This is a genomic window from Roseomonas sp. CAU 1739 (genome assembly GCF_039839775.1).
In the GTDB taxonomy this organism is placed as follows: Bacteria; Pseudomonadota; Alphaproteobacteria; order Acetobacterales; family Acetobacteraceae; genus Neoroseomonas.
Map to the genome: position 1 here is coordinate 55,331 of NZ_JBDOQQ010000005.1, position 55,301 is coordinate 110,631.

51 protein-coding genes are annotated in these 55,301 nt (G+C 69.7%); 20 read left to right on the forward strand and 31 right to left on the reverse strand.

The features are described from left to right. Window positions 1-87 precede the first annotated feature (87 nt). The 5 genes from AAFN86_RS10425 to rfaD form a co-directional block, all read right to left on the reverse strand. The gene (locus tag AAFN86_RS10425) at window positions 88-1,080 is read right to left on the reverse strand and encodes a hypothetical protein (protein ID WP_347543245.1); all 993 of its coding nucleotides are present in this window, start codon (window positions 1,078-1,080) and stop codon (window positions 88-90) included. 451 nt (window positions 1,081-1,531) lie between these two features. After that, entirely contained in the window at window positions 1,532-2,305 is a 774-nt protein-coding gene (gene pgeF, locus AAFN86_RS10430; RefSeq protein WP_347543246.1) for a peptidoglycan editing factor PgeF, read from the reverse strand. Further along, complete coding sequence (locus tag AAFN86_RS10435; RefSeq protein ID WP_347543247.1) at window positions 2,305-3,303, reverse strand: SAM-dependent methyltransferase; 999 nt, start codon at window positions 3,301-3,303, stop codon at window positions 2,305-2,307. Before AAFN86_RS10435 ends, pgeF begins: the two co-directional genes overlap by 1 nt. A 171-nt stretch (window positions 3,304-3,474) precedes the next feature. Beyond that, complete coding sequence (gene lgt, locus AAFN86_RS10440) at window positions 3,475-4,275, reverse strand: prolipoprotein diacylglyceryl transferase (RefSeq protein ID WP_347543248.1); 801 nt, start codon at window positions 4,273-4,275, stop codon at window positions 3,475-3,477. Further along, entirely contained in the window at window positions 4,275-5,258 is a 984-nt protein-coding gene (gene rfaD / locus AAFN86_RS10445) for an ADP-glyceromanno-heptose 6-epimerase (protein ID WP_347543249.1), read from the reverse strand. The genes lgt and rfaD overlap by 1 nt, the downstream gene beginning before the upstream one ends. 102 nt (window positions 5,259-5,360) lie before the next feature. On the opposite strand from rfaD, the gene AAFN86_RS10450 reads away from it, so the two are divergent. Further along, window positions 5,361-5,651 (forward strand): accessory factor UbiK family protein, encoded by a 291-nt coding sequence (locus tag AAFN86_RS10450; RefSeq protein ID WP_347543250.1) that lies wholly within the window; start codon window positions 5,361-5,363, stop codon window positions 5,649-5,651. A gap of 133 nt (window positions 5,652-5,784) precedes the next feature. Beyond that, window positions 5,785-6,288, forward strand: a complete 504-nt coding sequence (locus AAFN86_RS10455) for a YbjN domain-containing protein (protein ID WP_347543251.1) — start codon at window positions 5,785-5,787, stop codon at window positions 6,286-6,288. A 186-nt stretch (window positions 6,289-6,474) separates the two neighbouring features. Here AAFN86_RS10455 and AAFN86_RS10460 read toward each other — a convergent pair whose 3' ends face one another. Beyond that, complete coding sequence (locus AAFN86_RS10460) at window positions 6,475-6,630, reverse strand: hypothetical protein (protein ID WP_347543252.1); 156 nt, start codon at window positions 6,628-6,630, stop codon at window positions 6,475-6,477. On the opposite strand from AAFN86_RS10460, the gene AAFN86_RS10465 reads away from it, so the two are divergent. After that, the gene (locus AAFN86_RS10465) at window positions 6,629-7,162 is read left to right on the forward strand and encodes an OmpA family protein (protein WP_347543253.1); all 534 of its coding nucleotides are present in this window, start codon (window positions 6,629-6,631) and stop codon (window positions 7,160-7,162) included. The two genes, AAFN86_RS10460 and AAFN86_RS10465, sit on opposite strands and share 2 nt — an antisense overlap. A gap of 644 nt (window positions 7,163-7,806) precedes the next feature. On the opposite strand, the gene AAFN86_RS10470 is transcribed toward AAFN86_RS10465, so the two are convergent. Then, window positions 7,807-8,283 carry a hypothetical protein gene (locus AAFN86_RS10470; protein ID WP_347543254.1) on the reverse strand — a complete coding sequence of 159 codons (477 nt, stop codon included), beginning with the start codon at window positions 8,281-8,283 and terminating at the stop codon, window positions 7,807-7,809. A 2-nt stretch (window positions 8,284-8,285) separates the two neighbouring features. Then, window positions 8,286-11,030 carry a preprotein translocase subunit SecA gene (secA, locus tag AAFN86_RS10475; RefSeq protein ID WP_347543256.1) on the reverse strand — a complete coding sequence of 915 codons (2,745 nt, stop codon included), beginning with the start codon at window positions 11,028-11,030 and terminating at the stop codon, window positions 8,286-8,288. 371 nt (window positions 11,031-11,401) lie between these two features. Here secA and AAFN86_RS10480 point away from each other — a divergent pair, with 371 nt between their 5' ends. From AAFN86_RS10480 to AAFN86_RS10500, 5 genes are all read left to right on the forward strand, one after another. Further along, the gene (locus AAFN86_RS10480; RefSeq protein ID WP_347543257.1) at window positions 11,402-12,361 is read left to right on the forward strand and encodes a peptidylprolyl isomerase; all 960 of its coding nucleotides are present in this window, start codon (window positions 11,402-11,404) and stop codon (window positions 12,359-12,361) included. 43 nt (window positions 12,362-12,404) lie between these two features. Next, a complete protein-coding gene (gene argJ / locus AAFN86_RS10485; protein WP_347543258.1) occupies window positions 12,405-13,634 on the forward strand; it encodes a bifunctional glutamate N-acetyltransferase/amino-acid acetyltransferase ArgJ in 1,230 nt (409 codons plus the stop codon). Window positions 13,635-14,067: 433 nt separating this feature from the next. After that, entirely contained in the window at window positions 14,068-15,240 is a 1,173-nt protein-coding gene (locus AAFN86_RS10490; RefSeq protein ID WP_347543259.1) for a glycosyltransferase, read from the forward strand. Next, window positions 15,237-16,157, forward strand: coding sequence for a class I SAM-dependent methyltransferase (locus AAFN86_RS10495; protein WP_347543260.1), 921 nt, complete (start codon window positions 15,237-15,239; stop codon window positions 16,155-16,157). Before AAFN86_RS10490 ends, AAFN86_RS10495 begins: the two co-directional genes overlap by 4 nt. 34 nt (window positions 16,158-16,191) lie before the next feature. Continuing rightward, window positions 16,192-17,199: a bifunctional GNAT family N-acetyltransferase/(deoxy)nucleoside triphosphate pyrophosphohydrolase gene (locus tag AAFN86_RS10500; RefSeq protein WP_347543261.1), complete on the forward strand. Its 1,008-nt coding sequence runs from the start codon at window positions 16,192-16,194 to the stop codon at window positions 17,197-17,199. A 296-nt stretch (window positions 17,200-17,495) separates the two neighbouring features. Here AAFN86_RS10500 and AAFN86_RS10505 read toward each other — a convergent pair whose 3' ends face one another. Next, window positions 17,496-18,473, reverse strand: a complete 978-nt coding sequence (locus AAFN86_RS10505; RefSeq protein ID WP_347543262.1) for an esterase-like activity of phytase family protein — start codon at window positions 18,471-18,473, stop codon at window positions 17,496-17,498. A gap of 191 nt (window positions 18,474-18,664) precedes the next feature. Here AAFN86_RS10505 and AAFN86_RS10510 point away from each other — a divergent pair, with 191 nt between their 5' ends. Together AAFN86_RS10510 and AAFN86_RS10515 are read left to right on the forward strand one after the other, a co-directional pair. Then, window positions 18,665-19,015: a Lin0512 family protein gene (locus AAFN86_RS10510; protein WP_347543263.1), complete on the forward strand. Its 351-nt coding sequence runs from the start codon at window positions 18,665-18,667 to the stop codon at window positions 19,013-19,015. Window position 19,016: 1 nt separating this feature from the next. Beyond that, window positions 19,017-19,358, forward strand: a complete 342-nt coding sequence (locus AAFN86_RS10515; protein ID WP_347543264.1) for a Lin0512 family protein — start codon at window positions 19,017-19,019, stop codon at window positions 19,356-19,358. A 270-nt stretch (window positions 19,359-19,628) separates the two neighbouring features. On the opposite strand, the gene cobT is transcribed toward AAFN86_RS10515, so the two are convergent. The 4 genes from cobT to AAFN86_RS10535 are packed head-to-tail and all read right to left on the reverse strand — an operon-like array spanning window position 19,629 to window position 23,713. After that, window positions 19,629-21,503: a cobaltochelatase subunit CobT gene (cobT, locus tag AAFN86_RS10520; protein WP_347543265.1), complete on the reverse strand. Its 1,875-nt coding sequence runs from the start codon at window positions 21,501-21,503 to the stop codon at window positions 19,629-19,631. After that, the gene (locus AAFN86_RS10525) at window positions 21,500-22,129 is read right to left on the reverse strand and encodes a glutathione S-transferase family protein (protein ID WP_347543266.1); all 630 of its coding nucleotides are present in this window, start codon (window positions 22,127-22,129) and stop codon (window positions 21,500-21,502) included. Before AAFN86_RS10525 ends, cobT begins: the two co-directional genes overlap by 4 nt. A 3-nt stretch (window positions 22,130-22,132) precedes the next feature. Continuing rightward, on the reverse strand, window positions 22,133-23,137 hold the full coding sequence (cobS, locus tag AAFN86_RS10530) for a cobaltochelatase subunit CobS (RefSeq protein ID WP_347543267.1): 1,005 nt from the start codon (window positions 23,135-23,137) through the stop codon (window positions 22,133-22,135). Between the two features lie 57 nt (window positions 23,138-23,194). Then, window positions 23,195-23,713, reverse strand: a complete 519-nt coding sequence (locus AAFN86_RS10535; protein WP_347543268.1) for a J domain-containing protein — start codon at window positions 23,711-23,713, stop codon at window positions 23,195-23,197. 179 nt (window positions 23,714-23,892) lie between these two features. On the opposite strand from AAFN86_RS10535, the gene AAFN86_RS10540 reads away from it, so the two are divergent. Together AAFN86_RS10540 and AAFN86_RS10545 are read left to right on the forward strand one after the other, a co-directional pair. After that, complete coding sequence (locus AAFN86_RS10540) at window positions 23,893-24,174, forward strand: BolA family protein (RefSeq protein WP_347543269.1); 282 nt, start codon at window positions 23,893-23,895, stop codon at window positions 24,172-24,174. Beyond that, on the forward strand, window positions 24,174-25,898 hold the full coding sequence (locus AAFN86_RS10545) for a tetratricopeptide repeat protein (protein ID WP_347543270.1): 1,725 nt from the start codon (window positions 24,174-24,176) through the stop codon (window positions 25,896-25,898). The genes AAFN86_RS10540 and AAFN86_RS10545 overlap by 1 nt, the downstream gene beginning before the upstream one ends. Here AAFN86_RS10545 and AAFN86_RS10550 read toward each other — a convergent pair. From AAFN86_RS10550 to AAFN86_RS10565, 4 genes are all read right to left on the reverse strand, one after another. After that, window positions 25,892-26,302: a hypothetical protein gene (locus AAFN86_RS10550; protein ID WP_347543271.1), complete on the reverse strand. Its 411-nt coding sequence runs from the start codon at window positions 26,300-26,302 to the stop codon at window positions 25,892-25,894. The two genes, AAFN86_RS10545 and AAFN86_RS10550, sit on opposite strands and share 7 nt — an antisense overlap. Then, complete coding sequence (locus tag AAFN86_RS10555) at window positions 26,299-26,835, reverse strand: NUDIX hydrolase (protein WP_347543272.1); 537 nt, start codon at window positions 26,833-26,835, stop codon at window positions 26,299-26,301. Before AAFN86_RS10555 ends, AAFN86_RS10550 begins: the two co-directional genes overlap by 4 nt. Window positions 26,836-26,917: 82 nt before the next feature. After that, complete coding sequence (locus tag AAFN86_RS10560) at window positions 26,918-27,127, reverse strand: hypothetical protein (protein ID WP_347543273.1); 210 nt, start codon at window positions 27,125-27,127, stop codon at window positions 26,918-26,920. A gap of 301 nt (window positions 27,128-27,428) precedes the next feature. Beyond that, a complete protein-coding gene (locus AAFN86_RS10565; protein ID WP_347543274.1) occupies window positions 27,429-28,622 on the reverse strand; it encodes a phosphoglycerate kinase in 1,194 nt (397 codons plus the stop codon). A 32-nt stretch (window positions 28,623-28,654) separates the two neighbouring features. Here AAFN86_RS10565 and AAFN86_RS10570 point away from each other — a divergent pair, with 32 nt between their 5' ends. The 4 genes from AAFN86_RS10570 to AAFN86_RS10585 all read left to right on the forward strand — a co-directional run bounded on the left by AAFN86_RS10570 (window position 28,655) and on the right by AAFN86_RS10585 (window position 31,733). Then, window positions 28,655-29,077, forward strand: coding sequence for a DUF6636 domain-containing protein (locus AAFN86_RS10570; RefSeq protein WP_347543275.1), 423 nt, complete (start codon window positions 28,655-28,657; stop codon window positions 29,075-29,077). A gap of 187 nt (window positions 29,078-29,264) precedes the next feature. Beyond that, a complete protein-coding gene (locus AAFN86_RS10575) occupies window positions 29,265-29,633 on the forward strand; it encodes a hypothetical protein (RefSeq protein WP_347543276.1) in 369 nt (122 codons plus the stop codon). 355 nt (window positions 29,634-29,988) lie between these two features. Beyond that, window positions 29,989-30,918, forward strand: a complete 930-nt coding sequence (locus tag AAFN86_RS10580; protein WP_347543277.1) for a tripartite tricarboxylate transporter substrate-binding protein — start codon at window positions 29,989-29,991, stop codon at window positions 30,916-30,918. A gap of 218 nt (window positions 30,919-31,136) precedes the next feature. Further along, window positions 31,137-31,733 carry a TMEM175 family protein gene (locus AAFN86_RS10585; RefSeq protein WP_347543278.1) on the forward strand — a complete coding sequence of 199 codons (597 nt, stop codon included), beginning with the start codon at window positions 31,137-31,139 and terminating at the stop codon, window positions 31,731-31,733. 32 nt (window positions 31,734-31,765) lie between these two features. Here AAFN86_RS10585 and AAFN86_RS10590 read toward each other — a convergent pair whose 3' ends face one another. The 6 genes from AAFN86_RS10590 to AAFN86_RS10615 all read right to left on the reverse strand — a co-directional run bounded on the left by AAFN86_RS10590 (window position 31,766) and on the right by AAFN86_RS10615 (window position 36,792). Continuing rightward, complete coding sequence (locus AAFN86_RS10590; RefSeq protein ID WP_347543279.1) at window positions 31,766-32,020, reverse strand: hypothetical protein; 255 nt, start codon at window positions 32,018-32,020, stop codon at window positions 31,766-31,768. A 157-nt stretch (window positions 32,021-32,177) separates the two neighbouring features. Next, window positions 32,178-32,708: a flavin reductase family protein gene (locus AAFN86_RS10595; protein ID WP_347543280.1), complete on the reverse strand. Its 531-nt coding sequence runs from the start codon at window positions 32,706-32,708 to the stop codon at window positions 32,178-32,180. Between the two features lie 151 nt (window positions 32,709-32,859). Then, a complete protein-coding gene (locus tag AAFN86_RS10600) occupies window positions 32,860-33,267 on the reverse strand; it encodes a DoxX family protein (protein ID WP_347543281.1) in 408 nt (135 codons plus the stop codon). A gap of 111 nt (window positions 33,268-33,378) precedes the next feature. Then, on the reverse strand, window positions 33,379-34,401 hold the full coding sequence (gene gap, locus AAFN86_RS10605) for a type I glyceraldehyde-3-phosphate dehydrogenase (RefSeq protein WP_188965694.1): 1,023 nt from the start codon (window positions 34,399-34,401) through the stop codon (window positions 33,379-33,381). A gap of 35 nt (window positions 34,402-34,436) precedes the next feature. Next, window positions 34,437-36,470, reverse strand: a complete 2,034-nt coding sequence (gene tkt, locus AAFN86_RS10610; protein ID WP_347543484.1) for a transketolase — start codon at window positions 36,468-36,470, stop codon at window positions 34,437-34,439. 91 nt (window positions 36,471-36,561) lie between these two features. Further along, complete coding sequence (locus AAFN86_RS10615) at window positions 36,562-36,792, reverse strand: helix-turn-helix transcriptional regulator (protein WP_347543282.1); 231 nt, start codon at window positions 36,790-36,792, stop codon at window positions 36,562-36,564. A 115-nt stretch (window positions 36,793-36,907) separates the two neighbouring features. Between AAFN86_RS10615 and ybaL the strand changes: the two genes are divergently transcribed. Then, a complete protein-coding gene (gene ybaL / locus AAFN86_RS10620) occupies window positions 36,908-38,572 on the forward strand; it encodes a YbaL family putative K(+) efflux transporter (RefSeq protein ID WP_347543283.1) in 1,665 nt (554 codons plus the stop codon). 57 nt (window positions 38,573-38,629) lie between these two features. On the opposite strand, the gene AAFN86_RS10625 is transcribed toward ybaL, so the two are convergent. The 3 genes from AAFN86_RS10625 to AAFN86_RS10635 all read right to left on the reverse strand — a co-directional run bounded on the left by AAFN86_RS10625 (window position 38,630) and on the right by AAFN86_RS10635 (window position 42,192). After that, window positions 38,630-39,394 carry a molybdopterin-binding protein gene (locus AAFN86_RS10625; protein WP_347543284.1) on the reverse strand — a complete coding sequence of 255 codons (765 nt, stop codon included), beginning with the start codon at window positions 39,392-39,394 and terminating at the stop codon, window positions 38,630-38,632. Between the two features lie 259 nt (window positions 39,395-39,653). Beyond that, on the reverse strand, window positions 39,654-40,733 hold the full coding sequence (locus AAFN86_RS10630; protein WP_347543285.1) for a hypothetical protein: 1,080 nt from the start codon (window positions 40,731-40,733) through the stop codon (window positions 39,654-39,656). A 319-nt stretch (window positions 40,734-41,052) separates the two neighbouring features. Beyond that, the gene (locus AAFN86_RS10635) at window positions 41,053-42,192 is read right to left on the reverse strand and encodes an esterase (protein ID WP_347543286.1); all 1,140 of its coding nucleotides are present in this window, start codon (window positions 42,190-42,192) and stop codon (window positions 41,053-41,055) included. 139 nt (window positions 42,193-42,331) lie between these two features. Here AAFN86_RS10635 and AAFN86_RS10640 point away from each other — a divergent pair, with 139 nt between their 5' ends. Both AAFN86_RS10640 and AAFN86_RS10645 read left to right on the forward strand, forming a co-directional pair. Beyond that, window positions 42,332-43,033, forward strand: coding sequence for a VIT1/CCC1 transporter family protein (locus tag AAFN86_RS10640; protein ID WP_347543287.1), 702 nt, complete (start codon window positions 42,332-42,334; stop codon window positions 43,031-43,033). A 23-nt stretch (window positions 43,034-43,056) separates the two neighbouring features. Next, window positions 43,057-46,053, forward strand: a complete 2,997-nt coding sequence (locus AAFN86_RS10645; RefSeq protein ID WP_347543288.1) for an HAD-IC family P-type ATPase — start codon at window positions 43,057-43,059, stop codon at window positions 46,051-46,053. 84 nt (window positions 46,054-46,137) lie between these two features. On the opposite strand, the gene AAFN86_RS10650 is transcribed toward AAFN86_RS10645, so the two are convergent. From AAFN86_RS10650 to AAFN86_RS10670, 5 genes are all read right to left on the reverse strand, one after another. Next, the gene (locus tag AAFN86_RS10650; RefSeq protein ID WP_347543289.1) at window positions 46,138-47,892 is read right to left on the reverse strand and encodes a hydantoinase B/oxoprolinase family protein; all 1,755 of its coding nucleotides are present in this window, start codon (window positions 47,890-47,892) and stop codon (window positions 46,138-46,140) included. A 142-nt stretch (window positions 47,893-48,034) separates the two neighbouring features. Next, window positions 48,035-50,053, reverse strand: coding sequence for a hydantoinase/oxoprolinase family protein (locus AAFN86_RS10655; RefSeq protein WP_347543290.1), 2,019 nt, complete (start codon window positions 50,051-50,053; stop codon window positions 48,035-48,037). 5 nt (window positions 50,054-50,058) lie between these two features. Then, window positions 50,059-50,772 carry an ABC transporter ATP-binding protein gene (locus AAFN86_RS10660; RefSeq protein WP_347543291.1) on the reverse strand — a complete coding sequence of 238 codons (714 nt, stop codon included), beginning with the start codon at window positions 50,770-50,772 and terminating at the stop codon, window positions 50,059-50,061. Next, the gene (locus AAFN86_RS10665; protein WP_347543292.1) at window positions 50,765-51,544 is read right to left on the reverse strand and encodes an ABC transporter ATP-binding protein; all 780 of its coding nucleotides are present in this window, start codon (window positions 51,542-51,544) and stop codon (window positions 50,765-50,767) included. The genes AAFN86_RS10660 and AAFN86_RS10665 overlap by 8 nt, the downstream gene beginning before the upstream one ends. After that, window positions 51,541-53,394, reverse strand: a complete 1,854-nt coding sequence (locus AAFN86_RS10670; RefSeq protein WP_347543293.1) for an ABC transporter permease — start codon at window positions 53,392-53,394, stop codon at window positions 51,541-51,543. The genes AAFN86_RS10665 and AAFN86_RS10670 overlap by 4 nt, the downstream gene beginning before the upstream one ends. A 224-nt stretch (window positions 53,395-53,618) precedes the next feature. Between AAFN86_RS10670 and AAFN86_RS10675 the strand changes: the two genes are divergently transcribed. Next, window positions 53,619-55,187 carry a peroxidase family protein gene (locus AAFN86_RS10675; protein WP_347543294.1) on the forward strand — a complete coding sequence of 523 codons (1,569 nt, stop codon included), beginning with the start codon at window positions 53,619-53,621 and terminating at the stop codon, window positions 55,185-55,187. Window positions 55,188-55,301 lie beyond the last annotated feature (114 nt).

Consider the following 55,301-nt stretch of genomic DNA (forward strand, 5'->3'; position numbering starts at 1 on the left):
CCAGGTCGAGGTTTCCAAAGGCCTTAAGCCTTTGGTGGGGTGAGGTCCGGAGAGGGGCAAAGCCCCTCTCTGGTCGCCCCCCCAGCGTCAATTCGCCGCACTGACCTGCGGCGGGGGCAATGCGTTGCCGTCGCGCGGCAGGGTCAGCCCTTGCCCGGCCTGCGGGGCCGCGCCGGGCGCCGCCGCGCCGGGCTGGGCCGGGAAGCCGCCGGCATTCTGCACCACCGTGCGCACGCCGCCGGCTGCCTCGTTCGCTGCGGCGAAGGCCACGTCGCCCCAGAAGCGGTCCAGCACGCCGACCGGCACCTCGTTCAGTTGCAGCACGCGGCCCAGGTCCTCGCCATCCTGGCGAGAGATGGTCCAGAGCAGTTCGACCCGTTGCGAGCGCAGGCCCGGCTGGTTGACCACCGCGACCTGCCCGGTCACCGCGAAGCGTGCGCCTTGCGCGGTTTCCTGCACCAGCAGGCCCTGGGTGGTCAGCGCGTCGCGCAGGCGGGACGTCAGGGCCTGGTTGCCGTCGCCGGGGGCGCCGCGGACCATCGGGACGTAGATGCGCGGCGGGCCGTGGGCGAGCAGCGCGGCGGGGTCGTTGCCCTTGCGCGCGGCCTCGGCGCGCAGCAGCAGGTCGGCGATGCGCGGGGCGGCCTCACGGGCGACGCGCTGCATGACCTCGGGGTTGGCCTCCGACCAGTCGCGGGCAGGGATGCGCGTGCCGAGGGTTGCCCCCTGCTGGCGGCCATCAGGGTCGGTCAGCACGTAGCGCGGGATGACGGCATTGCCCTGCAGGCTCGCCTCGATGGTCAGGCGCCAGTCGAGCGGCAGCGGTTCGGTCGCCGAGGCCGGCACCTCGGCGGTCAGCAGGGCAGCGGACAGGGTCTCGGCGAAGCCCACTGCCTGGGCGCCGGACAGCAGGGCTTCGGATGGCGCCGGCACGGCAAGGCGATAGGCCGGGGGAGCGGCCAGCGCGCCGGCCTGGCCGCCGGGATTGCCGCGGTAGGGCTGCGGCAGGTCGCCGCAGGCGGGCAGGGCGAGGATCAGCGCGAGCGCTGCGCCGCGCAGGGTGCGGAAGGACGGGATCATGGGCCGCGTTTGCTCCATTTCGTCGCGTGCCAGGCCAGGTCCCGATCAGGTGGTTCCACCGGATCGGGTGAAGATGCGCGCTCGATCGAGGGATTGGGTTGGATGCCCTGCGCCGGCGCGAACGGGAATCGCACCAGGGCAGATCCCGATCGGGTCGAAGCACCTGATCGGGTGAAGATGCCCGAACGACAGGGGTGGGAGGCATTGCCGTGCGCCAAGGCGAACGGAACCGGCTTTAGAGCGTGATCACCGCAGGTGGAATCACCGGAGGCGTGAATCACGGGATCAAACGAAGGCATGGAGCAGGAGGCGTGAGCGAGGGCGAGCGGATCCTGCTCTAGACCATCGCCACGCAGGTCGCGAGCATGGTCAGCAGGGTCAGCAGGCCGAGCATGTAGAGGTAGGGCATGGCGCTGTTGCGGCGTTCCCGGGCGAGTGGACGGGATGGTCCTCATCCGCCGATGGCGATGGCGGAGAGTTGATGCCCGATCGGCCCGCCGCCCGCCAGGGTGCGGCGACGATGGCTGAAGAAGACGTCTTCCAGTGCCAGCGTGTCGTGCGGGGTGACCTCGGCGGCCGCGCCGGCGGCGACGAGTCGTGCGGCGCAGTAGCCGGCGAGGTCGAATTGCCAGCGATCCGGCCGGGCGCCATCGGCGAAGAAGCGCGCATCGGCGGCATCGCGGGCCAGCACCGCGTCGCGCAGGTCGGCGGCGACTTCGTAGGATGGCTGGCGGATGCACGGACCGACGGCGGCCACGATGCGGCTGCGCCGGGCGCCGAGGGTGAGCATCGCCTCGATGGTCGCTTCCAGCACGCCGCCCACCGCGCTGCGCCAGCCGGCATGGGCGGCACCGATCACGCCCGATTCGGCATCGGCGAACAGCACCGGCGCGCAGTCGGCGGTGACGACACCCAGCGCGATGCCGGGACGGCGCGTCACCAGGGCATCGGCGCGGGGGCGGTCGGTGTCGGGCCAGGGGGCGTCGAGCACGGCGACATCGATGCCATGCACCTGGGTCAGCCCGGCCAGCGCGCCGCCCGGGACACCCAGCGCATCGGCGGCACGGCGGCGATTCTCGCGCACCGCATCGGGGTCGTCCTTGCTGGAGACCGAGCAGTTCAGCGCCGCAAAGGGGCCGGCGGAGACACCGCCGCGGCGGGTGAAGAAGCCGTGGGCGAGGCCGGCATGGGCGGCGAGGGTCTCGGCGGTGACGAATTCGGCCATCAGGGATCCTCGAAACCGGGCAGGGTCGGCAAGGCGGGATGGCAGAGGCAGATCGCCTTGAACAGCCGGCCCATATGCTCGGGCGCCGTCAGGCGCTGCGCTGCCGATAGATGGCGCCCCGCGCCGCGCGGGTCCAGCCTGGCCAGCATCGCCGAACGCGCATGCAGGCCGAGCCGCGCCAGGAATACCCCCTGCGGCACCGGCCCCTGGACAGCGGCGCCGGCCGCGCGGGCGGCGGCGGCAAGTGCTGCGAAATCGACATGGGCGGTGAGGTCCGCGCCGCCGGCGGCCCCGAGCGGATCGGCCACACCATGCGCGGCCATGGCCTGCAGGCTGTCGCCAAAGCCCGGTTCGGCGGGGCCGTAGTCGAGGAACAGCGCCGCACCGCCCTGTGCGCCGAGCCGCGCGGCCAGCGTTGCGGCGAGCGCGCGGGCAGGTTCGTTCACTTCCTGGATGGCGCCGTCCTCGGCCGCGTCCGGCAGGAGAGGCGCATCGACGGCGGGGTGTTCGACAAAGGCGCCAGCGTGGACGAAGCGTTCCATCCACGCATCGCTCCGGCGGATGAACTGGCGGATCGGCAGGGCGTCGAGGAACTCGTTGCCGATCACGATGGCGGGGCCGGGCGGCAGCGCGGCTATGCCGTCATGCCAGGCTGCCTCGGCGGGGGCGAGGCGGGCGGCCTGGGCTTCGCGCAGGCGGGGCGAGGTCTCGACCAGGTGCACGCGCAGGGCGGCGCGGAAGGCGGGCACCATCTCGGCCACCGCGCGCAGCGCATCGGCCATCAGCGTGCCGCGTCCGGGGCCGAGTTCGACCAGCAGCACCGGATCGGGGCGGGCCATCGCGTCCCACGCCACGGCGGCCCACAGGCCGAGGCATTCGCCGAAGGCCTGGGTGATCTCAGGCGCGGTTGTGAAGTCCCCGGCTGCGCCGAAGGGGTCGCGCGCGGCGTAGTAGGCGGCGACCGCGCGGGCCATGAAGTGGTCGAGGCGTTCGGTCATGCGGGGGATGGAGGGGCTTTGCCCCTCCAGACCACCCCACCAGGGGCCAACGGGCCCCTGGACCGCGGGCCCTTGGTGCCGGGCGCCAGGTGATGGCTTCCAAAGGGCCACTGCCCTTTGGTGGGGTGAGGTCCGGAGAGGGGCAAAGCCCCCTTCCGACTTTGCCGCCCTTCACGCATTCGCCGCCCGTGCCCGCAGCATCAGCCACCCGCCCACCAGGATCATCGGCAGCGACAGCAATTGCCCCATGGTGGCCCCCGCGAACAGGAAGCCCAGATGCGCGTCGGGCTGGCGGAAGAACTCGCCGATGATGCGCGCCACGCCGTAGCCGGCGAGGAAGACGCCGGAGAGGAAGCCGCGCCGCCGGCGCATCGCCTCGCTGCGGACGAGAATCATCAGCAGGGTGAACAGGGCGATGCCTTCGAGACCCGCCTGGTACAATTGCGATGGGTGGCGCGGTTCCGGCCCGCCGGTCGGGAAGACCATGGCCCAGGGGACATCCGGTGCGACGCGGCCCCACAGCTCACCGTTGATGAAGTTGGCGAGCCTGCCGAAGAAAAGCCCGATCGGAACGACGCAGACGATGCGGTCGCCGAAGGCCACCCAGTCGATCGCGTTGCGGCGGCAATACAGGAAGGTGGCGATGATCAGGCCAAGCGCGCCGCCGTGGAAGGACATGCCGCCATGCCAGACGGCCAGCGCCTCCAGCGGTTCGGTGATGTAGTAGCCGGGCCGGTAGAACAGCACGTAGCCGAGCCGCCCGCCGAGGATGATGCCGAGCGTGGTCCAGGTGACGTAATCGTCCACCTGCTCGGGTGTTGCGACCTGCGGCGTGCGCTGCACCAGCGATCGCGCCAGCCGCCAGCCGAGCACGATGCCGGCGATATAGGCGAGCGCGTACCAGCGGATGGCGATCGGGCCGATCTCGACCAGCACCGGGTCGATCATTGGGAAGGGAATGGCGAAGAACATCAGGCGAAGGGGTCCTCGGCGTCGGCCAGCACGTCCTGCACATAGGAGCGGACGCCATCCTCGACGGACGTGGGCGGATGGTCGAAGCCGGCGCCGCGCAGGCGGTCCATTCGCGCCTCGGTGAAATACTGGTACTTGCCGCGCAGGTCGTCGGGCATCGGGATGAAGCGGATATCGGCGTTGCGGCCGAGTGCGGCGTAGATCGCCCGGGTTAGGTCGAGGAAGGACCGTGCCTGGCCCGAACCGATATTGTACAGCCCCGAGGTCTGCGGGTTGCGCGCCAGCCATAGCATCGCGGCCACGCAGTCATTCACATGCACGAAGTCGCGCTTCTGGTCGCCATCGGCGATGCCGTCGCGGTCGGAGGCGAACAGCGTCGCCGGGTCGCCGGCCATGATCTGCTTGTATTTGTGCAGCACGACGGAGGCCATGCGGCCCTTGTGGTGCTCGTTCGGCCCATAGACGTTGAAGAAGCGCAGCCCGGCCCAGTGCGGCGGGCGCTTGTGGCCGCGGGCAAGCATCTGCGCCACCCGGCGGTCGAAGGCCAGCTTCGACCAGCCATACAGGTTCAGCGGCCGCAGCTTCGCCAGCGCCTCGGCGCGCAGATCATCCTCGAAGCCCTGGGAGCCGTCGCCATAGGTCGCGGCCGAGGAGGCGTAGATGAACGGCACGCCGGCCTCGGCGCACCAATCCCACAGCATCTGCGGCAGGGCGATGTTGGTCGCCGCGACCAGATCGCCATCCGTCTCGGTCGTCGCGCTGATCGCGCCCATGTGGAACAGCGCCTTGACCGGCGGCGCCTTGGCCAGGAAATCCGGCAGGTCGTCTGGTGCGACGATGCCCGCGATCGGGTGCTTGGCGAGGTTGCGCCACTTCACGCCCTGGCGCAGGCGATCGACCACCACCACTTCCTCGCCACGGGCGCAGAGGGCGGCGACCAGGTTGGAGCCGATGAATCCGGCCCCGCCGGTGACAATATGCATGTTCCGCTGGTCCCGACGCGGCCCTATGAGGCAGGGGCGCGGGCGATATAGGCCCCGGCGGGACGGCCCGGCAAGCAAGCGGGCATGACAGGAGACCACCCGATGGCTGGCGATGACGGTCGCACGAAATTCATGGACGACCTGGCCGGCATGGCCGGGGGCGCCTTTTCGGTCCTCGCCGGCATCCGGACCGAGGCCGAGCAGATGGCGAAATCCCAGGCCGAGGCCATGGTCCGCCGGCTCGACCTGGTGAAGCGGGACGAGCTGGACGCGGCCATGGAGGTCGCCCGCCGCGCCCGCGAACAGGCGGAAGCCCTGGAGGCGCGGGTCACGGCGCTGGAGGCCCGCCTTGCCACCCTTGAGGCTGGCGGCGGATCCTCACCCGAAAGCTGAAGAACGTTTTGCAATCTCAGCAGGCTTGCGGCGTGATTTCGCGTCTGCGTAGTCTGCCATTAGTTGTTGCACGCCCGATTCGCCCCCCACATCTTGTGGGCCCCGGGCCTGCTCCAAGGCAAGGAGGTGCCGCATGTCCGCCTCTCTCCAGATTGATCGCGATCGCGCGACCAACCCGTTGGACATCCTCGAACAGATCATCGCCTCCAACGAATGGGCCTTCGAGCGCCGTTCGGACGGGGAAATGGCCGCCGAGGCCCCCGGGAAATGGTGCGACTACGGCCTGCATTTCTCCTGGTCGCATGAGATCAGCGCCATGTCCTTCACCTGCGCCTTCGACATGAAGGTGCCGACTGAGGCGCGCGACAAGCTCTATGAGCTGCTAGCCCTGGCCAATGACCGGCTGTGGATCGGCCATTTCGGTATCGAGGCCGAGGACGGGGTGCCGGTGTTCCGCCATTCCGTGCTGCTGCGCGGCGCGCAGGGCGCGTCCGCCGAAAGCCTCGAGGACATGGTGGATATCGCCATCACCGAATGCGAGCGCTTCTTCCCCGCCTTCCAGTTCGTGCTGTGGGGCGGCAAGGCGCCGGCCGAGGCACTGGCGGCATCCATGCTGGACTGCGTCGGGGAAGCCTGAAGCTTCGTGCGATACGTTCGGCGCCGGGATCGCGACACGAGAGCCTGATTGGTTCACGTTCGTTCACCGATCACGCTCCAACCTATTGTTTGGTCGCGTGATTCAGATCTCCGGTGCATTCGCACCTGCGGCCATCACGCTCGACGCGCGGTCCCGGGCCGGTACGGACGATGCTGCGGACCCCCGTCACCGCGGCAGGCCGCCGGTTTGCTGCCAATTCGGGATAGTTTTGCCACGCGACAGGTTTTCGTTGCTGTCGTAGACCGGCTGGGCCGGTGGGCGTCGGGATGCGATATCCAAGGCCAAGCCGGCTCGCACCCCGAACCACAGGACGCCAGCCATGCGCCGCGATTTCCTCAAGATGCTTCCCGTTCTCCTCGCCGCCCCCATCGCAGCCTGCGTGCCGCGCGGCGAATATGAGGAACTGCAGCGCGCCTATCGCGAGTTGCAGTCGCGCTACACCGCCGACCAGGCGACGATCACCATGCTCGAAGGGCGGCTCAAGGTCACCATGACCGACCGCATCCTGTTCCCCTCCGGCGGCTACCAGATCAACGAACGCGCCCGCGAGGAACTGCTGAAGATGGTGCCGACGCTGCGCAGCCTGCAGCAGACCCGCGTGATCGTCGAAGGCTATACCGACAATACCCCGGTCTCGCGGGAGATGGCGCGGTCGGGGATCGGCTCCAACCTGGACCTGTCGTCGCGCCGTGCGGATACGGTCGCCGACGTGCTGATCCGCGGCGGCGTGCCGCGCAACATCATCTCGGCGGACGGGCGCGGGGAAGCGAACCCGGTCGCTTCGAACAGCACGCCGGAAGGGCGCGCGCAGAACCGGCGGATCGAGGTGACGCTGGCCGGGCCGGGGAACTGAGGGCTCACTTCGTTGCGAAGCGCTGGCCAGGGGGGCGACACAATCCCCCCTGGCATGAGTCGGGCCGCCCTCATAGGCCTTCGCCTATCTGTTTCAGTAGGGTCCGACCGGATGGAGCGGATCACGACAAGGGTGACTGGACACCGCAATGCCGATATCTTCCGCAGATGTCGTTATTGAGGCGATGATTATTGAGCAGTGGAAGTAACATAGTTGATTTTTTTGGCAGTCCTGCCACCTGGATTGTGGCCTTGTCAATAGTATCTATCGCGTATTTTCTGATTAAAAGGCCACGAATGTGCGCAGTTGATTTCCTAAATGCGGCGGCTAACATATTTGTAATTACATCAATAGCTTGTTATATTTATAATATTATTATTGTTTTGTTCAATATTCAGGCGGCTCAACCGTTGCGTGTTGCGATAATTTTGCTTTTCAGCACGTTCATTTTTGTTCCGCAGTTACCGATAGGGGCTTTTCTCATATTTCGATTTGCTCCGACCACGAAATCTGAAGCCTGGCTCAAAATAGCGCTCATAGCGGTCGTATATATAAGCTTCGGATTGTGGACCGAGTCGATCGATATTTAGCGACCAAGCCTCCGAGGCAAACCTGTTCAATGCAGGGTCCCTCTTCGTTCCACGTCACACGCCCCGCGCGCAGTGCAGCAACGTCGCCGGCCGTCCCGGCGCGATCTGCAGGTCGATCTCGTCCGGCCGCACCCAGCCGAGCGTCTCGATCCCCGGCCCCGCCGGCGGGTCGCGGCCGCGTTCGGTGGGTGGGCCGAACTGGCGTTCCAGCCGGGCGCGCAGGGCCGCGCCCTGGGATTCGTCGGCCTGGGCGGACACGCAGACCAACCCGCCGGTGCGGCCATCGAAGGCGAAGGCGACGCGGAGCCGCAGCGTGCCGGAGCGGAATTCGCCGCCCACCCGGTAGTCGATGCGCGCTGCCGGGACGGGCCGACGTTCATCCGGCGGCAGGGCGCGCACCGACGATCCGCGCATGGCGGTGATGACCTGCGCCTCGGACATGCCCCAGCGGGTGTTTTCCCAATGGGCGTCGGCAGGCCCGGCCGCGATGGCCAAAACCGCGGCCAGCCCGGCAACCAGGCCCGCGCGCATGCTCAGCCCTTCCCGTGGCAGGCCTTGTACTTCTTGCCCGACCCGCAGGGGCAGGGCGCGTTGCGCGGCGTGCGGCCCCAGGTGGAGGGGTCGTTCGGGTCCACGCCCTCGGCGATCGGGCGCGGGGCAGCGGTGCCGATCGCCATCGGCACGGGTTCGTAGGTCGTGCCGCCGCCATTCGCCATTTCCAGCTCGGCGGCTGCCATCGCCGGGTCCGGGTGGCGCATGTCGAGGAAGCCGATCCCTTCCGGCGAGGGCGGCGGCGCATCCGGGCGCAGCTCGATGCGCAGCAGCAGCGACGTCACGCGCTCGCGCAGATCGGACAGCATGCCGTTGAACAGCGCGAAGGCTTCCGACTTGTATTCGTTCAGCGGGTCGCGCTGGCCATAGGCGCGCAGCCCGATGCCCTGGCGCAGGTGATCCAGCGCCAGCAGGTGTTCCTTCCACACCTGGTCGAAGACCTGCAGCAGCAGCGACTTCTCGACCTGGCGCATCACCTCCGGCCCGACATTGGCCGCGCGGGAGGCATAGGAGCGGTCGGCCGCTTCCTCCAGCCGCTCGCGCACCGCGTCGTCGTCGATGCCTTCCTCCTTCGCCCAGTCGGCGACCGGGACATCGAGGTTCAGCACGTCCTGCACCTGGCGCTGCAGCGTCTCCAGGTCCCATTGCTCGGGATAGGCGTTCTCGGGGATGCAGCGGGCGACGAGGTCGGCGATGGTCTCGTGACGCATCTCCTGGATCGACTCGTACACCTCGTCGGCCGTCATGAAGGCGCGGCGCTGGGAATACACTTCCTTGCGCTGGTCGTTCATAACGTCGTCGTACTTCAGAAGGTTCTTGCGCATGTCGAAGTTGCGCGCCTCGACCTTCTTCTGCGCCTTCTCCAGCGCCTTGTTGATCCAGGGATGGACGATCGCCTCGCCTTCCTTGAGGCCGAGCTTGGTCAGCATGCCGCCCATGCGGTCCGACCCGAAGATACGCATCAGATCGTCTTCGAGGGACAGGAAGAAGCGCGACGCACCCGGGTCGCCCTGGCGGCCGGATCGGCCACGCAGCTGGTTGTCGATGCGCCGCGATTCGTGGCGCTCAGTGCCGATGACGAACAGGCCGCCGGCGGTCTTCACCGCCGGGCGCACCGCCTCGACCTCGGCCTTGTGCTTGATGACGGCGGCTTCGTAGACCTCGCCCTCATTCGTGCCGGCCTCGTGGCGGGCGAGCATCTCGTAGTTGCCGCCCAGCTGGATGTCGGTGCCGCGGCCGGCCATGTTGGTCGCGATGGTCACCGCACCCGGCCGCCCGGCCTGGGCTACGATGCCCGCTTCCTGTTCGTGATACCGCGCGTTCAGCACCTGGTGCGGGACGTTCTTCTTCTTCAGCAGTTCGGAGATCAGCTCCGACTTCTCGATGCTGGTGGTGCCGACCAGGCAGGGCTGGCCGCGCTCGCGCGCCTCGGCGATCAGCGCGGCGACCGCCTCGTACTTCTCCATCGCGGTGCGATAGACCTCGTCGTCGCTGTCCTCGCGCGCCACCGGCACGTTGGTCGGGATTTCGACGACATCGAGCTTGTAGATCTCGGCGAATTCATCCGCCTCGGTCGCCGCGGTGCCGGTCATGCCCGCCAGCTTCGGATACAGCCGGAAGTAGTTCTGAAAGGTGATCGAGGCCAGCGTCTGGTTCTCGGGCTGGACGGTGACGTGTTCCTTGGCTTCCAGCGCCTGGTGCAGACCGTCCGAATAGCGCCGGCCTTCCATCATGCGGCCGGTGAACTCGTCGATGATGACGATCTTGTCCTGCCGCACGACGTATTCGACATCGCGCTTGAACAGCGTATGCGCGCGCACCGACTGGTTGACGTGGTGCACCAGGGAGACGTTGTGGATGTCGTACAGGTCGCCTTCGGTCAGCAGAGCGGCATCCTTGAGCATCTGCTCGATACGCTCGCCGCCCATCTCGGTCAGCGTGACGGTGCGCTGCTTCTCGTCCTTGTCGAAGGTCTCGGTGTCCTTGACGAGTTCCTTCACCACCTCGTCGACATGGCGATACATCTCGGAAGTGTCGTCGGTGGGGCCGGAGATGATCAGCGGCGTGCGCGCCTCATCGACCAGGATCGAGTCGACCTCGTCGACGATCGCATAGGCGAAGTCGCGCTGGACCATGTCCTCCAGCCGGTACTTCATGTTGTCGCGCAGATAGTCGAAGCCGTATTCGTTGTTGGTACCGTAGGTGATGTCGCAGCCATAGGCCCGCCGGCGCTCGTCATCGGTCAGCCCATGGACGATCACGCCCGTGGTCAGGCCCAGGAAGCCATACAGCTTGCCCATCCATTCCGCGTCGCGGCTTGCGAGGTAGTCGTTCACCGTCACCACATGCACGCCTTTGGCGGGCAGCGCGTTCAGGTAGACCGGCAGGGTGGCGACCAAGGTCTTGCCCTCGCCGGTCTTCATCTCGGCGATCTTGCCCTCATGCAGGACCATACCGCCGATCATCTGCACGTCGAAATGGCGCATGCCCAACACACGCCGTGCGGCCTCGCGCACCGTGGCGAAGGCCTCGGGCAGGATGTCGTCCAGCGTCTCGCCCTTCGCCAGGCGTTCGCGGAACAGCACGGTCTGGTTGGCCAGCGCCTCGTCCGACAGGGCCTCCATCGCGGGTTCAAGCGCATTGATGGCCGGCACGCGCGACTGGTAGCGCTTCAGCGAGCGGTCGTTGGAGGTGCCGAAGATGGCGGCGGCGAGGCGGGCGAACATGAGGGGCGTCAGTCTCCGTCGGGCGGGGCATGCCCGGTCGCGCGCGCCGACAGGCAACGCGCCTCACGCCGCCCGGAACCGTGGCGACGCAGCCGCGGGAGAGATAGGCGGGCGGGCAGGGCGGGTCAACGAACAGGGCGTGTTTTCCTCGGCACCGGGCAGGGGCTGACCATACGGAGGGTGCGAAGACCGGAGGGGCTTTGCCCCTCCGGGCCACCCCACCAAAGGCTTAAGGCCTTTGGAAACCGATACTTGGTGCCGGGCATGCAACACGCCCTCATCCTTGCGCCCCGCGGACTTCTGCGCGCCCTCACCTTGTCGCACCCATGGGCTTCGGCCATCTTCCAGCCCTTCCCGCCCTCCGAGGTTCCATGACGCCGCGCCGCCGCCCCGCCCACCCCCTCCGTGCGGGCCTTGCCCTGGCGATCGCGCTCGGCGCCGCCCAGCCGCTCAGCGCCCAGCAGCCGGCCCCGGCCGCGCCGCCGGCCGCCGCCCCGACCCCCGCCACCCCGCCGGGGGACACGGTCGTCGCCCGGGTGGATGGCGAGCCGATCACGCTGGCCGACCTGTCCGCCGCCGCGCGCGAACTGCCCGACGAGCTTCGCGCCGCCCCGCCCCAGGTGCTCTACCCGCTGCTGCTCGACCAGGTGATCGCCGGCCGGGCGGTGACCGCCGCCGCCCGCCGCGCCGGCCTCGACCGGGATGAAGCGGTGCGCGCGCGCATCCGCCGCGCCGAGGAGCAGGAACTCCAGCAGGCCTGGCTGACCGCCGAGATCGCATCCCGCGTCACCGACGCCGCCATCCGCGCCCGCTACGACCAGCAGGTGGCGAACCGCCCGGCCGAGGAGGAGGTGCACGCCCGCCACATCCTGGTGCCGACCGAATCCGAGGCGCGGACCGCGCTCGCCGAGATTCGCGGTGGCGCCGATTTCACCGCCGTCGCCCAGCGCATGTCGACCGGCCCGGGCTCGCGCGAAGGCGGCGACCTCGGCTTTTTCCGCCGGGGCGACATGGTGCCGGAATTCGCCGAGGCCGCCTTCGCCCTGCAACCCGGCCAGGTGAGCGAACCCGTCCGGTCCCCCTTCGGCTGGCACATCATCAAGGTCGAGGAACGCCGCCGCGCCGCGCCGCCCAGCTTCGACGACGCCGCCACCCAGATCCGCCAGCAGCTGCTGGAAGCCGAGGTTCAGGCCGCCGTCACCCGCGCGCGCGACGCCGCGCGGGTGGAACGCTTCAACCTCGACGGCTCGACGCCGCGCCCGACCGATGCGGCGGAGCCGCCGGCCCCGGCCGCCCCCGCGGCGCGCCCCGGTGGCCCGATCCGTCGCTGACCTGATCGTTCAAGCAAGCACCAAGACCGCAAGGACGCGCTCCATGGCCCATCCCGTCTCGCCCCTCGCTTTGCCGATGCCCGACCTGCCGCCGATCCCCGGCGTGCAGGTCGCGACAGGCGCCGCGGAAATCCGCTACCGCGCGCGGGAAGACGTGATGGCCATGGCCTTTCCCGCCGGCACCACCGTCGCCGGCGTGTTCACCAAGAACCGCTGTCCCGGCGCCCCCGTGGAATGGTCCCGCGCCGCGCTGAAATCGGGCAAGGCGCGCGGGCTGGTGGTCACCTCGGGCAATTCCAACGTCTTCACCGGCAAGGCCGGGCGCGAGACCTGCGTGAAGACCGCCGAGGCGACCGCGAAGATCCTCGGCTGCAAGCCAAAGGAAGTGTTCCTCGCCTCGACCGGCGTGATCGGGGAACGCCTGCCAACCGAAAAGCTGGTCGGCGCCCTGCCCAAGGTGTTCGCCGCCGTCACCGAGGCCGGCTTCTCCGACGCCGCCAAGGCGATCATGACCACCGACACCTTCCCCAAGGCGTCGGTCCATACCGCGACGATCGGCGAGACGACGGTGACCATCGCCGGCATCGCCAAGGGCTCGGGGATGATCGCGCCCGACATGGCGACGATGCTGTCCTTCCTCGCCACAGACGCGAAAATCCCGGCGGCCGCCCTGCAGGCGCTGCTGAAGAAGGGTTGCGACAAGTCCTTCAACTGCGTGACCGTCGATTCCGACACCTCGACCTCGGACACCGTGCTGCTGTTCGCCACCGGTGCGGCGAAGCATCCGCGCGTGCCGGCGGAAGGCGGGCCGGTGTTGAAGGATTTCGCCCGCGCGCTGAACGCCGTGCTGATGGACCTGGCGCTGATGGTCGCGCGGGACGGTGAGGGCGCGCAGAAGCTGATCCGAATCGATGTAACCGGGGCGACGACGGCTCGGTCGGCCCACAAGATCGGCATGTGCATCGCCAATTCCCCGCTGGTGAAGACCGCCATCGCCGGCGAGGACGCCAATTGGGGCCGCATCGTCATGGCGGTCGGCAAGTCCGGCGAACCGGCCGATCGCGACACGCTGTCCATCGCCGTGGGCGGGGTGTGGATGGCGAAGGATGGCGGCGTGGTCGATGGCTATGACGAGACGCCGGTCGTCGCCCACATGAAGGGGCGCGAGGTGGAGATCACCGTCGATATCGGGCTCGGCAAGGGCAAGGCCACGGTTTGGACCTGCGACCTGACGCATGGGTATATCGACATCAACGGGTCGTACCGGAGCTAGTGGGGGGCGGGACGTCCCCAGGGAGGGCTTTGCCCTCCCCGGACCCCACCCACCAAGGGCTTAAGGCCCTTGGAACCCTCGATTTGGCGCGGTTTGGGTCGTGCCAGGCGGCCACCCCCGATCCCGGGGGGCCTTGCGACGATGGCCGACAGGGGCTTGCGGACGCATCGGACGCCCCCTGGCAAGGCGCCCGTGCCGCTCACTGGCCACCATGCACAACGCAACTCCGATCGTCGCGCACACTCTTTCATGCCGAGCACCGGGTGATGGTTTCCAAAGGCCTTAAGCCTTTGGTGGGGGAGGTCCGGAGGGGGCAAAGCCTTCTCCGGTCACACTGTGGATACTCATCGCGCCCGGCGCTCACCGGGCAAGGCCTCTCTCCGGTTCCGACATGGCCAAACCGGACAACGCCCCTCCCATCGTCGCAGCTTCCATGACGCTCGCGCTCGGCCTCATCGCCCTCCTCGCCACCCTTGCCTGGCTCGCCGGCGTCGTCTGGTTCCTCCGCTTCTTTCGCCCCCCTGCCATCGAGGTCCCTGGCCGGGTCACCCTGCTGCTTGCCGTGACCGGCCGCACCGATGGCCTGCCTCCTCTGTTCGCCGCCCTTGCCCGCCAGACGCTGCGCCCGCGCCGCATGCTGGTCGCCATCGAAGCCGAATCCGACCCGGCCCTTGCCCAGGTGCGCGAACTCGAACCCCTGCTGCCCTTCCCCATCGAGATCGTCGTCGCCGGCCTGGACGACACCCGCAGCCAGAAGGCAACCAACATGATCGCCGCGCTGGCGCGCGTGGATGCGGAGGATGACGCGCTGGTCCTGCTGGATGCGGATATCCTGCCGCAGGACCACTGGCTGTCCTGGCTGGCAACGCCCGCGATGAACGGCGCGGCGGATGTCGTTACCGGCTATCGCTGGCACGCGCTGGATGGCGCCGGGCCGGGGCGGCACCTCGTGGCCTGGCTGGACCGCGCGCTGGCTCTCGGGCCGCGCTTCCTGGCCTCGGGGCTGGTCTGGGGCGGGTCGGTGGCGATCTCCCGCGACGCGCTGGCCCGGATGGACCTTCCTGGCGCGCTGGCCAGCACCTTCTCGACCGACGGCGCCATCAGTCGGCGCGCGCGTTCGCTCGGCCTGCGGGTGCTGACCCGCCGCGCCGTGCTGCTGCCGACGCCGCCCGAGGGCGGGGACCGCGAGGCCGTCGCCTTCAAGACCCGGCAATTGCAGATCGTGCATGTCTATGTGCCGTCGCTCTGGGTGTGGCTCGGCGTCGCGCTGCATGCGGAGGCGCTGGCCCTGCCGCTCGCCTTGGTGGGCATGGCGGGCGATGCGCTGGCACTGGCGTTCCTCGCTGCCGTCTCGGCGGTTGGGCTGCTGCGCGCCGCACTGCATGACCGCGTGACGCGCGCCGTCGGCATCCGCGAAGGCAAGGTCGCGCGGGCGCTGCAACTCGCCCTCGGCGCGCTGGCCCCGGTCACCGCCCCGGCCGTCGCGATCCTGTTCTGGACCAGCGCGCGGACGCGGGTGATCCGCTGGCGCCACATCGAATATGAGGTGCTGGGGCCGGACCAGGTGCGCGTGCTGCGCCGCCACACGCCCGGCGCGGCGGCGTGACGCCCGGCATCTGCCCCATCACCGGGGAGCCGGCCGAACTGGTGCAGGAGGTCTCCTCCGCCCTGCTGCGTGGCCTGTGGCGCCGCGCCTTCAAGGTTGATCCCGCCCCGCCGCCGCAGGGTCGCATCGGCATCTACCGCGCCCCCTGCGGCCTGGTGTTCTTCGCCCCGGCCGTAGAAGGCGACGCGGCCTTCTATGAATCGCTCTACCGGCGGCTTGATGCCGGGGGACGCGTGCGCGCGGCGGGCGGCGACCGCGCCGAATACCCCCATGCCGCCGCCCGCATCCGCCCCGGCGACGCGGTGCTGGAGGTCGGCGCCGGGGCCGGTGCCTTCGCCAGCTTCATCCCCGAAGCACGCTATGTTGGGCTGGACCCCAACCCCGGTGCCTATGCGGCGGCGGCTGGCGTGCGCGCCCAAAGCCTCGCCGACCACGCCGCGACGCATGAAGCCACCTACGCCGTCGCCTGCGCCTTCCAGGTCATCGAGCACGTCGCTGAGCCGCTCACCCTCGCGCGCGACATGGTGCGCTGCCTGAAGCCGGGCGGGATGCTGATGCTCGGCGCGCCGACCTGGCCCTCCGCCATGACCGCGATCCCCGATTTCGTCTTCAACGCACCGCCGCATCACCTGTCTTGGTGGCGGGACACCGCGATGACGGCGCTGGCCGACCGCCTCGGCCTGGTGGTGGTGGAGGTCCGCCCGCTCGCACCAGTGGCCGCCCAGCCGCTGATCCACTGGATGGGCCGGCTGTCACCGCTGAAGACCCGCCCCGAAGGCCCGTGGTTCGCGCCGAGGCGGTCCTGGTATGCCGCGCTCGGCCTGTCCTACCTGCTCGGCCGCGCGGCCTCGGCGCTGCTGCCGCTTCCGCGCAACGCCGCGCCGATGTTCGTATTGCTCATCGCCCGCAAGCCTTGACGAAGGCCGCGCCGGCGCCGTTCCTGGCGGCCGGATGCCCGACTCCGCCCTGACCTTCGCCCCGCTCGAAACCGAGCGCTTCCTGCTGCGCCCGCTGCGCAGCACGGATGCCGCCGAACTGCACCGCCTGGTCAATGACTGGGAGGTCGCGAAGACCCTCGCCCGCGTGCCCTTCCCCTATTCGCGCGACCTCGCCGATGAATGGATCGCTTCCACCGCCGAGCGCATCGCCGAGGGCGAGGCCTACCACCTCGCCATCGCGCGGCGTGGCGACGACGTCCTGGTCGGCTGCGTCGGGCTGACGCTGGACCGGGAAGACCGTTTGGCCGAACTCGGCTACTGGATCGGCCGCCGCCACTGGGGGCAGGGGATCGCGCCCGAGGTCGCCGGCCGGCTCGCGCGCTGGGCGCTGGCCAATCTCGACCTCGACCGCATCGTCGCCAGCGCGCTGATCGACAACGCGCGCTCGGCGTCCGTGCTGAAGCGCATCGGCTTCCGCGAGACTGGAACCGGCGCGCAGGACTTCCTGTCCCGCGGCAAGGCGATGCCGGTGCGGCTGTTCGAGGCCGGGCGGGCCGACATGGTGGTGGCCGCGGCCCCGGCCGCCTCCGCGCAAGCGCCCGCACTGCCCGAAGGCACCGGCAAGCGCATCCTGCTGGTCGCGGCGGTCGGGCTGATCGACCCCGACAACCGCGTGCTGCTGGCCCGCCGGCCCGAGGGCAAGCCGCTGGCCGGGCTGTGGGAATTCCCCGGCGGCAAGGTGCATGCCGGCGAGACCCCCGAAGCCGCGCTGATCCGCGAGCTGAAGGAAGAACTCGGCATCGACGTGACCGAGGCCTGCCTCGCCCCCTTCGCCTTCGCTTCCCACGGATACGAATCCTTCCACCTGCTGATGCCGCTGTTTCTGTGCCGGCGCTGGGAAGGACAGGTGACGGCGATGGAAGGACAGGCGCTGGCCTGGGTGCGGCCGCAGCGGTTGGGTGACTACGCGATGCCGCCGGCGGATGTGCCGCTGGTGGCGTTGCTGCGGGATTTTCTGTGATGGCCCGCGCCATGTGATGGACCGAGAGGGGCGCCGCCCCTCTCGGGCTCTCCCCGCCAGGGGCCTGCGGGCCCCTGGACCGCGGTTACCTGGCGCCGGAGCCTGACGGCGGCGTCGCCGACAGGATCGTGGCCATGCCACGATCCAGGAGTGCACATCGCGACCGCGCCCACACCAACCGAGGCCCCCAGCGCGACAGTGCAGGGCGCGAAGGCGGCCCGCCGGCAGTCCGGCGTCTGAGGGCACGCCGAAGCCGATACCAACGGTCGAAGAATTCGGCCGCTGGTATGAGGGATCTACAAAAGCTCAAACAACAGCATCAGGCTGCGCTGGTTCGGCATGTGGTTGTCATCGGCCACGATCGCCACCAGCGTCCGCCCGTCATGCCGCAGCGCAGCCACACCCTCGAAGTTCTCGGCCGGGACGGGATTGCCGTCGATGCGCAGGATCTCCCGCCCATCCAGCACCGCGCCCGGCGTGATCGCGCCGGCGGGGATGCGCACCAGCCGGCCCGAGAAGCCTTCCCACCAGCGAAACCGCCTCTCCAGCACCAGCGCCCCGCCATCCGGCAGCCCGGCGGCATCGACCGGTACGAAGCCCTCCGCGGGGCGGTAGGTCAGTGGCGCCCATCCCCCCGGCCCGCCGACCCACCCCTGGCGCAGCGAAGGGCTGCCTGCCGGTCGCAATTCCTCGGTGATGGCCATCAGCCGCCCATCCGCCAGCAGCGCGAGCGATTCCAACCCGCCATTGCGCGGTGCGTCATCAAGGCCCGGCGGCGCTTCGAAATACGCGCCGGCGCCATCCAGGCGCCGATAGGCGCGGATGCGGTGCCAGCGCTCATAGGCGATCAGCCAGGTGCTGTCCGGGAGTCTTGTCAGCGCCTCCGCATCGCCGGCGAAACCGACCGGCAGCGGCTGCCCACTGCCATCATTCAATGGGCCTGACGCGATCGGCACCAGCCCCGCCGCCAACCCATCCCGCAGCACCAGCCGCGCCTGCGCCCACCGTGTCCGGTCATCGATGAAGGTGGTGAGGAGATCGTCGGCGATATGCAGCCCCGACAATCCACCGGCGCCAAGGCTGGCATTGTCGATATCGAGCCCACCCAGGCTACGCAACGGGCCGTTGAGTGGCAGCGGCGGGATCGCCACGGCCGCACCGCCCGGCGGCGGCGTCGGGGTGCTGTAGAGGCAGCCGGTGGTGGCCAGCGCGGCGCACAAGGCAATGCGGCGGGGGACCGCCTTTTCCTGGCAAGGCGCCTGTCGCCGGTTCATGGATGATGCGGAAATGGTCGGTGATCCCGGCATGGTCGAAGCGCAGCGCGAGGCGGCTTTAGCACCTCCCGCCGATCGGCGCTGCATCCCCGGCCGGCGCCACCGCGCGTGGACAGCACACCGCAATCCAGTAGCCTTCGCGCGGCACCACCCATGCGGGGCGGGCCAAGCGGCTTTGGAAGGAAACGATCATGGCGCTCAGGCGCATGGCGCTGGAAATCGGCATGGGCACCGATATCCGCGGCACCGACTACACCAAGGCCGCGGTACGCGCACTGCGCGACGCGCTGTGGCACAATTCCCTGTCCATCGGCGACGCGGTGAACCAGCCGGTGGACGCCATGCAGGTCGAAATACTGGTCGGCGTGCCGAAGCCAGATCAGGTGGACCCCGCGGAACTCCTCGCCATCCTGCCCCACGGCACGGGTACAGTGACGGTCGTCGAGGGCGGGCTCGAAATCCCCAACGACGCAGGCACCGCCACCACCGTCATCGCCAATTGCTGCGCGATCGTGCGCCTCGATATCCCGGGAGCGCCGTAGCATGGCCCTCAAGCGCATCATCCTGGAGATGGGCACCGGCAACGACCTGCACGGTGGCGACTACACCAAGGCGGCGCTGCGCGCGGTGCAGGACGCGCTGCACCATTCCTCGCTGGCCTTCATCCGCACCCTCGGCCTCGACATCAAGACGATGCAGGTGGAGGTCACGATCGGTGTGCAGCAGCCCGACCGCGTGGATGTCGAGGCTGTGCGGAAGTCGCTGCCCTATGGCGTCGTTACCGCCCGCGCGGTGAAAGGCGGGTTGGATGTGCCGGAGGAGGGCAGCCACGACCGGGCGGTAATCGCGGCGGCGGCGATTGCGGTAAGGTTCGATTTGCCGTGAAGGTTGGAGGGGCTTTGCCCCTCCAAGCCACCCCACCAGGATGCAAGGGCATCCTGGACCGCCGTGACCTGGCGTGGGGCAGGGCTGGTTTTTGAATACCCGAAGGCGTGCCGCGCCCAGCGCCCGAATGATGCTTGGCGCGGTGCACCACACGCGCGCCGCATGAAGGCCGAACCGCCGCGCATAGTGCCAAGTTCCGGCGGTCCAGGGTGCCCTTGCACCCTGGCGGGGTGAGGTTCGGAGAGGGGCGGCGCCCCTCTCCGACACACATCACACCAGCACCGGCCCCCGCTCGGCCGCCGCCCGCTGCCAGGCCTCCGCCGCATCCTCATCGAACAGCTCGGCCAGCTTCTTCATCATCGTCCCGCCGAGTTCCTCGGCATCCACGATGGTCACCGCGCGGCGGTAATACCGCGTCACGTCATGCCCGATGCCGATGGCGATCAGCTCGACCTGGTTCCGCCCCTCGATCTCGTGGATCACCTTGCGCAGGTGGCGTTCCAGGTAGTTGCCCGGGTTCACCGACAGTGTGGAATCATCGACTGGCGCGCCGTCGGAGATCACCATCAGGATGCGCCGATGCTCGGGCCGCGGCAGCAGCCGCTTGTAGGCCCATTCCAGCGCCTCGCCGTCGATGTTCTCCTTGAGCAGCCCCTCGCGCAGCATCAGGCCGAGATTCTTGCGCGCGCGCCGCCACGGCGCATCGGCGGCCTTGTAGACGACGTGGCGCAGGTCGTTCAGGCGCCCGGGATTGCGCGGCTTGCCTTCCTGCACCCAGCGTTCACGGGATTGGCCACCCTTCCAGGCACGCGTGGTGAAGCCAAGGATCTCGGTCTTCACCGAGCAGCGTTCCAGCGTGCGCGCCAGGATGTCGCAGCACATGGCGGCGACGGTGATCGGCCGCCCGCGCATCGACCCGGAATTGTCGATCAGCAGGGACACAACGGTGTCGCGGAAATCGGTGTCGCGCTCATGCTTGTAGGACAGCGCGTGCATCGGGTTGGTCACCACGCGGGTCAGCCGCGCGGCGTCCAGGATGCCTTCCTCGAGGTCGAATTCCCAGGCGCGCTGCTGCTGTGCGAGCAGCCGGCGCTGCAACCGGTTCGCCAACTTCGAGACAACGCCCTGCAGATGCGACAGCTGCTGATCAAGCTGCTGGCGCAACCGGTTCAGCTCATCCGGGTCGCACAGATCCTCGGCCGAGACGATCTCGTCGAACTGGCCGGTGAAGGCGTGGTAGCGCGTGGTGTCGTCAACCTGCGGGACTTCGCGGCGTTGCTGCGGGCCACCGGGCTTGTCGTCGCCGTCGGCGGCGGCGCCATCCTCCTCGGTCTCCTCGCCTTCCTCCTCCGCGGCCTCGCCCTGCATCTGCTCGGGCTGGGCGCCGAGCATCTGTTCTTCCTGCTCGGATTGCGACTGGCCCTCGCCGGACTGGTCCTGCTGGGGGCTGCTCTCGCCGCCTTCCTCGCCTTCCTCGTCCTGCTGCTCGGATTCCGCTTCCACCTCGGCTTCCGCCAGGTCGAGCGCGGTCAGCAGCTTGCGCGCGGCCTTGGCGAAAGCGGTCTGGTCCTCGGCGCTGGTGGCCATCTCGGCCAGCGCCTCATCGGCCTTCTCGCCCAGCGTATCGCGCCACAGGTCGAGCACGCGATGCGCGATCTCGGGCGCCGGTTCACCGGACAGCCTTTCCCGCGCCAGCAGGGCCAGTGCCGCGGGCAGCGGCATCTGGTCCTTCCGCGTCATGCGGTCATAGCCCTCGGCCTCGCATTCCTCGGCGAGCTTGGCGCGGAGGTTGGAGGCCACGCCGGCCATGTGCTTCGAGCCCACCGTCTCGACGCGCACCTGCTCCAGCGCGTCGAACACCTCGCGCGCCTCGCGTCGGCCGGGAATGCGGCTCGCATGCAGGGATTCGTCGTGGTGGCGCAGGCGAAGTGCTGCGGCATCGGCCGCACCGCGCAGCTTCGCCATCTCGGCCGCCGGCAGCGCGCGCGTCGGCAGCGGCAGGCGCACCCGCTTGCCCGCGACGCCGGAGGGGCCGGGCTGGAAGGCCACCTGCACCTCGGGGTCGGCATGCGCGATGGCGCGCAGCGCACCGGCCGTCGCGCGCTTGAATTCTTCCTGACGGGTCAGGTCCTGCTTGCCGCTCATGCGGGCGCCTTCATGGCAAGGGCGCGCTGGCGCGCCGGGCGGGCATCGATCGCCCCGATATAGCGTGCGAGAACCGGCGAGGGCTGGATCATGCCGAACATCGCCATGTAGGCGAGCAGCCCACCGACCGTGAGGTCCGCCACGGTGAAGCGGTTGCCGACCAGCCAATCCTTGCCGTCCAGCGCCGCCTCGATCCGTGCCAGGACCGTCGACAGGTCGGGCCAGCCCAGCGCCATCGGCGGTGCGGGCTTTGCTCGAGGGAAGGCGCGGTCGGCCATGGCTGGTTCGGCCACGCCCGGCCCATAGGCCATCCAGAACTGCCAGGCGGCACGTTCCGGCGTGCCGATCGCGGGTGCCAGCCCGGCCGCGGGGAGCAGGTCGGCGACATACGCCGCGATGGCGACCGCTTCCGTCACCACCACGTTCCACGACCCATCCGGCCCGCGATCGACCAGCGCCGGCAGCTTGCCCGCCGGATTCACCGCCAGGAAGCCCGGCGCCTTGTGCGTGCCGGCCTCAAGATCGTGCCACTGCACCTCATAGGGCGCAGCGGCTTCCTCGAGCAGCCAGAGGCTGCCCATGGAACGCGACTTCGGGGAATGGTGCAGGAGGAAGCGCGACGCCATGCCTCACCCCGCCTTGCGCATCAGCCCCGTCGAGACTTCCTCGTTGAAGCAGCGCTGGTAGTACTCGGCGACGGTGGACCGCTCCGCCTCGTCGCACTTGTTGAGGAAGGTCAGCCGGAAGGCGAAGCCGATATCGCCGAAGATGCGCGCATTGTCGGCCCAGGTGATGACCGTGCGCGGCGACATGACGGTGGAGATGTCACCGGCGATGAAGCCGGCGCGGGTCAGGTCGGCCAGGGCCACCATCGCCTCGACCTGCTTCTTCATCTTCGGGTCGCCCTCGGCGCCCATCTTCGCCAGCACGATCTCGGTTTCCTGCTTGTGCGGCAGGTAGTTCAGCGTGGCGACGATCGACCAGCGGTCCATCTGGCCCTGATTGATCTGCTGGGTGCCGTGGTACAGGCCCGTGGTGTCGCCCAGGCCGACCGTGTTCGCCGTGGAGAACAGGCGGAAATACGGGTTCGGCCGGATCACCTTGTTCTGGTCGAGCAGCGTCAGCTTGCCCTCGACCTCCAGCACGCGCTGGATCACGAACATCACGTCCGGGCGGCCGGCATCGTACTCGTCGAAGACCAGCGCGCAGGGGTGCTGCAGCGCCCAGGGCAGGATGCCTTCGCGGAATTCCGTGACCTGCTTGCCGTCCTTGAGGACGATCGCGTCCTTGCCGATCAGGTCGATGCGCGAGATGTGGCTGTCGAGGTTCACGCGGATGCAGGGCCAGTTCAACCGCGCGGCAACCTGCTCGATGTGGGTCGACTTGCCGGTGCCGTGGTAGCCCTGGATCATCACGCGTCGGTTGAAGGCGAAGCCCGCGAGGATGGCGAGCGTCGTCTCCTTGTCGAAGCGATAGGTGGTGTCGATCTCCGGCACATGCTCGGTGCGGACCGAAAAGGCCGGCACATCCATGTCGATATCGACGCCGAAGGCCTCGCGCGCCTTCACCGTGATGTCGGGCGCCTCGATGGCCGAGGTCGGGCGAATTTCGGAAATCTGGGCAACCTTGTTCATCGCAAGTCCGGTTCCGTGACGGTCAAGGGTCATACTAGGCGTGTCGCGGCGCCCCGGCTACCCGGCGGCAGCGGCTTCCGGCTGGGCGGCGGTGTCCGCGCGGGCGGGAACCCGGCGCTTGAGCAGGCTATACGCCTGATTGATGTCCTTCAGCTTTTCTTCCGCGCTGCGGTCCCCGCCTGTCGCATCGGGGTGGTGGCGCTTCGCCAGGTCCTTGTAGCGGCTGCGCAGGCCAACCTGGTCGACCGGCCATACCAGGCCCAGCAGGTCGAGTGCCGCGCGCAGTTCGGGCGGTGGCTGGTTCTCCTCGCGCGGGCGGCGGCGGGGCGTGGGCGCCTCCTGCCCCAGCACCGAGAAGGGGTCGCGCAGCAATTCCGGATCGAACCGCCCCGCGCCGCCGAGCCGGCCGAGCGGCCAGGACGGACGCTGCCAGGAGGTGTCGGCGCGCAGCGCCTGCTCGATCTCGCTTGGACCCATGCCTTTGTAGTAATCCCAGGCGGCGTTGTAGGCGCGCACATGGGGCAGGCAGAACCACACGAATTCACGCAGCGTGCGGTCGCGCGGCGCGCGGAACACGCCGGGTTCGGCGCAGCCGGGATGCTCGCAGCGGCGTGCGTTCGCGCCGTCGTCCGCTGGGTCCGGCGCGCTCTTCCTGCCAGATCGGGGCATCCGACCGTTATGGGTAGACATGGCGCATCCCGCAAGCCGCCGTTTCCCCTTGGCAGCGCGCATCAGGGGCGGGACAAACGCGCATCATGACCAGTCGCGCAGACCGCATCCGCACCGCCCTCGAAACCGCCTTCGCGCCCGCGCGCGTCACGGTTGCCGACGACAGCCACCGCCATGCCGGCCATGCCGGCGCCAGGCCGGAAGGCGAAACTCATTACACTGTCGCGGTGATCTCACCAACCTTTGCCGGCCAATCCCGCGTCGCCCGTTCCCGCGCCGTCCACGCGGCGGTCGCCGCGGAATTCGGCACCGGGCTGCATGCGCTGTCGCTGCAGCTGGCCACGCCGGAGGAGGCTTCCGCCCGCTGATGGCGCCGCCGGGTCCAACCATCCTCTTCGAGGACCCTGAACTGCGGGTCGTCCACCGTCCGGGCGGCTCGGACTTTACCCTCGTCACCTTTTCCGACCTGACCTACAGCGGCTCCGGGACGGATTTCTGGGGGCGCGAGGTGGTCGAGACGCTCGACCTCGATGCGGTCGGCTTCGTCGCCAAGCGGCAGAACTGGTTTCCCGAGGCCTCGGTCGAGGCGGCCGCCGATGCCGTCCGCGCCGTGCTCAAGCCGCGCAGCCTCGCCTATGGCTTCAGCATGGGTGCGCATGGGGCGCTGCGGCATGGCGGCCGGATCGGCGTGCAGTCCTGCCTGGCGGTGGCGCCGCAGATCACCATCGCGCCGGCGGAAACGCCCTGGGATCCGCGCTACCATGGCTTCCATCGCCCGGCCCTGCATGCCGGCATGCGGGTCGGCGCCCAGCACCTCGCACCCTTCGTCGCCATCCTCGCCGACCCCTATGATGCGCCCGACTGGCAGCACGCCAGCCTGGTCGCGGCTGCCGGTAAGGTGGAACTGATCCGCACCCCGCTGCTGAGCCATGCGGCGATCTGGTTGCTGGTCGGCAGCGAACCCTTCGGTGCCGTGCTCGGCCCGGCCCTGGCCGGCGATGCGGCCGCCTTGCGGGCCGAATTGCGGCGCCGCCGCGGCCTGTCCGGCCACTGGTTCCGGCTGATGGGCCGCGCCGCCTTTCGCCGCGGTCACGAGCGTCTCGCGGAAGCATTGTGGTCACGCGGCCAGGCGATCGGCATGCCCGGCGCCACCATCGGCGCCGAACGCGCCGATGCGCTGGGCGACCGGATCGAGACGCTGATCGCCCGCGGCCGGCGCGGCGAAGCGATCGAGGCCTGCGCCGCGCTGGAACGGCTCGCCCCCCGCGCGCCCGGGCTGGTTGGCCGGGCCGCCCATCTGCTGCTTGCCGCAGGGTCCCCGGCGGACGCAGAGCCGGTGTTCCGCCGGGCCATTGCCTTGCAGCCGAACGGCGCCGACCTGCATCGTGGGCTCAGCCTGGCCCTGTGCGACCTGGGCCGCCCGGCCGAGGCCCTGGCGGTGGCCCGTGCCGGCCATGCCGTCCAACCCGGCGACGTCGACCTCGCCACGCATCTTGGCCATCTGCTCAATGCCGGCGGCCCGACCAACGGGGCCGAGGCGGAGCGCGCGTTCCGCGCCGCCCTGGCCCGGCATCCGAGCAGCGGGCGGGCGCTGTTCGGCCTGAGCAGCGTGGTCGCGGCGCGCGGTGAGCGGCAGCAGGCGCTCGCCCTGGCGCAACGCGCCGCGGCGCGCCTGCCCGGCGATATCGCCGTGCTTGCCTGGCTGGCCCGCGTGCTGCTGGACAACGGCAACACGGAACGGGCGGAGCAGCTGTTCCGGCGCGTCCTGCGGACGGTGCCGCACGGGGTGGACGGCTTCCTGGGCCTGGCCGACACGCTGCACGCCACAGGGCGGCGGGACGAGGCGGTGGCGCTGCTGGAACGCGGCCTGGCACGGCTGCCCGGCGAGCCGTCCCTGGCGGAGCGCCGGCTGACCTTCATCGCCCAGCGCCCGGCCCCGCCACCGCCACCGCCGCCGAAGCGCCGGAAGCCGTGGCTGCGCCGGATGTTCGGGTGGCTGCGCCTGGGGCGAAGCAGCAGCGTCGCGGTGCCGGTGACCGGACGGCTGCGCGCGGCGGTCACGCTGCTGCGGCGACGCCTGCGCCTTCAGTAGCCGAAGGGCAGCCGCAGCCGCGCCCCGGCGGCGGGTTGGCGCAGCAGACGGTCTTCGCGCGACTGCAGGCTGGCGCCGTCGCGCGACGTGCCGATCTGCGGCGAGGCCGGGTCGATCAGCGCCGGGTTGAGCTGTGGTGCCCCGCGCTGCGCCGACCGCTGGGCCGGGGCTTCCAGGTCATTGTTGGGCACAGGGGCCGGATCCCCACGGCTGATCCGCGGCGGCGGTTCGGGCGGGGGCGGCGGTGTGGCGGCGCGGCGCGGCCTTGCGCGCGGGCGCGGCGGCGCAGATGGGGTGGCCGGGGGGGCGGCCGAGGCGGTGGCAGCCTCCGGCGCCTGCTGCGCCATCGACGGGCGTGTCAGCACCAGGATGGCGGCGGCGAGGATGTTCCGCCGCGTGGTCATGCCGCACCGCCCGGCAAGGGGCGCATCCCGCGCGCATCCTCGGGCGGGTTCAGCACGACGCGATCGGTCGGGCCGGCCCGCCAGGCCTTCAGGGCCCAGCGCACGGATGGAAAGGCGATCTCGTCCCATGGGATGTCATCCCAGGCGAAACGCCGCACCTCCAGGCTCTCGGGGCCGGCTTCGAAGCCCGGTTCCTCAAGCCTGGCGCGAAAGATGACCTGCACCTGGCCGAGCCTCGCGATGGAATAGACCGCGAGGATGCCGTCGAGCGCGATGCGGGCGCGGGCTTCCTCCCAGGCTTCGCGACGGGCGCCTTCCTCGACCGTCTCGCCCATTTCCATGTAGCCGGCCGGGATGGTCCAGAAGCCCGAGCGCGGTTCGATGGCGCGGCGGCACAGCAGCACGGTGTCGCCCTCGGCGACGATCGAGCCGACGACGACCTTCGGGTTCTCATAGGCGACATGACCGCAATCCGGGCAGGTCAGACGCTCGCGGTCGTCGCCTTCGGGGATGCGCCGGACGAAACGGGACATGGGTGAATCATGGTGGCGGCCCCCCGGGCTATGCAAGCGGGGGTTGCGGCGCCGAGCCCGAAAACGGTGCCGGCGTGGCTTTTCAGACTCTCAGGTCGAGCAAGGATCCGCGGGGCAGGGGCGTGCCGGTGGGCGCCGCGCTGCCGACAGGCGGCGCGCTTTGCAGCACGCGTTGCGCGGGTACGGATGCATTGCGCGACGCATCGGTGCGCTCCGTCCCGCGCACCGGCTGGATGCCGGCGTTGCGGCTGACTTCCTGGGTGAAGGCCGACAGGGCGTTGAGGCTGAGCATGGACAGCATTGTCCAACCAAGCCGTGAAGAATGGCTTAATCGCTGCCAGCGGCGCTCAAGGGGGCGGCGGCGATCGACGGGGCGGATGGGGGCGATGCGCATGGCAGGACCCTGCGCCGCGATGCCGTTAACCTTCCAGCAACCAATGCGTGCATCTGCCTCGAGCGACCCATGGCATGGGCCGCTGGCGTGTTTGCCGGGCCCAGGGCGCTGGCGCCGTCGTGCGGCGGCTGGTCCGGGCACGATCGCGCCCGGACCGGGGCAGGGCCTCGGGCCGGAGAGTCCGCCGCGACCGCGTCGGTCACTTGTCCGCGAGCGCGGCCACCCCCGGCAGCGTCTTGCCTTCCAGCCATTCCAGGAAGGCCCCGCCGGCGGTCGAGATGTAGGTCATGCGATCCGAGACGCCCGCATGGCGCAGAGCCGCCACCGTGTCGCCGCCGCCACCGATCGACTTCAGCGCACCGGATTGGGTCAGCGCGGCGACGATCTGCGCCACCGCCACCGTCGCGGTGTCGAAGGGCGGTGTCTCGAAGGCGCCGAGCGGGCCGTTCCACACCAGGGTGGAGGCGCCGCGCAGGCGCTGCTCGATCGCATCTTCCGACTTCGGGCCGACATCGAGCGCCATCCAGCCCGCCGGCACGCCATCGACATCCACCGTGCGCGTCGGCGTGTTGGCGGCGAAGTGTTCGGCCACCACCAGGTCAACCGGCAGTAGGATCTCGCAATTCGCGGCCTGCGCACCGTCCAGGATGGCCCGCGCAGTGTCGTGCATCTCGGCTTCCTGCAGGGACTTGCCGACATCGTGCCCCTGCGCGGCGAGGAAGGTGTTCGCCATCGCGCCGCCGATGACCAGCACATCGACCTTCTTCGTCAGGTTGCCCAGCAGGTCGAGCTTGGTCGATACCTTCGCACCGCCGACGATCGCGACCACCGGCCGCGCCGGATTGCCGAGCGCGGCATCGAGCGCCTTGAGTTCCGCTTCCATTAGCCGTCCGGCATAGGCGGGCACCAGATGCGCCACGCCTTCGGTCGAGGCATGGGCGCGGTGCGCGGCGGAAAAGGCATCGTTCACGAATGCATCGGCGAGCTTCGCCAGCGCCGTCGCCATGGCCGGGTCGTTCTTCTCCTCCTCCGCATGGTAGCGGGTGTTCTCCAGCAGCAGGATGTCGCCATCGGCCAGCGCCGAGACGGCGGCCTCGGCTTCCGGCCCGATGCAGTCATCGGCCCAGGCGACCGGCCGCTTCAGCGCGGTGGACAACGCCTCCTGCAACGGCTTGAGCGACATCTCGGGCACCCGCCGGCCCTTGGGGCGGTCGAAATGGCTGCAGATGATGACGCGCGCGCCGGCATTGGCGAGTTCCGCGATGGTCGGGCACAGCCGTTCGATCCGCGTGCGGTCGGTGATCGCGCCGTCGCGCACCGGCACATTCAGGTCGGCCCGCAGCAGCACGCGCTTGCCGCGGGCTTCCAGTGCGTCGATCGTTCGGTAGGACATGCGCGTCGAATTTCCCGGCGAGGAGGGTGGACATGATCCGCTGGCGAGCGGCGTTCGTGCTGACGCGAGTCCTGGCAGCGGTGCCAGTCGCGGCATCTGTGCCGGTCCTAGCATCGGCGCAGGAGGCCTTCCAGTTGCCCTCGGGCAACATCCACTGCGCCGCCTTCGACGGCGTGCTGCGCTGCGACGTGCTGCAATCGACCTTCCGGCGTCCGCCCCGGCCGCGCGACTGCGAGCAGGATTTCGGCGATTCCGTCGAACTCGGGTCACGCGGCCCGGCGCGGATGGTCTGCCACGGCGATACCGTGGCCGACCCGAAGGCGCTGGTGCTCGGATACGGTCGTGCCTGGCAGGGGCGCGGCCTGTCGTGCACGGCCAGCCAGGCCGGGCTGCGCTGCGTGAATGCGGAGGGACGCGGCTTCGAGATGTCGCGGGCGGCGTTGCGGCTGTTCTGACCCGCGGCGACGACGGACCATCGCCGAAGACCGGCCGCCGCGGCGGTATCGGGTCGCGGCCAAGGCCTGCGCGCAACGAAGGCCGATCGCGCCGGGCCTGGCCATGATCGGCGTTTGATCGCAATAATTTGTCTGCGGATGAAATTTCGCTCAATATGGGGATGCGAAGCAAAAAAAGGAATGCCGTATGCCTTCACGTCGTCGTTGCCTCGGCATCGCCCTGGCCATGCCGCTTCTCCTGTCATCCGTCTCGGTCGGGCAGGCGCAAGTGCAACTTGCCCAGAGCTGTGATTCCAGCATCCAATTCGCGAACAATTCCGGCCGCACCGTGAATGAGCTGTATTACAATCCCACGGGAAACAGCAATTGGGGGCCGGATCGCCTGGGTTCCAATGTATTGCGGCCTGGGCAGACTTCGAACGTCCGCTTGCAATACGCCCGTCCCTACGATTTTCGCATGGTCTGGGACAACGGCCAGTCATCGGAACTGCGCAACGTGAATATCTGCGTGGTCAGCCGCATCGTCGCAACCAACCAGGGCCTGCGCGCGCAATAGAGTGTGATGCGTTCGACGTCGTTCACGTATCACGCTGCAGCCTGTCGTCTGATTGCGTGATTCAGACCTTCGGTGCGTTCGCACCGTCGGTCACAACGCATTGGGGCGCGATGCGTTCAGTGTCGTTCACGCATCACACTCCAACCTTTTGTCTGATCGCGTGATTCAGACCTTCGGTGCATTCGCACCGCCGGTCATCGCGCGATGGCGCACCGGGCGGCGCCGGGGCATACCGGAAGCCAGTGCGGGAGGGCACCGCGCATCGACGCGGGACCCACGCACCGGAACCGGGGAAACACCAATGATACCGAACCGCCGCAGCGTCCTCAGGCAAAGCTGCGCCCTGGGCGCATCGATGCTGGCATCGCCCTGGGCGCGGGCCGCCGAGGCGGAGTATCCGAACCGCCCCGTCACCGTCGTCATCCCCTTCGCCGCCGGCGGCAATGGCGACATCGTCCTGCGCGCGATCTCGACGCCGCTGGCACAGCGGACGGGCCAGCCCCTCGTCATCGACAATCGCCCCGGCGCCGGCGGGCTGATCGGGTCAGCGCAGGTCGCGCGAGCGCGGCCCGATGGCTACACGCTGCTGCTGACCTCCAACGCGCAGGCGACCAGCCAATCCCTCGTTGCCGCGGCGCCGGTGGACATGGCCGATGATTTCCTGGCGATCTCGCAGCTCGCCACCGGCTCGGCGATCCTGCTGGTGGGCGCGAACAGCCCGCTGCGCAGCGTCGCCGACCTGGTCGCGGCGGCGCGGGCGGCGCCCGACACGCTGAAATACGCATCGAGCGGCATCGGTTCGACGCCGCACCTCGCCATGGCGATGATGGCGCGAATGGCGGGGATCGAGCTGGTCCACATTCCCTATCGCGGCGTTCCCCAGGCGGTGACCGACCTGCTGGCGGGGCGGGTGGACTTGGCCTTCGTCAATTCGTCCAGCGCGCTCACCTATGTCGACAACGGGCAGATGCACCCGCTCGGCGTCTCCAGCGCCCGCCGCTCCCCACTGACCCGCAACCTGCCGGCGATCGCGGAAAGCGTGCCGGGCTTCGAGGTGCTGAATTGGCAGGGCCTGGTGGCGCCACGCGGCACGCCGCGGCCGGTCATTGACCAGATGAACGCAGCGCTGAAGGTCGCCCTGGACGATGAGCGCACGATGCAGGAGTTCGCCAAGCTGGGCGGCACGCCAAGCTGGTCCACGCCGGAAGACCTTGCGGCCATGACCCGCGCCGAGATCGACCGCTGGCGGGCGGTGATCCGCGAAGCCAACATCACCGCGCAGTGACGCGGCCGCGGGCGGGCCCACCGGCGCAGCGCGGCGTGTGACGCCGCGCTGCCCTGGACGGGCCCTTGGTCCGCACTCCTCCGCGACCGCGCAGGCGCGCGATCACGCGAGGCCCTCCCCCCCCGGCCCGGCATCGAACCGCATGGCGCGGCGACCCGTTTGCGAAATCGGTGCAGTCCGGCTTGTCTTAATGCCAGGCGCATCGGTGGGGGCGTGGCATGGCGGAGCACGGCGTCGAAGGCAGCATTCCCACGGCCCGGCTCGACGCGCTGACCGATGGCGTCATCGCCATCGCGATCACGCTTCTCGTCCTCGAACTGCGCGTGCCGGAGGGGATCGGGCACCTGGATGGCGATGCGCTGTTCGGCCTGCTGGCCGACATGCGGCACCAATTCGCCGGCTATGTGGTCAGCTTCGTCGTTGTCGGCACCCTGTGGCTGCGCCATGTGCAGATACTGCGCGGGTCACAGCCGGCCGATGGCACGACGGTGTGGATGACGCTGGGCTTCCTCGGCGCGGTGGCGATGGTGCCGTTCACCACGGCGCTGCTGTCACGCAACCATGGGGTGGCGGCCACCGCCGTCTATGGGGCGTCCATGGCGGTCGCATCGTTGCTGCTCAGCCTGATGGCGCGGCGCCGGCGGCCCCGGTCCCGAGAACCCGGCCTGCTGGTCCAGTTCGCCATCCCGGCGCTGTTCGTCGCCTCGATCGGCCTCGCCTTCTGGAACCCGATGGCCGCGCGCCTGTCCTGGCTGCTGATCCTGCCGATTTCCCTGTTCGCGACCGGGAACCCGCGCCGCCCCGATTCCGCTTGATCCTCTGGCCTGGCCAGATTATAGGATTAATATCAAGTCGCCGGACCCTGCTTGCCGCGAACCCTGACGATGCGCAGGGCCTCGACCAGCACGTCGCGGGTGATCCCTTCCTTGCCGAACATGCTGGTGGCCTGGTCCACCGTGGCGACCAGGGCCGGGCGCAGCATCAACGTGCCCTTGTCGATCCAGCATTCCATGTGGCGCGGGTCGCCGAGCGCCTTGCGCACCGACCGCCGCAGCGTCAGTTGCCCCTGCGGCGAGATCTTCAGGATGTGACGCGAGTCCATGAGGAGCCCTTTTCCGCAGTGCGCGAATAAAGGCATAAATTCCTAAAGTTGTAAAGTGCTTTAAGTCCTGGCGGTCCAGGCGGCCATTGTCCTGGCAGGGTATCGGTATGGGCGACGCCCCCTCGATCCGGCTGTGACGGTGTCCGGTAAGCCGCGATCAGGCTTTCCCGGATGGCAGCCGGATCATTCGCCCATCCACCGCAAACCGCCCCCATCCCTTGTGGTGGATTGTCTTCGCTGCACGCCGCTGCGGGTCGATCCAGGCATGGACGACCTCGAGCACGAACATGCAGTAGGCATTGACCATCCGCGTATCGATCACGCGGCATTCCAGGTTGGCGAAGCAGGCCGGCAGCAGCGGGGCAGCGATATGGCGGGCCGGCTTCGTGGCGATGCCGAGGGTCGCGAACTTGTCGACATCCGCGCCCGAGCAATTGCCGATCGCCACCACCGTCTGCGCGAAGTCCACTGGCGGGATCGCGATCACGCATTCCTTCGTGCGGCGCAGGGCCTTGAAGGAGTGGTTGCGGTTGCTGACGATGCAGGCGATCTGCGGCGGGGTGAATTCCACCATCATGTGCCAGGACATGGCCATGACGTTGGGCGTGCCGCGATGGCTGGTTGCGAGCAGAACCACCGGTCCCGGTTCAATCAGCTGGTAGGCCTTGTCGAGGGCGAGCGTCCGCATGGCGCGCCGTCCGGATGGAGAGACCCGCGACGTCGCCGGCGATCGGCGTTGCGCGCGGCTCTCGCAGCGTAGCATGCCACATCCGTGACAGGATCGGCGTGCCCTTCGGACAGGTGCGCGGGAATGCGGGCCGCCAGCGACGGCCCGGCGTTCAGCGCGCCTTGCGCAGCAGGGTGTCGAGGCTCAGCGGGCCTGGCCCGGCGAAGACCAGGTAAAGCGTCGCGAAGCAGTAGGCGGTGATGAGGTTCCCGCCATTGGCAATCGGGAAGAAGCTGCGCGGAAAATGCGAGGTGAAGTAGCCGACTGCCATCTCCCCCGCCACGATGAACGCGGCGTAGCGCGTGAACAGGCCGGCGGCGATCAGCGCGCCGCCGACCAGTTCGATCACCCCGGCCATGCCGACCATCGTCATCAGCTGGATATTGGCGAAGGCCGGGTTGGCGGCCGGGAAGCCGAACCACTTCTGCAGGCCGTGCTGCAGGATGAGCAGCCCGAACATGATGCGGAAGATGCTCAGCATGATCGGCTGGAACGGTGCCAGCCTGTCGGAAATGGCCATGTGTCCCGCCTGTGTCGTCGGCCAAGCGCCGCGTTGTTGCGAAGGGTGCCGGACGGCCAGCGGCCTCCGGCACCGGATGGACCGGAGGGGTGGGTGCCCCTCCGGCAATGCTTACAGGCTGCCGAACAGCGCCGTTGTGTCGCTCATGCGGTTCGAGAAGCCCCACTCATTATCGTACCAGGACATCACGCGGACCAGCCCGCCATCGACCACCTGGGTCTGCGTCGCGTCGAAGGTGGACGACATCGGGTTGTGGTTGAAGTCGATGCTGACCAGCGGCGCCGTGTTGTAGCCGAGGATGCCCTTGAGCGGCCCGCTCTCCGACGCCGCCTTCATCACCGCGTTGATCGCTTCCTTGGTCAGCCCCTCGGTCTTTGCCGGCACGAAGTCGAGCGAGACGAGCGAGACGTTCGGCGTCGGGATGCGGATGGCGGTGCCGTCCAGCTTGCCCTTCAGCTCCGGCATCACCAGGCCCACGGCCTTGGCGGCACCCGTGCTGGTCGGGATGGCGGAGACGGCCGCCGCGCGGGCGCGGTGCAGGTCCTTGTGCAGCGTATCGACGGTGTTCTGGTCGCCGGTATAGGCGTGGATCGTCACCATGTAGCCGCGCACGATGCCGAAATTGTCGTGCAGCACCTTCGCCACCGGGGCGAGGCAGTTGGTGGTGCAGGACGCGTTGGAGATGACGGTCATCTCCTTGGTCAGCGTCTTCTCGTTCACGCCATAGACGATGGTGGCGTCGGCGTTGTCGCCGGGTGCGGAGATGACGACCTTGCGCGCGCCGGCGGTCAGCAGCGCCGAAGCCTTTTCCTTCGACGTGAAGATGCCGGTGCATTCCATCGCGACGTCGATGCCGGCGAGCGGAAGCTTGGACGGATCACGCTCGGCGGTGATCTTGATGGGGCCCCAGCTCTTGCCGCCATTCTTGATGGTGATGGTGTCGCCCTCGACGATCACCTCGCCGGGGAAGCGGCCATGCACGCTGTCATAGCGGAACAGATGGGCGTTCGCCTCGACCGAGCCGAGGTCGTTGATGGTGACGAATTCCAGGTCCTGGCGGCCCGCCTCGCAGGCAGCGCGCAGCACCAGGCGACCGATGCGCCCGAACCCGTTGATGGCAACCTTCACGGCCATGGTCTTCGTATCCTTCCCGTCAGGAACACAGTGGATCAGGCGAGGCGCTTCTTCACCGCCGCCGTGACGGCATCAGACGTGATGCCGAAATGCTTGAACAATTCCTCGGCCGGGGCCGAGGCGCCGAAGCCGGTCATGCCGATGAAGATGCCATCGGCACCGAGCCAGCGTTCCCAGCCGAAGCCGATCGCCGCCTCGATGCCGACGCGCAGCGCGCTGCCCAGCACCTGCTCGCGATACCCGGCATCCTGGGCGGCGAAGATTTCCCAGCAGGGCAGGGAGACGACGGCGGTGGGGATGCCCTCGGTCTCCAGCGCCTCCCGCGCGGCGATCGCCAGGTGCACCTCCGACCCCGTCGCGATCAGCGTGGCCTTCCGCGCCGCGGAGGCTTCCGCCAGCACGTAGCCGCCGCGGGCGCAGCGATTCTCGCCGGTGTCGGTGCGCAGCGCCGGCAGGTTTTGCCGCGACAGCGCCAGCAGGGAGGGACCATCGGTGCGCTTCACCGACAATTCCCAGCATTCGGCCGTTTCCATCGCATCCGCGGGGCGGAAGACGGAGACGTTCGGCATGGCGCGGAAGGACGCCAGGTGCTCGACCGGCTGGTGCGTCGGCCCGTCCTCGCCCAGGCCGATGCTGTCATGCGTCAGCACATGAATGACGCGAATGCCCATCAGCGCCGCGAGGCGCACCGCCGGCCGCATGTAGTCGGAGAAGATCAGGAAGCCGCCCGAATACGGGATGATGCCGCCATGCAGCGCCATGCCGTTCATGGCGGCGGCCATGCCGTGCTCGCGCACGCCCCAATGGACGAAGCGACCGGTGAAGTTCCCCGGCGCGATGGCCGGGATGCCCTTCACATTGGTGTTGTTCGACCCGGTGAGGTCGGCGGAACCGCCGACCATTTCCGGCACGGACGGCACCAGCGCTTCCAGGGCGCGCTGCGACGAAACGCGCGTCGCGAGCTTCGGCTTCTCCTCCGCGTGCTTCACGCGCAGGGCCGCCAGCGCCTCGTGCCAGGATTCCGGCAGCTTGCCGGACATGGCGCGGTCGAATTCCGCCTGCTGCGGATGCTTGGCCAGGCGCTTCAGCCAGGACCGCCGGGTGCCGGCGCCGCGGCGGCCGGCGGCCTCCCAGGCCGACTTGATGTCCTCGGGCACGGTGAAGGGCGGCGCGGTCCAGCCCAGCGCTTCCTTCGCGGCGGCCGCTTCCGTCCCGCCCAGCGGCGACCCGTGCGACCCGGCGGTGCCGGCCTTGGTCGGCGCGCCGAAGCCGATGATGGTGCGGCAGGCGATCAGCGTCGGCTTGCGGTTGCGCGTGGCCCAGGCCATCGCGCTGGCCAGTTCTTCCGCGTTGTGGCCATCGACGCGGCGGACCGCCCAGCCATAGGCCTGGAAGCGCTTCAGCGTGTCGTCGGTGAAGGACAGCGCCGTGTCGCCATCGATCGAGATGTGGTTGTCGTCCCACAGCACGCAGAGCTTCGACAGGCCGTAATGCCCGGCGAGCGAGGCGGCCTCATGGCTCACCCCTTCCTGCAGGTCGCCGTCGGACGCGATGACCCAGGTGCGGTGATCGACCAGCGAGGCGCCGAAGCGCGCCGCCAGCATGCGTTCCGCGAGAGCCATGCCCACGGATGTCGCGATGCCCTGGCCGAGCGGGCCGGTTGTGGTCTCGATTCCCGGGTTCTCGCCATATTCGGGGTGGCCGGCCGCGGGCGAATGCAGCTGGCGGAACCGCTTCAGCTCATCCACCCCCATGCCGGCATACCCTGCCAGGTGCAGCAGCGAATACAGCAGCATCGACCCATGGCCGGCCGACAGCACGAAGCGGTCGCGATCGGCCCAGCGCGGATCGGCCGCGTCGTATTTCAGGAACTTCGTGAACAGCACTGTCGCCACATCGGCCATGCCCATCGGCATGCCGGGGTGGCCGGACTTCGCCGCCTCCACCGCATCGATGGCAAGCGCACGGATGGCATCGGCAAGGCGCCGCGTCTCCGCGACCGGGCGGGCAAGGATCTCAGCCTGGACGGCGAGCGCCGGGTTGAGGGAGGCGTCGGGCGTGGGGGCTATGCTGGCCAAGTGGACACCTGCGGCTGCAACGGGGGCCCGGCCGCTATAGAGGCGGGGTCGCCTGGGGGCAACCGGGCGCGGCGGGGGGCGGTCATGCGCGCCGCACGCCCTCCCCACCCGCGGCATCGGGGTCGAGCAGCACAACACCCGCGGCCTCGATCGCCTGGCGGATCGCAGCGAGCGTCGCGCGGTGCAGCACATGGCGGCTGCATTCAAAGCCGCGCACCGTACCCGGGCTAACGGCGGCGCGCCGGGCCAGCTCGCCTTGCGTCCAGTCCAGCAGCGCGCGGGCGGCGCGGCATTGCGGCGGGGTCAGCGACATGGCGGTCAGATGGGTGTGTTGGTGTTGAACGTCAATATTGATGAATTTCGTTGAAATGCGACCCTGCCTTGCCCAACTGCATGCCTCACATCTCATCACAGCACGAGGAGGGCCAATGGCCGACCATGGGACCCCACTGATCACGACGATCGTGGTCGGCCTTGCGCTGGCCTTCACCTTCGGCCTGGCGGCGCAGCGGCTGCGCATCTCGCCGCTGGTGGGCTACCTGCTGGCGGGCGTGGCGGTCGGCCCCTTCACGCCGGGCTTCATTGCCGATGCATCGCTGGCCGGCGAACTCGCCGAGATCGGCATCATCCTGCTGATGTTCGCCGTCGGGCTGCATTTTTCCTGGCGCGACCTGGTATCGGTGGGCGCCATCGCGATCCCCGGCGCGGTCGTGCAGATCGCCGTCGCCACGCTGCTCGGCTTCGGTCTCGCCTGGATGCTGGGCTGGTCGGTGGTGGCGGGCGTGGTGTTCGGCCTGGCGCTGTCCGTCGCTTCCACCGTCGTCCTGGTCCGCGCGCTGCAGGAACGCCGGCTGATGGACAGCGAACGCGGCCGCATCGCGGTGGGCTGGCTGGTGGTCGAGGACCTGGCCATGGTGCTCGCCCTGGTGCTGCTGCCGGCGCTGGCGGGGTCGTCATTCGCGGGCCAGTTCGCGGCGGGGGACCTTGCGCTGACGCTGGGGCTCACCTTCGGCAAGGTCGCCGTTTTCGGCGCGGCGATGCTGATCATCGGCCGGCGGGCCATCCCGTGGCTGCTGCACTACGTCGCGCATACCGGGTCGCGGGAACTGTTCCGCCTCGCGGTCTATGTGATCGCGCTGGGTGTCGCCTTCGGCGCGGCGAAGCTGTTCGGCGTGTCCTTCGCGCTCGGCGCCTTCTTCGCCGGCATGGTGCTGTCGGAAAGCAAGCTGTCCCAGCGCGCGGCCGAGGAAGCCATGCCGCTGCGCGATGCCTTCGCGGTGCTGTTCTTCGTCTCGGTCGGCATGCTGTTCGACCCGACCGTGTTGCTGCGCGACCCGATTGGCGTCGTGGCGACGGTGCTGATCATCGTGGTGGGCAAGTCGGTCGCGGCCTATGGAATCGTGCGGCTGTTCGGGCATGGCCACGGCACGGCGCTGACCATCGCGGCGTCGCTCGCGCAGATTGGCGAATTCTCGTTCATCCTGGCTGGGCTCGGCGTGTCGCTCGCCGTGCTGCCGGCGGAAGGGCGCGACCTGGTGCTGGCCGGCGCGATCCTGTCCATCCTGGTCAATCCGCTACTGTTCCTCGCGGTCGAGCGCCGCCTGCCCGCCGCCATGCGGTCCCCGGTGCCGCCGCCACCCACCGCCGCCGTCGCGGTCGAGGCAGGCCATGAGGTGGTGGTCGGCTATGGCCGCGTCGGCGGCCTGGTGGGCAAGCGGCTGGCCGCGGCCGGCCGCAGCGTGGTGGTGATCGAGGCCGGCGAGGAAGCCGTCGCGGCAGCCCGGCGCGACGGGGCCCGCGTCATCACCGGCAACGCCGCCGACCCCGAAGTGCTGGCCGAGGCGGACATCGCCAATGCCCGTCGCGTCTTCGTCGCCATCCCCGAAGCCTTCGAGGCGGGTCAGGTGGTCGAGCAGGCGCGCGCGGCGAAGGCCGGCGTCGAGATCCTCGCCCGGGCGGATTCGGATGAGGCGATGGAACACCTCACCAGGCTGGGCGCGACCCTGACGGTGATGGGCGAACGGGAGATCGCGCACCGGATGCTCGAACGTGCGCTTGGGCGCCCCGGCGCGCGGCCCGCAAGCGGGCATTGAACCGCAGCGGCCTGGTCGGTGAAGGTTGAGGGGGCGGGCTTCGCCGCGCCGGCGGCCTCAGTCCGGCTCGCCTTCGACCGGATGTCCGCCGCAGGCGCGCATGAAGACCAGCACGTCATGCGCGGCCTGCTTCACTTCCTCCGGGTCGGTGCCTTTCGCGACCACCGCGACCCCGCCGCCACCAGGGCGGTAGTAGGGATAGGAACCGATATCGATCGCCGGGTAGCGGTGCTGGATCTCGGCCAGGCCCTCGGCGATGCGCCCTTCCATCAGGCCGTTGGCGTGCACCGCGGCGGAAACGATGGGCGGGCCGCCCTTCAGCGTGGGGGCCAGGGCCTCGAACATCGCCTGCATGATGCGCGGCACGCCGGCCATGACGTGGACATTGCCCATGGTGAAGCCGGGCGCGATGGAGATGATGTTGTCGATCAGCTCCGCCCCGCGCGGCATGGTGGCCATGCGCTGCCGGGCCGCGTTGAAATCCCCGGGTGGGGTCAGCCGCGCGTAGTGGGATTCGAGGCGCCGCCAGGCTTCGGGGTGCGGTTCCCACGGCACGCCGAAGGCGCCGGCGACGCATTCGCTGGTGATGTCGTCATGCGTCGGGCCGATGCCGCCGGTGGTGAAGACATGGTCGTATTTGGCGCGGACCTCGTTGACGGTGCCGATGATGGTGGCCGGCACGTCGGGGATGACGCGCACCTCGCGCAGCGGGATGCCGATCTCGCCGAGCCTGGTGGCAATGAACTGCAGGTTGGCATCCTTGGTGCGGCCCGACAGCACCTCATTGCCGATGATGAGCAGGCAGGCGGTCGGGTTGGGCATGGCGGGCTCCTTCGGGTCCGGTCAGGATAGGCGGGACCCGGCGGGAGACCAATGGCGGGTAGGCGCCCCTGCCCGGTGGCCAGGCGGACACACGGGTCGAGGCTCGGCCTCGATCCACGAGCGCGAAGCGCGACTGCGCCTAACCCGCCCATGGCAACCGGGGCGCCTGTGCATAGCGCGAAGGCAAGCCGGCTGGCGCCCGCCGTTTGACGGACGCAGGAAACGCCTCCCCGGTCCCGCGGGCCACGGGCCCGTGGGTTCAGGGCGAGAACACCGTGAACACGTAGGTCGCCGCCAGAACCAGGTGGACGATGCCACACAGCAGGTTGGTCCGCCCCGTGCCATAGGTGATGATCGCTACCGCGAAGGACAGCGCCAGCAGCGTCGTCTGGCCGGCGGAAATGCCCAGCGCGAGTGGCTGCCCGATCATGAAGGAGACGACGGCGACCGCCGGCACGGTCAGCCCGATGCAGGCGACGGCGCTGCCGAGGGCGAGGTTGATGCTCGATTGCAGGCGGTTGCGCGCGGCGGCACGGATGGCCGCGGCACTTTCAGGCATCAGCACGATGGCGGCGACGATCACGCCCACCACCGTCATCGGCGCGCCGACAGCGGCGACCCCTTCCTCCAGCGCCGGCGCCAGGGCCTTGGCCAGCAGCACCACCGAGGTCAGCGCCACCACCAGCAGCCCCGCCGACGCGGCGGCGATCCGCCCGGCCGGGACGGCATGGGTTGCCGCCGCCCCGTCGCCGACCGGCAGGAAGTAGTCGCGGTGCCAGTTGGTCTGGATGAACAGAAAGGCGCCATAGAGCGCGAGGCATGCGAGCGAGACAAAGACCAGTTGCCCGGCCGACAGATACGGCCCTGGGGTGGACAGCACGTGGTTCGGCAGCACCAGCACCAGCGTCGCCATCGGGATCAACACGGCGAGGAAGGAATTGGCGCCATCCACGCGGAATTCGGAATCCCGGTGGCGCCAGGCGCCGACCACGATGCAGGCTCCGGCCAGGCCGTGCAGCACCAGCATGACCGCCGCATGCACGGAATCGCGCATCAGCCCCGGATTGGGGTCGCCACCGAGCATCAGGGAGATGATCAGCCCGGCCTCGATCACCGTGACGGCGAGGGCGAGGATCAGCGTGCCATAGGGTTCGCCCACCCGCAGCGCGATGACCTCCGCATGGTGGACGGCGGCCAGCACGTTGCCGAGCAGCACCACGCCGAGCAGGGCGGCGGCAAGGCCAAGCCCGGCCTTGCCCACCGCCAGCCAGGCCAGCACGCCCAGCACGGGCAGGATGATGGTGTGGAGCGGAATGCGGTCTGTCGGTGCGCCGGCCATGATCCTGCCTAAAGCAGATCCCGCCTGATGGGAACCATGCGGGCGGGTGAAGATGCTTGGTCGAACAATGAGTTATGACGCTCGCCCTGCCGTTGCCGCCGGGGATTGGCACGGCAAGCGGCATCGCACCCGGGCCAGGTGGGGCGGCCGCGCGCGATACGATGAACCGGCGACCGGATCAGCCGACGGGCTGGCCTGTGTCACGGCAGCATTCCGTCGCGCAGCCTGGCGCCGGTCGCCGGGGCCGGGCATCCATCCTGGCACGGCGAAGGCGACGCCGCTCCGCCACGGATCGGACCGGCCTTGCGCCGGCGGCCCCTCAGCCTGCCCGGCCGCCGTTGCGCCGCCGCGGGCGGTCCTGCGCGGGGGTGTCGCGCATCAGGCCGTGGCTGGCCATCCAGGCGTCGATGCGGCGCGCCACATCGTCGCTGTTGGTGTCCATCATGATCATGTGGCTGTTGCCGCGCACGCCTTCGGCCGGCATGTCGATGGTGTCGGCCACGCCCCCCGCATCGCGGATCTGGCCCTGCCAGCGGTCGATGTTGCGCCGGACATTCTGCCAGAAGGGCGTCGCGTCCAGATGGTCGCCCCAGACCACCAGGTGCGGGATGCCCCGCAACCGCGCGGCATCCGCGCTGGCCGGCGGCGCGCCCGATGGTTCGACGGCAATGACCGCCTTGATCTTGTCCGGCGCGTTCAGCGCGGCGTTGAAGCCGAAATTGCCGCCCTGGCTGTGCACCAGCATCACGCAGGGGCAGATGCGCTGCACCAGCGCGTCATAGGCGGCCTGGACCTGGCGGTCGGTGGTCGCCCAGCGTGGCACGGCCTGCATCATGAACTGGTTCCACGACGCCAGCGGGAAACGGCTGTCGGCGAAGGCGCGGCGCTGCGCGGGGTCGCTGTTCCAGCCATCCTGCATGCCGATGCGGAACAGCCCCCACCCCTCGCCCATGGTTCGGAAGACCGGCTCGCCGGCCAGGATCTCGGGCGAGCGCGCCCAGCCGGCGCGGCCGCGCTCCATCGCGTCGGTCACGATCACGTCATGCCCGGCGCGCAGGAAGAACATCTGCCAGCCCGGCCGGCCGTCCGGCGTCGTCTCATAGGTCACGCCGGTCAGCCCGCCGCCATGGGCGAGGATGATCGGGTAGCGTGCGCGCGGATTCTGCAGCCGCACCGCCTGCGCATACATCTGTTCGACCTGGAACTGGCCGTTCGGATCGATGCGCAGCGGCGGCGCGCCGGGGCTGAAGACGACCTCGCGTTCCGGCAGGCCGGACAATTCCGCGATCCGCCCGCCGACATGGAAGGAGGAGATCTCGCGGATGCGCAGCGGCGGACCGTCGGTCCGAGGGCCCCGCACTTCCGCCTGGCGCCCCGGCCCCGGCCCTGGTGGCGACTGCGCCATCGCCCCGGGACCCGCCAGCAGCGCGCCGAGTGACGCCATCGCTATCCGCTTCATCGTTTCCCCTCCTGCCTGATCCGCGCCTGGTGCAGTTGCGAAGCTGTCGCGGCGGCCGGCATCGGCTAGCCTCCCCCGCATGGACACGCCCGATCAAGCCCTCGCGACTGATCCGCTGAACCGGGATGGCCTGTGGTCCATGCCCCCAGGACCGCCGCATGAGGAACAGCACTTCTCCCAGACCCAGCTGGTTCGCGACGCGGTTGCCGGTGCCGCCGGCGGGCTGGTTCTGCCCTTCGCGCTGGCAGCCGGGCTGGCGGGCGTTCTCGGGTCCAATCCGCCGATCGTCGCCGCCGGCCTTGCCGTCGCTGCCGCCGGCAGCATCGCCACGGCCCTGGGCGGCTATCTCGCCGCCCGCGGCGAGGCCGACCACTACGCCGCCGAGCGCCGGCGCGAGGAGGAGGAGACGGTCGACTACGCCGACCGTGAGCGCTGGGAAGTCGCGGCGATCCTGCATCGCTACGGCGTGCGCGGGAATGCGCTGCGCCTCGCGGTCGATTCCATCTGCGCCGATACGCGCCGTTGGGTCGATTTCATGATGCGCTTCGAACTCGACCTGAAGGAGCCCGAGCCGCAGCGCGCGGCTCGCTCGGCCGCGATGACCGGCATCGCCCATGCCGCCGGCGGCATCGTGGCGCTCGTGCCCTACATGGCGATGGACGGCGTGCGGGATGCGTTGGGGGTGTCCTGCGCGGTGGCGGCCATCGCGCTGGCCGGCCTGGGCTGGATGAAGGCGCGCGGTGCCGGCCTGCCGCCGTTGCGCGGCGCCATCCAGACGGTGGGGACCGGCTTCGCCGCCGCGGCGCTGGCCGCCCTGGTCGTGCAGGCGGCCGGCGGCTGACGCCCACGGCGGCACCGCCGGAGGTGCCGCCCTGGCACGCCATCCCAGTCGAGGCGGCGTTTGACGCGCTGGGTTCCGGCCGCTCCGGGCTTTCCGGAGCCGAGGCCGCCGAGCGGCTCGCCCGCCACGGGCCGAATACGCTGCCCGAACCGCCACGCCCGGGCCTCGTCGCACGCTTCCTGCACCAGTTCGACGACCCGCTGATCCGCGTCCTGCTGTTCGCTGCCTTGCTGACCGCGGGCCTGGGCGAATGGGCGGACACCTTGGTGATCCTCGCCGTCGTGTTGATCAATGCCGGGGTGGGCCTGCTGCAGGAAGGCCGGGCCGAGCGCGCCCTGGAGGCGATCGGCGGCCTGCTCGCGCCGCATGCGGCGGTGCTGCGCGATGGCGCGCGGCGGCGGCTGCCGGCGAGCGAACTGGTGCCGGGCGATGTCGTGCTGCTCGAAGCCGGGGACCGCGTGCCGGCGGATCTGAGGCTGGTCTCGGCCGCCGCGCTGCGGATCGAGGAAGCCGCGCTGACCGGCGAATCCGTCCCTGCCGAGAAGGCGACCGACGCCGGCGCCGCCGCGGCGCCACTCGCCGAGCGGGCCGGCATGGCGTTCCTCGGCACGCTGGTGGTCGCGGGGCAGGCGCAAGGCCTGGTGGTGGCGACCGGGCCGGCGACCGAGATCGGCCGGCTTGGCGCCATGCTGGCCGGGCTCGGCACGGCCGAAACGCCGCTGCTACGGCAGATGCACCGCCTGGCGCGGCTGCTGACGGCCATCGTTCTGGGGCTCGCCGCGGTGGTCTTCGCGGTGGCTGTGCTGCTGCACGGCATGGCCTTGGCCGAGGCCGTGCTGGTGGTGGTCAGCCTTGCCGTCTCCGCCATCCCGGAGGGGCTGCCGGCGGTGCTGTCGGTGACGCTGGCGCTCGGCGTGCGGCGCATGGCCGCCCGCCGCGCGATCATTCGCCGCCTGCCGGCGGTCGAGACGCTGGGCGCGGTCGGCGTCATCTGCACCGACAAGACCGGCACGCTGACGATGAACGAGATGGCGGTGCGCCACGCCGCCTGGCCGGGCGGGGCGGGCAGCGTGGCCGGGCAGGGTTATGCGCCGCTCGGCGCGGTGGTGGTGACGGGTGAGCCGCCGCCGCCGCGCCTGATCGATGTGGCGGTGCTGTGCAACGACGCGGCGCTGCGCGAAGGGCCGCGCGGCTGGGCGGTGGAGGGCGACCCGATGGAGGGCGCGCTGCTCGCCTTCGCCGCGCGCGCGGGGGCGGATGACGATGCGTTGGAGGCGATGCAGCCGCGCCGCGCCACACTGCCCTTCGATGCCGCGCATCGGCTGATGGCGACGCTGCACGACACCGGTGCTGGTGCCCTGCTGGCGGTGAAGGGTGCGCCGGAGGCGGTGCTGCCACGCTGCGTGGCGCAGGCCGATGGTGTGCCTTTCGACGTCGCGGACTGGATGGCGCGCGCCGAGGCCATGGCCGCGCGTGGCGAACGCGTGCTGGCACTGGCGATGCGGGAGGATGCGGCGGCGCCGGACCGGATCGCCCTGCCAGAGGCGCTGGTGTTCCTCGGCCTGCTTGGCCTGGCCGACCCGCCGCGGCCGGAGGCGCGAGCGGCGGTCGCTGAATGCCGCGCCGCCGGCATCCGCATCGTGATGATCACCGGCGACCATGCGGCGACCGGGGTGGCGATCGCCGCCGAGCTTGGCATCGCCGCCGCACCGCAGGCGCTGACCGGCGCGGCGGTCGATGCGCTGGATGACGCCGGTCTCGCGGGGGCCGTGGCGCGCACCGACGTCTTCGCGCGCGTCAGCCCGGAACAGAAGCTGCGCCTGGTCGAAGCCTTGCAGCGCGACGGCACGGTGGTCGCGATGACCGGGGACGGGGTCAACGACGCGCCGGCGCTCAAGCGTGCCGATATCGGCATCGCCATGGGGCTGCGCGGCACCGAGGCGGCCCGGCAGGCGGCGCAGATGGTGCTGGCCGACGACGATTTCGCCTCGATCGCCGCGGCGGTGCGGGAGGGGCGCACGGTCTACGACAACCTGCGCAAGGTCATCGTGTGGAACCTGCCGACCGATGGCGGGGAGGCCCTGGTGATCGCCTTCGCCGTGCTGTTCGGCCTCGCCCTGCCGATGACGCCGTTGCAGGTGCTGTGGATCAACACCATCACGGCGACCGCGCTGGGCCTGGCGCTGGCCTTCGAACCGACCGAGCCGGGGATAATGCGCGAGGCGCCGCGCGACCCGCGCACGCCGCTGCTCTCGGGCTTCCTGCTGTGGCGCTTCACGCTTGTCTCGGCGCTGATCGCGGCGGCGTCGTTCGGCGTCCATGGCTGGGTGCTGGCCGGTGGCGGCGGCGAGGCGGCGGCGCGCACCGCCGTGGTGAACGCCATCGTGGCGCTGGAGATCGCCTATCTGCTTGTCGTCCGGCGCGGTCGCGGCGGGTTGTTCGGCGGCGCCCCGCCGCCCTTCGCGCTGTGGCTGGGGATTGGCGTGACGGTGGCCGGGCAGGCATTGCTGACTTATGCGCCACCCCTGCAGGCGGTGTTCGGTACGGTGGCGATCGGGACCGCCGAATGGGGCGCGGTGCTGGTCGTCGCGCTGGTCTTCCTGGTCGTGCTGGAAGCCGAGAAGGCCTTGCGCTGGGCCGGTGATGCGTCTGCCGCGACTGCGAAGCGGCCGATTGACGCGGCCTGTGCCAAAGGCGCAGCAGATGCCGGCGGTTCGCCGCGCCAGGGAGGAAAAGCAATGTACGCCATGATCCGCAGCTACACCGCGACCGGATCGGTCGAGGAGATCGTTCGCCGCGTCGAGGCATCGGTCCTGCCCATGCTGAAGACGCATCCGGGCTTCCGGAACTACTGGGCGGGGCGCAGCGAGGGCGGGGTCTTCTCGATCAGCCTGTTCGACAGCCAGGCCCAGGCCGAGGCCGCGCATGAGGCAGTGCGCGGCATCGTCGCGGCAAACCTGACGGAGTTGCTGCCCCAGCCGCCGGTGATCACGCGCGGGGAAGTGCTGGTGACGGCATAGCGCGGCGCGCGCTCGGCGGCGCTCAGGCAGGTGGCTCCGACCAGGTCCTTGCGCGAGCACCTTCGCGCGTCTGGCGAAGCCAGATCAGGCGCGGTCCGCTCCAGCGGCGCGGTCGCGGCGCAGCGCGGTCGTGGCGGCGTCGTCCGGCGTGCCGTCGGCGCGCAGGACGACGCGCCAGAGCGCCTCCGCCTGCGCCGGCGTGTAGGTACCGCGGCGCACATCCCGCGCGACCAGCGCCGGATCGCGTGCCAGCGGATCGCCATAGCCGCCGCCACCGGGCGTCATCACCTCCACCCGGTCGCCGGGCGACAGCGCGATACCCTGGTCCTTCGACAGGTGCAGCGGGATCGTCGTCTGGCCGCCGCGATGGATGCGCACCGCATTGGGCGCGCCATCGCCGCCGCCGAGCACGCCTGGCGGGCCGAAACGGCCATGGTCCATCACGAAGGAGGCGCGCGCCTCGCCGCGCAGCAATTCCACCTCATAATGCACGCCGAAGCCGCCGCGATGCAGCCCGGCGCCGCCCGAGCCCTCCCGCAGCGCGAAGCGGGTGAACAGGATCGGGTAGTATTGCTCCATCACCTCGACCGGCGCGGTCTTGCTGATGCCGATGGTCGAGCAGCCATTGGACAGCCCGTCCTCCCGCACATTGCCGCCATAGCCGCCGCCGGTGATCTGGTACATGACATATCCCGCGCCGCGCGCCGGATCTGTGCCACCCAGGGCGAAGTTGCCAGATGTGCCGGCGGGCGCGGCGGTGACTTCTTCGGGCAGCGCCTGCACCAGGCACAGGAACACGGCTTCGGCGATGCGCTGGCTGACCTCCGCCGCGCAGCCGGAGACCGGGCGCGGGTAGCGCGCATCGAGGAAGGTGCCCTCCGGCCGGATGATGTTCAGCGGTGCGAAGGTTCCGGCATTGATCGGCACATCTGGGAAGATGTGCTTCACGCCGAGGCACACCGCCGAATAGGTCGTCGCCCAGACCGAATTCATCGGCCCAGCGCAGGGCTGCGACGATCCGGTGAAGTCGAAGGTCAGCGTATCGCCAACCCGCGTCACGGCGAGGGCGATGCGCAGCGGTTCATTCACCACGCCATCGGAATCGACGAAGGCCTCGGCGCGCCAGGTGGCTTCGGGCATGCGGCGGATTTCGGCGCGCATGCGCTCGGCGGCGCGCTCGCGGATCAGCGCGATGGCCTGGGTCAGCGTGGCGGCGCCGTAGCGGGCGACGATCTCGGCGAGGCGCTTCTCGCCCACCAGCAGTGCCGCCGCCTGCGCCTTGATGTCGCCGATGCGCTGGTCCGCGACGCGGATGTTGGACTGGATGATGGACAGGATCTCGCGATCCATCTCGCCGCGCTTGAACAACTTCACTGGCGGCAGGCGCAGACCCTCCTGCTCGACCTCGGTGGCATGCGCGCTGAAGCCGCCGGGGACCATGCCGCCGGTGTCGGGCCAATGGCCGGTGTTCTGGAGCCAGCAGAACAGCGCGCCATCGACGAAGAACGGCCGGGCGAAGCGCACATCCATCAGATGCGTGCCACCCAGATAGGGGTCGTTGACGATGTAGATGTCGCCTGGTTCCGGCGGCGCGACTGCGCCCTCGTTGATCAGGCGGATGATGTGGCCCGCGGAATGCTGCATGGCGCCGACGAAGACCGGCAGCCCGCCCTCGCCCTGGGCGATCAGCGCGCCGTCATCTGCGGCGTAGATGCCATCGGATCGGTCGTCCGCCTCCGCGATCACCGGGGAGAAGGCGGAGCGCGAGAAGGCCAGGTCCATCTCGTTGCAGACCTGGGTCAGGCCGGCCTGGATGACGGCGAGGGTGAGGGCATCCATCAGGCAGCAAGGTCGGGGGAGAGAACTCCCCCGATCCCCCTCCTTTTTTTGTCGATTGGCGCCGGCCCCCCGCCGTCAGTCTCCAACAACCAGAAAACGGAGGGGGATTCGGGGGAGGTGTTCCTCCCCCGTCTTTCTTCCTTCATGCCCGCACCCTCAGATTGCCGAGCGAGTCCACCATCGCTTCGCATCCCGGTTCCAGGATGATCGTCGCATCCGCCTGCTGCAGCACCGCCGGCCCGGCGATGCGCGCCCCTTTGGCCAGCGCCTCCCGCCGCCAGACGGACGCCTCGTGCCAGGCGCCATCGGCATATACGCGCCGCGCGCCCAACAGTGCCTCGCCCGCCGGCCCGGCCGCCAGTGCCCGCAGATCGAACGCGTGGCGCCGGCCGACGACGCTGGTGGAAAGGTTCACCAGCACCGCGCGGATCTCCGGCAGCCGCACCTGGAAGCGCGCGAAATAGGCGGCCTCGAACGCCGCCTGCACCTCGGCGCGCGACGGCGTGGCGGAGGCGAGCGCGACCCGGATCAGATGCGTCTGGCCGCGGAACTGCATCTCGGCGGCACGCTGCACCTCGATGCGCTCGACCTCGGCGCCACCTTCCGCGACGCCGGCACGGCCGCGCGATTCCTGCGCGGCCAAGACCTCGGCGATCTCGGCTTCCGCGATGTCGTCCAGGCCGCGGTTCAGCGTGTTCACCACATCCTGGCGAAGGTCCGCGACCAGACAGCCCAGCGCATTCGTCAGGCCGGGACGGAACGGAACGAAGATTTCGGGGATGCCGATCTCCCGCGCCAGGGCGACCGCGTGCAGCGGCCCTGCGCCACCGAAGGCGAACAGCACGAAGTCGCGCGGATCATGCCCGCGCGACAACGAGACCATGCGGATCGCGCCCGCCATCAACACGTTGGCGAGACGGATCACCGCCTCGGCCGCCCGTTCCGGCGTCATGCCGAGCGGATCACCGATCTCGCGCGCGAAGGCCTCGCGCACCGCCTCGACCGAAACGCGCCGCCCGGTCGCCAGCAGCGCATCCGGATCGAGCCGGCCGAGCAGCAGGTTCGCATCCGTGACGGTGGGCCGCACGCCGCCGCGCCCGTAGCAGATCGGCCCGGGCGTGGAGCCCGCGCTTTCCGGCCCGACACGCAGCATGCCGCCGCGATCGATCCAGGCGATCGACCCGCCGCCGGCGCCGACCGTGCGCACATCGACCATCGGCAGATGGATCGGCAGGCCATAGGCGATGGACAGTTCTGCCGAAACTTCCGGCACGCCGCCGGCGATCAATGCGACATCGGTGGAGGTGCCGCCCATGTCGCAGGTGATGGCATTGCGCACACCGGATTGCGTGAGCGTCGCGGCCGCCGCCATGACGCCGGATGCCGGTCCGGACATCACCGTCTTCGCCGCTTCTGCGGCGACGGCGCGCGCGGGCACGGTGCCGCCATTGCCGTTCATCACCAACAGGTCGCGTGCATGACCAGCATCCGCAAGGCGATCCTGCAAATGGCGGATGTAGCGGTCGAGCACCGGCTGCACCGCCGCGTTCACCGACGCGGTCGTGCCGCGTTCGTATTCGCGGAATTCCGACAACAGCGCATGGCCGAGCGTGACGTAGCCATTCGGCCAGATCGCGCGGGCGATCTCGCCGGCGCGGATTTCGTGCGCGGGGTTGGCATAAGCGTGCAGGAAGTGGATGACCAGCGCCTCGCAGCCTTCGGCGAGCAGCGCGCGGATTTCGCGTTCCACCGCGGCTTCGTCCAGCGGCGTGACGATGGCACCGCGCGCATCCATCCGTTCCGCCACTTCGCGCCGCCATTCGCGCGGGATCAGCGGTTCGAAGCTGCCGGTCATGCCATAGGCGCGCGGGCGCGTGCGGCGGCCAAGTTCCAGCACGTCGCGGAACCCCGCGGTGGTGACCAGCCCGACCTTCGCCAATTTGCGTTCCAGAACCGCATTCGTCGTCGCGGTGGTGCCGTGCACGATCAGGTCGAGCGCTGCGGGCGTCGTGCCGGCGGCCGCGATCGCGGCGAGCACCCCGCCCGCCTGGTTGTCGCTGGTGGTCGGCACCTTGGCGATGCGGATGGATCCGTCCGCATCCTGCATCACCAGGTCTGTGAAGGTGCCGCCCACATCGATGCCGGCGATGCGTCGTGCCATGCGCGTCACACCGTAAGGTAGGCGCGGCGGATGTCCTCATCCGCCTCAAGCGTTGCGATGGGGCCTTCCCAACGCACGCTGCCCTTCTCCAGGATCAGCGCGCGGTCGGCGACGGCGGCGGCGAAGTCGAGGTTCTGCTCCGAGACAAGCACGGCGATGCCTTCATCCTTCATGCGCAGCACGGCCTCGGCCATCTGTTCGACGATCACCGGCGCCAGGCCCTCCGAGGGTTCATCGAGCAGCACCGCTTCCGGATTGCCCATCAGCGTGCGCGCGATGGTCAGCATCTGCTGCTCGCCGCCCGACATCGCGCCGGCGCGGCGGTGACGCATTTCGGCGAGGTTGGGGAAGATCTCGAACAGCCGTTCGGGTGTCCAGGCGCGGCGGCCCGGTGGCACGGTACGGCGACCGACGGCGAGGTTCTCCATCACCGTCAGGTCGGTGAAGATGCGCCGGTCCTCCGGCACGTAGCCGAGGCCGAGCCGCGCGATGCGATAGGGTGCGACGCCCGCGATCTCCTGTCCGGCGAAGCGCACCGATCCGGCGCGCGGGACCAGCAGGCCCATGATGGCTTTGAGCGTGGTGGACTTGCCCGCGCCATTGCGGCCCATCAGCGCGGCGACCTCCCCGCGGGCGAGGTGCAGCTCGACGCCGAACAGCACCTCCGCCGGACCATAGCCGGCGCGCAGGCCGGTGATGTCCAGGACGCGCTCAGCCATGCGCGCGCCTCGCGCGGGCGGCCGCCTTGGTGCCGGAATGGCCGAGATAGACGCGCTGCACCTCGGGGTCGGCGCGGACGTCCTCCGGGCTGCCGCGGGCGATGATCTCGCCCCGCACCAGCACCAGGATGCGGTCAGCATGGGCGAAGACCGCGTCCATGTCGTGTTCGGTGAACAGCACGCCGATCCCTTCGGCCCGGGCGATGCCGGCGACCTGCGCCATCAGCGCGGCGCGTTCGGCCGGCGCCATGCCGGCGGTAGGTTCATCCATCAGCAGCAGGCGCGGCGCGGCAGCGAGCGCGATGGCCAGTTCCACCCGCTTCACGTCGCCATAGGCGAGTTCGGTGATCGGTCGATCCGCCTGTGCGGCCATCCCGACGCGTTCCAGCAGCGCCAGCCCGTCATCCCGATGCATCGCCGCGGCATCCGGCAGCAGCTGGCGCGTCTGGCCGCGATGCGCCAGCAGCGCCATCTGGACATTGCCGAGCACGGAGAAGGACAGGAAGGTCTGCGCCACCTGGAAGGTTCGCCCCACGCCCATGCGGCACAGCGTGCGGGGCGGCGTGCCGGTCACGTCCTGCCCCGACAGCGCCACCGAACCGCCATCCGGCTTCAACTGCCCACCGACCATGTTGAACGTGGTCGACTTGCCAGCGCCGTTCGGCCCGATGATGGCGAGCATCTCGCCCGCGTCCAGCGCGAAGGTCACGCCCTTGGCGGCGAGCACGCCGCCGAAGCGCTTGGTCAGGCCATCGACCGCGAGCAGCGTCATGCCGGGCGCTTGCGCAGTGATGCGAAAGCCCCTGCCAACCCGCGCGGGAACACCAGCACCATGGCGATGATCGACAGGCCGAGGAACAGCCGCCAGTGGTCGGTCAGCGGCAGGAAGAAATCCTTCAGCGCATGGAAGGCGGCCGCGCCGGCGACCGGCCCCAGAACCGACTGGATGCCGCCAAGCAGGATCATCGACAGGAAATCCACGCTGACCGGAATGCCGAGCAGCGTCGGATCGATCGAGCCCTTGGAGAAGGCATAGAGCCCCCCCGCCAACCCTGCCGCCGCGCCCGCCAGGGTGAAGCCGAGCCAGCGATGCATCCGCACATCGACGCCGATCGCATCCGCCCGCTGCGCCGAATCCCGCGCCGCGCGCAGCGTCGCGCCGAAGGGCGCGTGGATGACGCGGCGCAGGAAGACGATGGCGGCGAGCGTGATCGCCGCCGTCAGGTAGTGGTATACCTCCCGCGACGCCGCCCAGCGCGACGGCCAGACGCCGACCAGCCCGTTGTCGCCGCCGGTCACCTCGACCCATTGGAACACCACGGCATAGGCGATCTGCGCGAAGGCGAGCGTCAGCATCGCCAGGTAGATCCCCGACAGCCGCACCACGAAAAAGCCGAACAGCGCGGCGGCCGCGCCGCCGGCGATGGGGGCGGCGACCAGCGCCGGTTCCATCGGCAGCCCCGCCTTCACCACCAGCAGCCCCGCGCCATAGGCACCAAGCCCGAAATACGCGGCATGCCCGAAGGAGACGATGCCGCCATTGCCGACCAGGAAATTCAGTGACACGGCCGCGAGTGCGAGGATCAGCACCTCCGTCCCCACCTTGACCGCATAGGCATCAATCAGCGGCAGCGCGAGCATGGCGGCCAGTCCCAGCGCTGCCAGCAGCTTCCCCACGCCATCAAGTCGCCCGAGATCGAGGATGCCTTCGGGCAGCACGGCCCGCCCCGCGGCGGCCTCCGGCCGGCCGAGCAACCCCCAGGGCTTCACCACCAGCACCGCCGCCATCAGCAGGAACACCAGCACCAGCGTGATCTTGGGGAAGATCAGCACGCCGAAGGCCTGCAATTGCCCGATCAGCAGCGCGGCAATGAATGCGCCGGGCACCGACCCCATGCCGCCGATCACGGTGACGACGAAGGCCTCGGTGATCACCGACAGGTCCATCTGCGCACTGGCCGATACGCGCGGGATCTGCAGCGCGCCACCCAGCCCCGCCAGTGTTGCACCGAGGAACAGCGTGCCGGTGAACAGCATTGCCTGGTTGACGCCAAGCGCGCCCACCATCTCCCTGTCCTGGGTCGCCGCACGGATCAGCACGCCGAAGCGTGTCCGGTGCATCAGCAGCCACAACAGCGCCAGCACGGCGGGGCCGACGAAGATCAGGAACAGCTCATAGGCCGGGAAGCGCTGGTCGAGGATGTCGATCCCATGCCGCAGGCCCGGCGCGCGTGGACCGGGGATCTCGACCGGCCCCCAGACCAGCAGCACCAGGTCCTGCACGATCAGCACCACGCCGAAGGTCGCCAGCAGCTGGAACAGTTCCGGCACGCGATAGATGCGGCGCAGCAACAGCACTTCCATCGCCACGCCGAGCAACCCGACCACGAGTGCCGAGGCCAGCACGCCGACGAAGAACAGCGTCGGCGATCGGTCGAAGTCGAGCAGCCAGGGCACGATCGTCACGGCCGCATAGGCCCCCAGCATGTAGAAGGACCCATGCGCGAAATTCACGATGCGGGTCACGCCGAACACGATGGTCAGCCCTGACGCGATGACGAACAGCGATGACGCGCTGGCCAGCCCCGACAGGGCCTGCACCAGCAGGAAGCTCCACTCCATCGCCGCTACCGGCCGGGCGTCGTCTGGCGCGGGGCGTTGATGCCCGGCATTGGGGGTCTCCTGCGGTCGTGATGGCGGAATCATCCCGTGCGGCGGCGCGCTGGTCCAGCCGGATTCTCGCGCACCGGGCCAGCCGGGCCCGTCATTCGGCATGTATTCTGCGATACAGCCGCCCGCATCGTGCGCGCACAGTGTCGCCCGGGCTGGAACACGGGAGACGTGCGATGGGCAACTGGCTTGGCGACCGCCTGCTCGGCGCGGCGGGCAACATCATTGATGGCTGGGCCTGGCTTTCCGGCGAGGCCAGCGCGGCCGCCGTGAACCGCATCGTGGCCAGCACGCGCAACCGGCCGCATCCCTGGAGCAGCTTCGCCGACTACACCTGCTGGCAGGGGCTGACCGACCGGACCTATCTGGCGCGCCACCTGCCGCCCGCCGACCTGCCGGTCCAGCCGGCGCCCGAGGCGGTCCGCACACTGTTCGCGCGGCCCGACGGGCAGGCGCAGATCTCGCGCAAATCGACCTGCCTGTTTCCGGCCTTCGCGCAGTACCTGACGGATGGCTTCCTGCGCACCATGCCGGGCCAGGTGGACCGGACCACGAGTAACCATGAAATCGACATGTGCACGCTGTACGGCCGCACGCCGGCGCAGACGCGCGCATTGCGGCTGAAATCGGCAGCACCCGGCCAGCGCGGGCGCCTCAAATCACAGATGATCGGGCTGGAGGAATTCTCGCCCTTCCTCTACCTGCCGGGGACGAAGGACCTGTCGGACCCGGAATTCCAGAATCTCGACCCGCCGCTGGTCGATGAGAACCTGCCGGTGGCGCGGCGTGATACGCTGTTCGCGGTCGGTGGCGACCGGGTGAACTCGACACCCTTCACCGCGATGATGAACACGCTGTTCCTGCGCGAGCACAACCGCGTTGCACGGGAACTCGAAACCCGCAATCCGGACTGGGATGACGAACATGTCTTCCAGGTCGCGCGCAATATCATCATCCCGATCTTCATCAAGATCGTCGTCGAGCACTACATCAACCACATCACGCCGATGCCTTTCAGCCTGCGCGCCGACCCCTCCATCGCCTGGCATGCGGAATGGAACCGGCCGAACTGGATGACGGTGGAATTCAGCCTGCTCTATCGCTGGCATTCGCTGATGCCGGACAGCATGGCCTGGCCGGCCGGCCCGACGGCGCCGGCGCGGCAGATCCCGATCGGCGCCTTCCTGCAGGACAATGCGCCGCTGATCGAGGTCGGGCTCGATGCCGCGTTCTCCGGCGCCTCGATGCAGCCGGCGGGCAAGCTCGGCGCGCTCAACACCGCCCAGCCGCTGCTGCATATCGAGGATCGCGCGGTCGCGCAGGCGCGCAAGAACCGGCTCGCGACCTACAACGACTATCGCGTCGCATTCGGCATGGATCGGGTGACGCGCTTCGACGAGATGACCGGCAATCCGCGCATCGCCGAGATTCTCGAGGATCTGTACGGCACGCCGGACAACGTCGAATTCTACCCCGGCCTGATGGCCGAGAACCGGGTCGAGGATTCGCCTCTGCCGGGCCTGCTGCTGCGCATGGTTGCCGTCGATGCCTTCAGCCAGGCGCTGACCAACCCGCTGCTGTCCGAACATGTCTGGAACGAGCGGACCTTCACCCCCTGGGGCTTCGCGCTGATTGGCGCGACCAGCAAGCTGGGCGACATCCTCACGCGCAACGTGCCGCATCGCGGCGCGACGCCGATCGAGATGACCCAGGCCAGCTGGCGCTTCACCGACAGCGACAGCTGACGCCAGCGGCCGAATTCCTCGGCCGCTGGCATTCGCCGTTTCGTGCCATCGAACGCCGGGCGCAAGCTCCGGTTTGCTTGGCTTCGCCGCACGACCGGCGGGCCGCCTTCGTGA

What these genes read in the sequence shown, in the direction of transcription:
- AAFN86_RS10425 (WP_347543245.1), bottom strand. Translation starts at nt 1,080, where the DNA reads ATGATCCCGTCCTTCCGCACCCTGCGCGGCGCAGCGCTCGCGCTGATC.
- pgeF (WP_347543246.1), bottom strand. Translation starts at nt 2,305, where the DNA reads ATGGCCGAATTCGTCACCGCCGAGACCCTCGCCGCCCATGCCGGCCTC.
- AAFN86_RS10435 (WP_347543247.1), bottom strand. Translation starts at nt 3,303, where the DNA reads ATGACCGAACGCCTCGACCACTTCATGGCCCGCGCGGTCGCCGCCTAC.
- lgt (WP_347543248.1), bottom strand. Translation starts at nt 4,275, where the DNA reads ATGTTCTTCGCCATTCCCTTCCCAATGATCGACCCGGTGCTGGTCGAG.
- rfaD (WP_347543249.1), bottom strand. Translation starts at nt 5,258, where the DNA reads ATGCATATTGTCACCGGCGGGGCCGGATTCATCGGCTCCAACCTGGTC.
- AAFN86_RS10450 (WP_347543250.1), top strand. Translation starts at nt 5,361, where the DNA reads ATGGCTGGCGATGACGGTCGCACGAAATTCATGGACGACCTGGCCGGC.
- AAFN86_RS10455 (WP_347543251.1), top strand. Translation starts at nt 5,785, where the DNA reads ATGTCCGCCTCTCTCCAGATTGATCGCGATCGCGCGACCAACCCGTTG.
- AAFN86_RS10465 (WP_347543253.1), top strand. Translation starts at nt 6,629, where the DNA reads ATGCGCCGCGATTTCCTCAAGATGCTTCCCGTTCTCCTCGCCGCCCCC.
- AAFN86_RS10460 (WP_347543252.1), bottom strand. Translation starts at nt 6,630, where the DNA reads ATGGCTGGCGTCCTGTGGTTCGGGGTGCGAGCCGGCTTGGCCTTGGAT.
- AAFN86_RS10470 (WP_347543254.1), bottom strand. Translation starts at nt 8,283, where the DNA reads ATGCGCGCGGGCCTGGTTGCCGGGCTGGCCGCGGTTTTGGCCATCGCG.
- secA (WP_347543256.1), bottom strand. Translation starts at nt 11,030, where the DNA reads ATGTTCGCCCGCCTCGCCGCCGCCATCTTCGGCACCTCCAACGACCGC.
- AAFN86_RS10480 (WP_347543257.1), top strand. Translation starts at nt 11,402, where the DNA reads ATGACGCCGCGCCGCCGCCCCGCCCACCCCCTCCGTGCGGGCCTTGCC.
- argJ (WP_347543258.1), top strand. Translation starts at nt 12,405, where the DNA reads ATGGCCCATCCCGTCTCGCCCCTCGCTTTGCCGATGCCCGACCTGCCG.
- AAFN86_RS10490 (WP_347543259.1), top strand. Translation starts at nt 14,068, where the DNA reads ATGACGCTCGCGCTCGGCCTCATCGCCCTCCTCGCCACCCTTGCCTGG.
- AAFN86_RS10500 (WP_347543261.1), top strand. Translation starts at nt 16,192, where the DNA reads ATGCCCGACTCCGCCCTGACCTTCGCCCCGCTCGAAACCGAGCGCTTC.
- AAFN86_RS10505 (WP_347543262.1), bottom strand. Translation starts at nt 18,473, where the DNA reads ATGAACCGGCGACAGGCGCCTTGCCAGGAAAAGGCGGTCCCCCGCCGC.
- AAFN86_RS10510 (WP_347543263.1), top strand. Translation starts at nt 18,665, where the DNA reads ATGGCGCTCAGGCGCATGGCGCTGGAAATCGGCATGGGCACCGATATC.
- AAFN86_RS10515 (WP_347543264.1), top strand. Translation starts at nt 19,017, where the DNA reads ATGGCCCTCAAGCGCATCATCCTGGAGATGGGCACCGGCAACGACCTG.
- cobT (WP_347543265.1), bottom strand. Translation starts at nt 21,503, where the DNA reads ATGAGCGGCAAGCAGGACCTGACCCGTCAGGAAGAATTCAAGCGCGCG.
- AAFN86_RS10525 (WP_347543266.1), bottom strand. Translation starts at nt 22,129, where the DNA reads ATGGCGTCGCGCTTCCTCCTGCACCATTCCCCGAAGTCGCGTTCCATG.
- cobS (WP_347543267.1), bottom strand. Translation starts at nt 23,137, where the DNA reads ATGAACAAGGTTGCCCAGATTTCCGAAATTCGCCCGACCTCGGCCATC.
- AAFN86_RS10540 (WP_347543269.1), top strand. Translation starts at nt 23,893, where the DNA reads ATGACCAGTCGCGCAGACCGCATCCGCACCGCCCTCGAAACCGCCTTC.
- AAFN86_RS10545 (WP_347543270.1), top strand. Translation starts at nt 24,174, where the DNA reads ATGGCGCCGCCGGGTCCAACCATCCTCTTCGAGGACCCTGAACTGCGG.
- AAFN86_RS10550 (WP_347543271.1), bottom strand. Translation starts at nt 26,302, where the DNA reads ATGACCACGCGGCGGAACATCCTCGCCGCCGCCATCCTGGTGCTGACA.
- AAFN86_RS10555 (WP_347543272.1), bottom strand. Translation starts at nt 26,835, where the DNA reads ATGTCCCGTTTCGTCCGGCGCATCCCCGAAGGCGACGACCGCGAGCGT.
- AAFN86_RS10560 (WP_347543273.1), bottom strand. Translation starts at nt 27,127, where the DNA reads ATGCTCAGCCTCAACGCCCTGTCGGCCTTCACCCAGGAAGTCAGCCGC.
- AAFN86_RS10565 (WP_347543274.1), bottom strand. Translation starts at nt 28,622, where the DNA reads ATGTCCTACCGAACGATCGACGCACTGGAAGCCCGCGGCAAGCGCGTG.
- AAFN86_RS10570 (WP_347543275.1), top strand. Translation starts at nt 28,655, where the DNA reads ATGATCCGCTGGCGAGCGGCGTTCGTGCTGACGCGAGTCCTGGCAGCG.
- AAFN86_RS10575 (WP_347543276.1), top strand. Translation starts at nt 29,265, where the DNA reads ATGCCTTCACGTCGTCGTTGCCTCGGCATCGCCCTGGCCATGCCGCTT.
- AAFN86_RS10580 (WP_347543277.1), top strand. Translation starts at nt 29,989, where the DNA reads ATGCTGGCATCGCCCTGGGCGCGGGCCGCCGAGGCGGAGTATCCGAAC.
- AAFN86_RS10585 (WP_347543278.1), top strand. Translation starts at nt 31,137, where the DNA reads ATGGCGGAGCACGGCGTCGAAGGCAGCATTCCCACGGCCCGGCTCGAC.
- AAFN86_RS10590 (WP_347543279.1), bottom strand. Translation starts at nt 32,020, where the DNA reads ATGGACTCGCGTCACATCCTGAAGATCTCGCCGCAGGGGCAACTGACG.
- AAFN86_RS10595 (WP_347543280.1), bottom strand. Translation starts at nt 32,708, where the DNA reads ATGCGGACGCTCGCCCTCGACAAGGCCTACCAGCTGATTGAACCGGGA.
- AAFN86_RS10600 (WP_347543281.1), bottom strand. Translation starts at nt 33,267, where the DNA reads ATGGCCATTTCCGACAGGCTGGCACCGTTCCAGCCGATCATGCTGAGC.
- gap (WP_188965694.1), bottom strand. Translation starts at nt 34,401, where the DNA reads ATGGCCGTGAAGGTTGCCATCAACGGGTTCGGGCGCATCGGTCGCCTG.
- AAFN86_RS10615 (WP_347543282.1), bottom strand. Translation starts at nt 36,792, where the DNA reads ATGTCGCTGACCCCGCCGCAATGCCGCGCCGCCCGCGCGCTGCTGGAC.
- ybaL (WP_347543283.1), top strand. Translation starts at nt 36,908, where the DNA reads ATGGCCGACCATGGGACCCCACTGATCACGACGATCGTGGTCGGCCTT.
- AAFN86_RS10625 (WP_347543284.1), bottom strand. Translation starts at nt 39,394, where the DNA reads ATGCCCAACCCGACCGCCTGCCTGCTCATCATCGGCAATGAGGTGCTG.
- AAFN86_RS10630 (WP_347543285.1), bottom strand. Translation starts at nt 40,733, where the DNA reads ATGGCCGGCGCACCGACAGACCGCATTCCGCTCCACACCATCATCCTG.
- AAFN86_RS10635 (WP_347543286.1), bottom strand. Translation starts at nt 42,192, where the DNA reads ATGAAGCGGATAGCGATGGCGTCACTCGGCGCGCTGCTGGCGGGTCCC.
- AAFN86_RS10640 (WP_347543287.1), top strand. Translation starts at nt 42,332, where the DNA reads ATGCCCCCAGGACCGCCGCATGAGGAACAGCACTTCTCCCAGACCCAG.
- AAFN86_RS10650 (WP_347543289.1), bottom strand. Translation starts at nt 47,892, where the DNA reads ATGGATGCCCTCACCCTCGCCGTCATCCAGGCCGGCCTGACCCAGGTC.
- AAFN86_RS10655 (WP_347543290.1), bottom strand. Translation starts at nt 50,053, where the DNA reads ATGGCACGACGCATCGCCGGCATCGATGTGGGCGGCACCTTCACAGAC.
- AAFN86_RS10660 (WP_347543291.1), bottom strand. Translation starts at nt 50,772, where the DNA reads ATGGCTGAGCGCGTCCTGGACATCACCGGCCTGCGCGCCGGCTATGGT.
- AAFN86_RS10665 (WP_347543292.1), bottom strand. Translation starts at nt 51,544, where the DNA reads ATGACGCTGCTCGCGGTCGATGGCCTGACCAAGCGCTTCGGCGGCGTG.
- AAFN86_RS10670 (WP_347543293.1), bottom strand. Translation starts at nt 53,394, where the DNA reads ATGGAGTGGAGCTTCCTGCTGGTGCAGGCCCTGTCGGGGCTGGCCAGC.
- AAFN86_RS10675 (WP_347543294.1), top strand. Translation starts at nt 53,619, where the DNA reads ATGGGCAACTGGCTTGGCGACCGCCTGCTCGGCGCGGCGGGCAACATC.